This is a genomic window from Mesobaculum littorinae, assembly GCF_004011175.1.
GTDB classification, from domain to species: domain Bacteria; phylum Pseudomonadota; class Alphaproteobacteria; order Rhodobacterales; family Rhodobacteraceae; genus Tranquillimonas; species Tranquillimonas littorinae.
Window position 1 is genome coordinate 57,672 of the sequence record NZ_RQXX01000006.1, and the last position, 56,117, is coordinate 113,788.

Below are 56,117 nucleotides of genomic sequence, written 5' to 3' on the forward strand. Positions count from 1 at the left end.
GGCAGCCCAGCATGATGAAATCGACCTTGCGGTCAGTGGCCGATTGCAGGCGGGCATAGGTCTCGGCCCGCTCCTTGGCGCCATAGGTGAAGGTCTCTTCGGCACGGCCGGGGCCGAACGCCTCTTCGACCGTCGCGGCCTCGGGCGTGAGGCCGGGGATGTGGTAAAGCTCGACCCCGCCGGACGACGCCGCGGCCGCACCGAAATGTTTGAGCTTTTCCAGCCGGGCCGAAGATCCGAGCCCTGTCAGGCAGGGCTTGTTCTCTTCCACCGCGAAGCCGGTGAAATAGCCCAGAAGGCCCCAGTCCATCATGTCCTCGACCTCGATCTCGACATTGATGCGACGGTCGGCATAGCGGTTTTCGGGCAGGTGATAGCCGAAATAGGGGATGCGGCCCGTCAGCGCCGCGGCGCCGGTGCTTTCCTTGCCCTCGACATTGGTGCGCGCCCCGATGACCGAATTGCAGTAGATCACCGCCGAGCTTTCCATCCAGGCGCAGTGCTCGCCGCGGACGGGCACGTTGCCGACCTGATAGGGCGTGCATGTACACATCTGGTTGATACCGCGGGCCCCCTGGTAGGCTTCGGACTTCTTCTGAAGCTCGGCCATGTCGGGGTCGACGCCCTGCAGCTGCCAGTTCTCGTTGTCGATGCCGGTGATCAGTTGGCAGGTGGGCACGACGACATGCGGGATCTCGACCGTATCGTCGCTGTCGAGGTTCAGCTCGGAATAGACCCGGTCGAACCCGTCCTTCGCCATCTCGCGCACACTGGGGGTCGAGGCGTTGAAGGCGCCCGCCACGTTGCGTGTCTCGATCAGATACGGGGCGTCCAGCGCCTCGCCATAGCGGATCAGCAGGTCCATGGCGCGGGCGACGGCAGGGCCGCCCTCGCCGTCACGCATGGCCTTTTCGGCGTCGGTCAATCGCACGATGTCCTCCTCCCTCGGGGTCGCGGGGCGATAGGGCGGGCCCTTCGACCCGGGCCGGGGGTGTCTTCGCCCCCCGGGCTCGCCCCCTGCTCTGTATACATAACATCGCCGATGCTTGACAAAGTCAAGCGGGTTGGCCGGTATCCTCCCGTCGCGACGGCAGGCTCGTGCTCAGGGGAAGCTCGCGCAGCGCCAGCGAGATCAGGCAGGCCAGCAGCGCCAGCGCCGAGGCCGTCTGGAAGATCGGGTGCAGCGCCTCGGCAAACCCGTGGGTGATGGCCAGGCGCGCGGCCTCGGGCAGGCTGTTGACCACTGCGGGGCTGAGCGAGCCCAGACCGCCCTGCGCCAGCTCGTCCGGCAGCTGCCCGTCCAGCAGGTCCGCCAGGCGCATCGCGAAGATGGCGCCGAAGGCCGCGGTGCCGATCGACCCGCCGATCATCCGGAACATGTTGGCGCTGGCCGTGCCCACGCCCAGCATCGACACCGGCACGGCGTTCTGGATCGCCGTCACGCCGGTGGACATCACCGGCCCGATGCCGATACCTGCCACGAAAAGATAGATCGCGATCCGCCAGATCGGCGTTTCGGCGGCGATCGTCGACATCAGCGCCATGCCGGCGGCCAGCACCCCCGTCGACAGGATCGGGAACAGCTTGTAGCGGCCCGTCCGGCTGATCGCCCGGCCCGCAAGCGCCGAGGTCCCGATCAGCCCCACCATCATCGGCAGCAACATGATGCCCGAGGCCGTGGGGCTGAGCCCCTTCACCGTCTGCATGAAGAGCGGCACGAAGGTGATCGCCCCGAACATCGCGACGCCCACCATGAAGCCCACGAGGTTCACCACCACGAAGTTGTTGTTGCGGAACAGCGCGAGCGGCATCACCGGCTCGGTCGCATGCGCCTCGCGCCAGACGAACCCCGCAAGTGCCGCAAGGGCCGCCGCACCGAGACCCAGCACCGTGGGCGACAGCCAGGGCATCGTCGAGCCGCCGATATTGGCGACGAGCACGGTCGCCGACAGGAACATGGTCATCAGAACCGCGCCGGCATAATCGATCTGCCGTCGAACCCGGGCGCGGGACTTCAACGCGACCCCAAGCGTGACGAAGGCCACGACAGCGACCGGCACGTTGACGAAGAAGATCGAATGCCAGCCCAGCGTCTGCACCAGAAGCCCGCCGATCAGCGGCCCGATCACCGTCGACAGGCCGAAGACCGCGCCCAGCATGCCCTGCACCTTGCCGCGGTCGCGCGGCGGCAGGATGTCCCCCACCACGGCCATCGACACCACGATCAGACCGCCCGCGCCCAGGCCCTGAACCGCCCGCCCCGCGACGATCATGCCCATGTTCTGCGCCCCCGCGCAGAGAAGCGACCCGAGGGTAAAGACCACGAGCCCCGCCTGTATTACGACCTTTCGTCCGAAAAGGTCGCCCAGCTTGCCATAAATCGGCGCGCTGACGGTCGAGGCCAGAAGATACGCCGTGATCAGCCACGTCATGTGTTCCAGGCCGCCCAGATCGGTTACGATCACCGGCAGCGCGGCCGACACGACCGTCTGGCCCAGCGACGCGCACAGAAGCACGGTCGCGACGGCGGCGAGGATCAGCCGGACCGGCTGTGCCCCCGCCTCGGTCGCGGCGGACGACAACACGGGTGGGCCGCCGGGCGCGGCAGGATAGGGCGAGGATGCGTGATCGGCGACAGAAGACATTGCAGCAAGAAACCCTGAAACTGCCCGAGGCGCCGAGGCGCGCGGGACAGGAAACGATAACGGCGATTGAAGACGGGACGTCGCCTCAATACATGTGCGCATAACATGTATATGTCAATGTCACGCATCCGCGAGTCTCAACCATCCTGGGCCAACCACCCTCATCCAGACATCCGGGGACAATAATGAGCGACACCAGAAACCGGGCCCTGGCCCATCTTGCCCGGGCCGGGATCGATGCCGACACCGCCGAGGCAGTGTGGGAGATCGATACCATCCTGCTGTACTGGCGGCGCCGGGTGATGAAACGCGAGATGTCGCAGCGGGCGCTTTCGGCCCTCGGCATCCAGATGGAGCTACCGCAGCTCGATGTCCTGATGGCGCTGACCGCCCCCGGGGATGATGACGAGGATGAGGTGATGGTCTCGACCGTCGCGCAGCGCCTGGGCGTCGACCCGTCCCGGGCCAGCCGCCTGACGGCCGACCTGATCCGATCGGGCCATGCCCGGCGGGCCGTCAGCCAGATCGACGCGCGGCGCTCGATCATCGAAGTGTCGTCCAAGGGCCGCGCGGTGGTCGAGGCGGTGCGCAGCTTTCGCTACATCCTGCTGGGCGAATACCTGCAGGGATGGTCCGCCGAGGATCTGAACCGCTTCGTGCCGCTGCTCGCCCGGTTCAGTTCGTGGACCGACACGCTGGACCACGACCGGTCGGCCGCCCTGCAGCGCGACATCGACGCCCTGCGCGCCAGCGTGCGCGAGGCGCTGGACACCCCCGACGCCTGACCCGGCGCCCTAGCGCCGCCCTTCGCGCATCCAGGCACCCAGGCTGAGGCCGGCCGCCAGCACCAAGAACAGCCAAGCCGGCACAAGCGGCGTGACCGTGACGTCCGAGGTGACATAGGCGTGCCGCGGCGTCACCCCGATCCAGCCACGCCCCGCCGCCGGGCGCCCCTCGCGCACCTGCCGCACCGACGGGACCCCGTCCTCAAGCCGCACTATCCCGCCGCGCCCGCGCGCCACGACAGGTTCAAGCGCGGCGCCCGAGGCGACGGTCTCCTCGAATTCCCGCGGCGCGGCCGGGCCCAGCGCGATGACCGCGCTCTGATCGCCCTCGGACAGACGATAAAGCCCGATCTCGGGGCCCGTCACCTCGGCTTGGAACCGGCCCGGCGCAACCTCTTGCAGGGGCGCGGTGGTGACGTTGCCGTCGGGGCCGGTGATCTCCAGCTCGCCCACCTCGTCGGCCAGGGTGCGCCGGGTGACTGTCATCCGCTGCCCCTCTGCCGTGGCAGTCAGCGCCTCTTCGTCCAGCTCGGGCTCTTTCATCATCCAGTGGGCCAGGCGGCGCAGCAGTTCCAGCTGTGGCCCGCCGCCCTCGAACCCGCGCGACCACAGCCACGCCTGGTCCGACCCCAGAAGCGCCACGCGCCCCTCGCCGACCCGGTCGAGCACCAGAAGCGGGCGGTCGCCGACGCCCTGCATCACCACCTGCCCCGCCCGCGGATCAAGGTCGATCTGCCGGAACCACCGCCCCCAGCCCGGCGCACCCTCCGCCCCCGGAGGGGCCAGATCCGGCAGGCCCGCCGTCACCGGGTGGCGTTCGCCTAGCGGCGCCAGTTCGGGCAGGTAGCCGCGTTCGATCACCCGGCCCGTGGGCGCAGCGGGAAGGATCTGGCCCAGCGGGGTGCGATAGATCGAATCCGCCGAGGCAAAGTCCGGCCCGGCCGCGATCAGCACCGCACCGCCGTCTTCGACATAGCGGCGAATATTGTCGAAATAGATCGCGGGCAGGATGCCGCGCCGCTTGTAACGATCAAAGATGATCAGGTCGAATTCGTCGATCTTGTCCAAAAACAGCTCGCGCGTCGGAAAGGCGATCAGGCTCAGTTCACTGACCGGCACACCGTCCTGCTTTTCCGGCGGCCGCAGGATGGTGAAATGCACGAGGTCGACGCTTGAATCCGACTTCAGCAGGTTGCGCCATGTCCGTTCGCCCGGGTGCGGCTCGCCCGACACCAGAAGCACGCTGAGACGGTCGCGCACCCCGTTGATCTGCACGACAGCCGTGTTGTTGCGGTCGGTCAGTTCGCCCTCGGCGGCGGGTGTGGTGAACTGGATCACGTTGGTGCCGCCATGCGTCAGCGTCAGGGGCAACGTCAGGTCCTCGCCCACGGGGACGCGCACCTGCCGCACCGCGCCGCCGTCGACGGCGACGTCAAGCTCGACCAGCCCGTCGCCCGCAGGTGCCTGACCCTGGTCCTCGATCCGCAGGGTCAGCGTCACCTCCTCGTCGAGGATGGCGAAGGCAGGGGCGTTCTCGACCACCAGCCGGCGGTCCCAGTCATCCTCGTGCCCCGTCAGCAGCACATGCAGCGGCGCGGGCAGATCGGGCGCGCGGTCCACATCGTGCAGCCGCCCGTCGGTCAGAAGAACCGCGCCCGCCAGCCGTCCGCGCGGCTCTTCGGCGACGGCCTCCGACAGGGCGGTCATCAGCAGCGTGCCCTCGTCCCCGGGCGCATCGCCCAGCGAGACGACGCGCAGCTCGGTATTCTCCAGTCCCGCGATCGCGCGCTCCATCTCGTCGATGGCGCGGGCCGTCTGCACGGCCCTGTCCGACAGCGTCTGGCTGGCGCTTTCATCGACCACCAGGACGACGATGTCGGACAGGGGCGTCTGCGCCTCGTCCTGCAACGACGGGTTGGCCAGAGCCGCCAGCAGGGCCGCCCCGGCAAGCCCGCGCAGCCACCATCCCGGAAGACGCCGCCACAGCGCCAGGGCCACGATCAGCACGACGCCCGCCGCCGACGCCCAGATCGCGGCCCACGGCAGAAGCGGATCGTAGATCACCTGCATCATCGCGCGCTACCCCTGCTTCTTCTCTTTCGAAATACTCCCCGGGGGGCCTGCCGCAAGGCAGGCGGGGGGCAGGCAGCCCCCCTGCACCGGGTGGGGACGTGAGGCGCCCGGCTCACTGGCCCAGCCGGTCGAGCAGCGCCGGCACATGAACCTGGTCGGATTTGTAGTTGCCGGTGAAGACATGCATCATCAGGTTGACGCCGAACCGATACGCGATCTCGCGCTGGCGCTCGCCGGCAAAGCCGCGGCCGACGGGGAACATCCATGTCCCGCCCTCGTCGCGCGCCCAGGCGGCGGCCCAGTCGTTGCCGCCGATCACGACCGGCGTCACGTTGTCGTTGAGGTTTCGGAACGGCATCCCCTCGACCTGCCGCGCATCGGCCGGCGCGGCCTCGACCCAGATGTCGCGGCCGGCATAGCGGCCGGGAAAGTCCTGAAGCAGGTAGAAGGCCCGCGTCAGTACATGGTCCTGCGGGATCGGCTCAAGCGGCGGGATGTCCAGCGGCGCGGCCAGCTCCTGCAACCGGTCGCCCGCCGGCGTACCGCTGCCGAACCCCGCCACATCGGCGTCGCGCGTGTCGAACAGGATCATCCCCCCGGTCCGCAGGTAGGTGTTGAGCCGCGCATAGGCCGCATCCGACGGGATCGGCTGATCCGCCGTCACCGGCCAGTAGAGAAAGGGATAGAAGGCCAGCTCGTCCGTTTCGACATCGACGCCCATGGGCGCGGCGGGCTCGATCGAGGTTCGTTCGTACAACACGCGCGACAGGCCACGCAGCCCCGCCTGTGCGACGGCGTCGACCTGCGCGTCACCGGTCAGCACATGCGCCAGAACCACCTCGGACGTCGCCTCGACCGCGCGGGCATCCGCCGCGGCATCGGGGGCAGTGGTCGGGGAGGTGTCGGCCCCGGCGCCCGCGGGGCCACCGGTCGCGGCACCGGCCCCGCCCGCCGGGTCGGTCGTGCCTTGCGCGCGGGCGCCGGGGCCCGGCAGCGCCAGAAGCAGCGCGACCGCGATCACCGCCGCCCCGCCGGCCCTGCGGCGCAGCCCGCCCAGACGTCCGCCGATCCAGAGCGAGGCCAGGAGGTCGAGCGCCAGCAGGATCAGCGCGGCGGTCAGCATCGGGCCCTGCAGCGGCGTCTCGTCCCCCAGCTCCAGCCCCTCGACCGTCACGTCGTCGGGCCAGGCGGTGGGGACGAGCGTGGTCTGCCCGTCGCCGACATTCAGCGCGACCCACCGGTCGTCGCCGGCATAAAGCCCCGGCGGGGTGTCGGGCCCGGGGCGCGCGCTGGCCAGCACCTCGCCCGGAAGGCCCGGCAGGTTCCCCGGATCGACAACCCGTCCGCGCGCATCCAGCACCGCGTCGGGCACCCATGTCGTGCCCTCGAGATCCCCCGGCTCGGGCCGTTCCGTGGCCGAAGAAATGGCAAGCCGTTCCAGCATCTCGACGAAGAGGCCCGAGATCGGCAGTGTCGACCACTCGGCGGTCGCGGTGACATGGAACAGCACGACCTGCCCCTGCCCCATCCGCTTGCGCGTGACGAGCGGTGTGCCGTCGGTGAGCGAGGCGATGGTACGGTCGGCCAGGCCGGGATCGGGCTGGGCCATCACCTGCGCCGACACGCGCACGTCGTCCGGAACGGCAAGCCCGGCAAAGGGCGAGCCTTCGGCGAAGGTCCGAAGCGCCTTGGGTTCTCCCCAGCTCATCGCGCCGCCGACGCTGCGCCCGCCGGACCGCAGGCGCACGGGCAAAAGCGGGTCCTCTTCGGCGCGGCTGACCTCGCTCGCGGCGAGGCGCGGACCGGCAAAGCGCAGAAGCACCCCACCGCCGTCGATCCAGTCGAGCAGAGCTGTCTCTTCGGCCGCGGTCACGGTGGCGATGTCGGCCATGATAATGACGTCGGGATTGGCCAGCAGAACCTCTTCGATCGGGCCGTCGATCAGGTCAGCGCTGGGTGAAAGCGCCTGTTCCAGGTAATGCGTCGGCGCCAGAAGCCGCAGCCCCTCGCGGTTGCCGCCACTGCCCAGAAGCGCGATCTCGCGCCGCTTGAGGCTGTCGTCGGTCAGGCTGACCGCGCCGGCCGACCGCACGCCCGCGACCTCGAACCGGGTCACGCGGTTGCGCAGCTCCGGCGGCAACTCCAGCGCGACCGGGGCGGTGCCGGCGCCGTCGGCAAAGCGCGCGATGCCCCGGCCCAGCTCGCGCTCGACCCCGTTCGGGTCAAGCCCGTGGGCCGTGACCGCGACCTCGGCCGGGCCGTCCGTCCGCGCGCGCAGGACATCCATGCGAACCGCCCCGTCGGTAAAGGTCGCGGGATGCAGAAGGTAGACCGGGCGCGGGCTTTCGAACACGGTGACGGGGCCTCTGTCCTGCAGGTCTGCCAGAACCGGCGCGCGCCACTCCTGCGCGACGCCATCCGACAGCCACAGCGTCTCGAAATCGCCGTCCAGCGTGTCGGCCCAGTCGGTCACCGCCGGGGCCGTTGCGGTCCAGGCGCGGGGGGCGAGCCCCGGCAGGTCGCGCGCGGCGGCATCGGCGGCGCGGAAGACCGGCGGCCCGGGCGGCAGGTCAGTCAGGGACACCACGGCGGCCAGCCGCCCGGAAACGGCGGCTTCGTCCAGCGCGGCCTCGGCCCGGGCGACGCGGCCATCCCAGTCGCGCGCATCGGCCCAGCTGCCGTCGAAGAGCACCAGCAGCGGGCCCGTCCCCTCGCCCTCGTCCACCGGGTTCAGCACGGGCCCCGCGAAGCCGATGATCACAGCCGCCAACGCCAGCATCCGCAAAAGCAGCAGCCACCACGGGGTCTTGTCGCTTTGCTGTTCCGCATCGGCGAGCCCCAGCAGCAGGGCCACGCCCGGGAACCGGCGCCGCACCGGCGCGGGCGGCACCGCGCGCAGCAAAAGCCACAGAAGCGGCAGCGCGGCGAGGGCCAGCAAGAGCCAGGGCGCGGTGAACCCTATGCCGAAGATCTGCATCATCAGGAGGGCGCCTCGAGCGCGCGGTAAAGCCACAGCAGCGCGGCGGTGGCGCTTTCGCCGGTGTGGTGGCAGTGGAACCGCCAGCCCGTCGTGCGGCACAGATCGGCCAGCCGCGCCTTTCGCTCGGCCAGCCGCTGCAGGTAGCGGTCGCGCAGGTCGCCCGCCTTCAGCGTTTCGTGCCGCAGGCTGCCGCCCATCGATTCGAACACGGTGCGACCATCGAAGGGAAACGCCTCTTCCTGCGGGTCGAGCACCTGCAGCACGACGCCCTTGACGCCCCGGTCCGCAGCCTTGAGCAGCGCCGCCTCGGTCGCGCCGAGATCGCCCAGGTAGTCCGACACGAACAGCGCCCGGCTGCGCGGCAGCATGCCGCGCGCCTCGGGCGCACCGTAATCCGCACCCTCGCCCCCATCCGACAGCGCATCGGCCAGACGCAGAAGCTGCAGATCGCCCGACCGCGGCGGCAGGCCCGGGGCGGACAGGCCCACGCGCTCCCCGCCACGGATCAGCAGGATCGCGGCGGCCATCGCCAGAAGCCGCCCGCGGTCGGATTTACGCGCCAGGGCGGCATCGCTGGAAAAGGTCATCGACCGGCCGGCATCGACCCAGAGCAGGACGGATTGCGCCGCCTGCCATTCGCGTTCGCGCACGAAATGCGCGTCCGACCGGCCCGAGCGGCGCCAGTCGATGCTGCGCGCCGGATCGCCGGGCACCGCCGCGCGATACTGCCAGAATTCGTCACCCGCCCCCGCGCGGCGGCGGCCGTGGTTGCCGATCAGCACCGTCTGCGCAAGGTGCTGGGCATCCGCGAGCAGCGGCGGCAGCGGCCCGGCAAGCGTTTCCGCCCCGGCCCTGAGACGGGCGGGGTCGCTCACGCGGCGGCTTTCGCGCGGGTCACGCCCTCGGTCACGGCGGCGATCACCGAGGCGAGGCTTTCGCCCCGGGCCCGCGCCGCGAAGGTCAGCGCCATGCGGTGCGTCAGGACCGGCACGGCCAGCGCCGCCACGTCGTCCGGCCCCGGGGCCAGACGCCCGTCGATCAGCGCCCGCGCCCGCACCGTCATCATCAGCGCCTGCGCCGCGCGCGGCCCGGGGCCCCAGCCCACGTGGGCGCGCACCGGCTCGGGCGCGGTGGGATCGTCGGGACGGCAAGCGCGGACGAGATCGAGGATCATCTCGACCACGCTGTCGCCCACCGGCATCCGCCGCAGCAGGGTCTGGGCCGCCAGCAACTCCGCGGCGGTGAAGACCGGGGTCACGGCCTCTTCCGCGACGCCGGTGGTGGCCATCAGGATGTCACGCTCGGTCTCGCGGTCGGGATAGGGCACGTCGATCTGCACAAGGAACCGGTCAAGCTGCGCCTCGGGCAGCGGATAGGTGCCCTCCTGCTCGATCGGGTTCTGGGTGGCCAGCACGTGGAACGGCTGGCCCAGGGCGTGCGGCTGCCCGGCGACGGTCACGGATTTCTCCTGCATCGCCTGCAGCAGCGCCGACTGTGTGCGCGGGCTGGCGCGGTTGATCTCGTCCGCCATCAGAAGCTGGCAGAAGATCGGGCCCTGGATGAAGCGGAAGGCGCGGTTGCCGTCCGCCGCCGTCTCCAGCACCTCCGAGCCCAGGATATCCGCAGGCATCAGGTCAGGCGTGAACTGGATCCGCGCGCCGTCCAGCCCCATGACGGTCGAAAGCGTGTCGACCAGCCGCGTCTTGCCCAGGCCCGGCAGGCCGATCAGCAGGGCATGCCCGCCGCACAGCAGCGACGACAGGACAAGGTCCACGACACCGGTCTGGCCGATGAACCGCCGGGCGATGCTGTCGCGCGCCAGCGTCAGCTTCTCGCCCAGCGCCTCGATCTCGGCGACCATGGCGCCGGCGTCGATGTCGGAGGCCGTCGCGGGCCCGGTTCCGGTTTCGGCCATGACAGATCTCCGCGGCTCGCTACATTCCCAACGAAGGTACACCTATCGCGGCCACAGGGGAGGACTAAAGCGGCGAATGGCACAAAACATCGTGAAACCGACGGCGGACAGCCTGGCCGAGGGCGCGCGTGCCGCGTCATCTGGCGGCTTGCCGCCGGTCGACAAGTGGGATCCGCCGTTCTGCGGCGATCTCGACATGCACATCGCGCGGGACGGGACGTGGTTCTACCAGGGCTCTCCCATCGGCCGGATGCCGCTGGTGCGGCTGTTCTCGTCGATCCTGAAGAAGGAGGGCGACGCCTATTTCCTGGTCACGCCCGTCGAGAAGGTCGGCATCACGGTCGAAGATGCCCCCTTCGTCGCGGTGGATTTCGAAGCGCATGCGGAGGCGGGCGCGCAGTCGATCACCTTCACCACCCATGTGGGCGACGTGGTGACCGCCGGCCCCGATCACCCGATCCGCGTGGTCCGCGACGCCGAGACGGGCGAGCCCGCTCCTTACGTCGAGGTGCGGCGCGGCCTCGAAGCGCTGATCGACCGCAAGAGCTTCTACCGGTTGGTCGAGATCGGCGAGACGGCGCCGCACGAGGGGGTCGACTGGTTCGGCCTGCGATCAGGGGGCGTTTTCTTCCCGGTGATCCCGGCGGCCGAGTTGCCCTGAGGCGGAGGCCGCCGGGCCGTGTCGCCGCCGGGCGTGGGGTCGCCGGTTTGGGCGCGGCTGACGGGCTTGCGCCCGTGACGCCACGCTTCGTTTTGCGTCCTGTCTTGACCACGCCGGGTGCTACCTACGAACCGTCGCCCCCCGGGCGCCCTCAGGCTGTTTCGGCGGCATGCGCGGGCGTGGCGCAGCCCGAGCCCGGCACCTCCATCTCCAGCGTCGAATGTGTGATGCCGAAGCGGTCAGCCAGGCGCGACTTGATCGCGCGTGACAGCTGCGGGAACTGCGCCTGGGTTTCGGGCGCCACGACGACATGCGCCTCGACCGAGGCGCGCGCCTCGTCGATCTGCCACAGGTGGACGTGGTGCACGCCGAGGACGCCGGGAACCTGCGCCATCTCGTCGCGCACCGTCTCGCGGTCGATGTCGGGCGGCGCGCCCAGCATCAGCAGGCGGATCACCGGCCCCACCTCGGCGCCCGCGTGCCACAGGATGTAACCGGCGATCCCCAGCGTCACCAGCGGATCGACCAGCCGCCAGTCGTAGAGCAGGATCAGGCTGCCCGCGACGATCACCGCGACCGAGCTTGCCGCGTCGGCGAGGTTGTGCAGAAAGGCCGCACGGATGTTCATGCTGGTTTTCGCCATGCGAAGGGTCAGCAGCACCGTGACGAGGTCGATCACCAGCGCGACCGCGGCCAGGGCCACCACGGTCCAGCCCTGCACCTCGGGCGGGTCGACCAGCCGCATCGCCGCCTCGTAGATCAGGTACAGCCCGATCACGATCAGCGTGGTGTAGTTGACCAGCGCGGCCACGACCTCGGCCCGCGCATAGCCGAAGGTCATGCCCCCGTCGGCGGGGCGCCGCGCGATCCTGCGCGCGGCAAAGGCGATGACCAGCGATATCGCGTCGGACAGGTTGTGGATCGCGTCGGCGATCAGCGCGACCGAGCCCGAGAGGACGCCGCCGACGATCTGCGCCACCGTCAGAAGCAGGTTCACCCCCACCGCGGCCGCAACCCGGCGATCCCCCGCCCCCGGGTCGATCCCGTGGTGATGATGATGCCCGTGGTGATGGCCGTGGGAATGGCCGTGCGGGTGGGAATGATCATGCGGCATGCGGTGCGTCTCCGGTTCGGCGGGCCCGGACCCCGGGCCTTTCTCATCGCTTGGCGGCAATGTAGGATCTCCAGCGACTAGAGGTTCAAGGGGAAATATCGCCATGCTGTCGATCGGAGATCTGTCCCGCCGCACGGGCGTGAAGGTGCCGACGATCCGCTACTACGAGCAGATCGGCCTGATCGAGGCGCAGGGCCGGACGTCCGGCAACCAGCGCCGGTTCGGCCTAGCCGGGCTGGAGCGGCTGGAGTTCATTCGCCATGCGCGCGACCTGGGCCTGCCGCTCGACGCGATCCGCACGCTTCTGTCGCTGAACGAAACCGGGGCGCAATGCGACGCGACCCACGCCATCGCCAGCACGCACCTGGCCGATGTCCGGTCGCGGATCAGCCGGCTGCAAAGGCTCGAAGCCGAGCTTTCGCGCATCACGCGGGCCTGCGACCCGGACGGCACCGGCCCCTGCGGCATTCTCGAAGCCCTGGGCGACCACGGGCGCTGCCACGGCACACACTGAGCGCCGCAGCCACGGGGCGGCGGGCATAGTCGCACCTGAGCTCCGGCCCCCCGGCGTCGAGGTCGGACTGGAGAGACCGGCGTGGCGCGGGTGCCCTGCGCCATCGCCTTGGGGGTCGCCTTTAGCTGATTGCACGACCCACCCGGCCGCCGCGCTTGTCGTCGACGAAGACCATGGCCGCCCCGCCGGACAGGCTGCGCGGGTGCGATGGTGCGGGGCGGGTCGGACAGGCATGCGGGGCATAGCTGTCGTCCTGCCGCACCACCGCGATGCCGTTGACGAAGACGTCCGGCGACGCGCCGGTCGCCGGCGTGGGCGGGAAATGGCATTCATGGCCGGAGCCGATGTCGCCGAGCTGCGTCGCCTTGGCCATCAGCCCCCGCCCCCCACGATCAGCAGGATATCGTGATCTTTGGTGAAGTCGATCCGGTGCCCGCGCAGCCAGAGTTCGGCGGCAGGCCGGTCGTCGAGCTCGTAAGGAACGATCGGTGCCAGGAGAAACCGCGTGACCTCGGGTATCGTCGTCATCGCGAGGGTCGCTTCGTAGAGGCCGCGGGACCATCTCGGCAAGGCCAGCAACGGCGCGACGAAATCCCCGTCGATGTCCCAGGTGACGTTCGAAAGACCCAGCTCTTTCTGTTTCCTGCGTCTTCGATATTCGTCATGCGCTATTTCCTTGACTTCGCCCCTGCCGTTCGCAGCTGCCTCAGGGTCGCCTTTGCCGCGCAGGTAATCCGCGACATGATCGCGATAGGCCCGCGCGAGGCGGTAGTCCTCGTCGGCAATCTCCTTGGTCTGCGGCAGCAGGTAGGTGCCGTTGAAATCGGCCGATGCGCGCAACTCCGCCACGCGATCGGCAAAACGGGGTCCTCCCGGCAACCGATCGAAAGCGTTGTGAAGAGCGTCCGGCGTTTCGAGTTCAAGCATCAGACCCTCGAAATGAAATTTATCGAACAGCGTTGGGTCTTCGACGTAGGCTATCCAGTCTTCGAGCAATGTCATTCATCCACCTAGTGCGCGGCGGCCCAGTTCTGGCCCGCCCCGGCCTCGACCACCAGCGGGACGGAGAGGTCGACGGCGGGCAGCGACGCGGCTTCCATCACCTCTTTCGCGGCGGCGGTCAGCGCGTCGACCGATCCCTCCTCGACCTCGAAGAGCAGTTCGTCGTGCACCTGCAGCAGCATCTTCGCAGGCAGCCCTTCGATGGCGTCGGGCATCCGGATCATCGCCCGGCGGATCACATCGGCCGCGGTGCCCTGGATCGGGGCGTTGATCGCGGCACGCTTGGCAAATCCCGCCTGCGGCCCCTTGGCGCCGATCTCGGGCGTGTTGATCCGGCGGCCGAACAACGTCTGGACGTAGCCGTGTTCCTTGGCGAAACCGGTGGTGTCGTCCATGTAGTCCTTGATGCCGGGGAACCGCTCGAAATACCGGGTGATGAAGCCCTGCGCCTCGTCCCGCGGGATACGCAGGTTGCGCGCCAGGCCGAAGCCCGAGATGCCGTAGATCACCCCGAAGTTGATCGCCTTGGCCTGCCGCCGCACCATCGGGTCCATGCCCTCAAGCGGAACGCCGAACATTTCGGACGCCGTCATCGCGTGGATGTCCTGGCCCTCGCGGAACGCCTGCTTCAACGCCTCGATCCCCGCCACGTGGGCCAGGATGCGCAGCTCGATCTGGCTGTAGTCGAGCGACACCAGCACGTGCCCCGGCTCGGCCACGAAGGCCTCGCGGATGCGGCGCCCCTCTTCCGACCGCACGGGGATGTTCTGCAGGTTCGGGTCGGTCGAGGCGAGCCGCCCGGTGTTGGCGCCCGCGATGGAATAGCTTGTGTGCACCCGGCCCGTGTCGGAGTGGATGTGTTCCTGCAGCGCGTCCGTGTAGGTCGATTTCAGCTTCGACAGCTGGCGCCAGTCCAGAACCCGCGCGGGCAGGTCGTGCGTCGTCGCCAGATCCTCGAGCACGTCGGCAGGCGTCGACCATGCCCCCGCCTTGCCCTTCTTGCCGCCGGGCAGGCCCATGCGGTCGAACAGGATCTCACCCAGCTGCTTGGGACTGCCCACGTTGAAGGGCTCGCCCGCCAGCGCGTGGATATCGGCCTCGAGCGCGGCCATCTTCTGCGCAAAGGCCGAGGACATGCGCGACAGCGTGTTGCGGTCCACCTTCACGCCGCGCCGCTCCATCGCCGCCAGAACCGGCACCAGCGGGCGTTCCAGCGTTTCGTAGACCGTCGTCGTCCGCGCGGTGTGCAACTGCGGGCGCAGCGTCCGCCACAGCCGCATCGTCACGTCCGCATCCTCGGCCGCGTAGCGCACCGCCTTGTCGATGGGCGCGCGGTCGAAAGTGATCTGGCTTTTGCCGGTCCCCAGGATCTCCTTGATCGGGATGCAGGTGTGCCCGAGGTAGCGGTCGGCCAGCGTGTCCATCCCGTGCGTATGCAGACCCGCATGCATCGCGTAGGAGATCAGCATCGTGTCGTCGAAGGGCGCCAGCACGATCCCCTCGGCGGCGAGGATCTTGAGGTCGTACTTCATGTTCTGACCGATCTTCAGGACCGCCGGATCCTCGAGCACGGGTTTCAGAAGTTCCAGGGCGCGCGCCATGGGCATCTGCCCCTCGGCCAGCGCATCCGAGCCGAACAGGTCCCCGTCCTGCCCCTCGGAGCGGTGGGTCAGCGGGATGTAGCAGGCTTGTCCCGGCTCGACGCAGAGCGAGATGCCGACCAGCTTGGCCCGCATCTCGTTCAGCGAGGTCGTCTCGGTGTCGATCGCGACCGCGCCCTTCGCCCGGATCGCACCGATCCAGCGTTGCAGGGCCTCTTCGTCTTTCACCCACTCATAGGCGTCGGGGTCGATCTCGGGCATCTCGGGGGCCGGCGTGGCCTCGGCCTTGGGCTCGGGCATCGCGGGCGGTTCGGCGCCCAGGTGCTCGGCCAGCCGCTTGGTGATGCTGCGGAACTCCATCCGGTTGAGGAAGTCCAGCACCACCTCGGCCTCGGGCTCCTTCACCTCGAGGCTATCGAGGTCATAGTCCAGGTCCATGTTGCAATCGAGGCTGACGAGCTGGCGCGACAGGCGGATCTGCTCGGCATGCTCGATCAGGGTCTGCCGGCGCTTGGGCTGCTTGATCTCCTCGGCGCGTTCCAGCAGCTCGTCGAGCGATCCGTATTCGTTGATCAACAGCGCCGCGGTCTTGATGCCGATGCCCGGCGCGCCCGGCACGTTGTCGACCGAATCGCCCGCAAGCGCCTGCACGTCGACCACGCGGTCGGGGCCGACACCGAACTTCTCGCGCACGCCCTCGGCATCGATGCGGCGGTTCTTCATCGCGTCGAACATCTCGACCCCGTCGCCCACCAGCTGCATCAGATCCTTGTCCGAGCTGATGATCGTCACCCGACCGCCCGCGTCGCGCGCCTTGCATGACAGGCTGGCGATGATGTCGTCGGCCTCGAACCCTTCCTGTTCCAGACAGGCGATGTTGAAGGCCTTCGTCGCCTCGCGCGTCAGCGGGATCTGCGGGCGCAGATCCTCGGGCATCTCGTCGCGATTGGCCTTGTAGAGATCGTAGAGGTCGTTGCGGAAGGTATGGCTGCCCTTGTCGAAGACCACCGCGGCGTGGGTGGGGGCGTCGGGGCCACGATTATCCTCGATCATCTTCCAGATCATGTTGACGAAGCCCGACACGGCGCCCACCGGCAGCCCGTCGGATTTCCGCGTCAGCGGTGGCAGCGCGTGGTAGGCGCGGAAGATGAAGGCCGACCCGTCGACCAGATGCAGATGATGGCCCTTGCCGAACGTCATGGAGGTTCCTCGCCGCGTGCCGGGATAAGTGGGAATGCGCCCCGTCTCTACACAATGCCACAGCCGATGACGAGGCCGCTTCAACCGGCCCGCGGCGGCACCCGGGCCGCGCGCCCGCGCCCTGCCCTGGCGCCTTCAGCAATAGCGGTCGTAGATCTCCAGCTCGTAGGACGGATAGCGCTCGGTCAGCGGCGCATCCTTCCGCTGCGGGCGTATCCCCTCGCGCGGGATCAGCAGCGCGCCCTGGCAGATGCTTTGCGCGGTGACCCGCGCCTCGCCTCTCTCGGTCAGGTCGACGATGTGGCCGGTCTTGCGCCCTCCGGGCGAGATCTCGAAGCTCAGCCGCCGCTCCAGCACGAAGCTGTCGGACGGCCCTTCCGCTCCGAATCCGTCCGAGTCGAAGCTCTGCCCCGCTTCGAACAGCAGATCATAGCGGCCGGGCGGCACCAGAACACGGAAGAACGCGCCGCCATCGAAGGCCGCGGCCAAGCCCGCGCGCCCCGTCTCCGCGTCCAGCAGGGTGACGCGCCAGGCCGCGCCCGGCGGCGTCTTGACCTGCAGCGGAAAGACCGCGGGCAGGCCGGTGCGGTTCCAGAGCAACCCGCGCTCGGCCGCGCCCGCGGGGGCGGCCAGGGCCAGCATCAGCAGAACCGCCAGCGCCCGGATCATCCCGCGTCCGTCAGCCCCAGCTCGCGCGCCACCGGGTGGCCTTTCAGCACGTAACGCTTGTCGCAGTAGCCGCATTCGACCCAGCCGCGATCCTCGGGGATCTGCAGCCAGACACGGGGGTGCCCCAGCCCGGTCGAGCCTCCGTCGCAGGCGATCCGGATCGCGGTCACGACCTCGGTCTCGGGCGCGGCGGTTGCGCGGGCGGGGCGTTCGGGGGAAATATCGGTCGGCTTTTCGGACATCGCGGGCTCCCTTCAGGTTGTCGCCAGAGGCCTAAGGCCCTAAGTCGCGCGGCATGATAGCGATCATGGTATCGCGGACAAGGCCCGGCACCGATGCCGCCGCGGCGAAAAGGAAAGAGCAAGCGTGACCGGTAACGCGATCGAGATCGAGGGCCTGCGCAAGACCTACGCGGGCGAACGCGGCGAAGCCCCGAAGGAGGCCCTGAAAGGCATCGACCTGACGATTCCCCAAGGCTCGATCTTCGGGCTCCTGGGGCCGAACGGCGCGGGCAAGTCGACGCTCATCAACATCCTCGCGGGGCTCGTGCTCAAGACCTCGGGGAAGGTCAAGATCTGGGGCTTCGACCAGGACGTGAACCCGCGCCAGTCGCGCGCCTCGATCGGGGTGATGCCGCAAGAGCTGAACATGGACCCCTTCTTTACCCCGCGCGCCGCGCTCGAGGTGCAGGCGGGTCTCTACGGCGTGCCGAAAGGGCAGCGCACCACCGACGAGGTGTTGCGGATGATCGGGCTCGAGGACAAGGCCGGCGCCTATGCGCGGTCGCTCTCGGGCGGCATGCGCCGGCGGCTGCTTCTGGGCAAGGCGCTGGTGCACAACCCGCATGTCCTGGTGCTCGACGAACCCACCGCGGGTGTCGACATCGAACTGCGCCAGATGCTGTGGCAGAACGTGCGCCGGCTGAACCGGGAACGCGGGATGACGATCATCCTGACCACGCACTACCTGCAGGAGGCAGAGGAGATGTGCGACGAGATCGCCATCATCAACCACGGCGAGGTCGTGGTGCGCGACGAGACCCGCAACCTGCTGTCCCGCCTCGACCGCAAGACGCTGGTGATCCAGCCCGAGGGCCCCGCGCCCGAAACCCTGCCCCTGCCTGCGGGGGTCGAACTCGACCGCCGCGCCGGTGGCGCCTTGGCGTTTGCCTACAGCCCCTCGGCGACGGCCCCGGGCGAGATCCTAGAAGCGGTGCGCGAGGCGGGCATCCGCATCCGCGACGTGGGCACCGAAGAGCCGCACCTCGAAGAGGTCTTCCTCGACCTCACCCGCAGCCGCCCCGCCGCCTGACGACGCCCGGGGCCACGCCCCCCGCGGGGACCACACAGCGGATTCCGCCCCCCCGGGGCCGCACGCGCAATGATCCGCATCGACGCGGATCCCTGCCATTTCTTCTCTTGAGAAATACTCCCGCCGGAGGCACGGGGAAGGCCCCGCCTTCCCCGCCACGGGCCCCGCCGGGGGCGCAAGACCCCGGTGGGGAGGGCAGGCGTGGCGTCGCAAGACGCCGCCTTTCGGCTCAGGGTTGTTCCAGCATCGGCCCCAGCGGGCGGCCGGCGAAGATGTGCAGGTGGTAGTGCGGAACCTCCTGATGGCCGTGCTCCCCGGCATTGGCCATCACCCGGTAGCCCGGCCCCTCCGCACCCGGTGTCACGCCCAGGTCGGCGCAGATCTGGCCCGAGACCCGGACGAAATCCACGATCTCATCGGCCGTCGCCTCCATCGCGAAGTGATCGTGGCAGACATAGGCGCCCTTGGGGATCACCAGGATGTGCTGCGGCGCCTGCGGGTTGATGTCGCGAAACGCCAGACTGTGCTCGGTCTCGAGCACCGTGTCGTTCGGGATCTCGCCGCGCAGGATCTTGGCAAAGATGTTCTGGTCGTCGTAGTCGTAGGCCATCGGCCCCTCCCCTTCAAAACTCCTGTCGCGCCCCTTGTCTCAATCCGCAAAGAGATAGTCGAGGGCCGCGAGCTGCGCCGCCTCGTCCTGCGGGATCGACAGGAACCCAGCCAGCGCAGCGGCATTCGCCTCGGGCGGCGCCGCCTCGCGCATCAGGTAGAGGTGGTCGAACCCCGCATCGTGCAACGCGTCGCTCTCGTTCACGACATCGCGCCGGATCGTCGGCAGCAGCGCCTCCATCGCCTCGGGCGGGGTGCTGTCCCCGGCCAGGCCCACGCGGCGGGCATGACCGGCGAGATAGGCATCGGGCATCTCGCAGTCGATCTCCAGGATCCGGCTCACCGACCGGTCCGAGGTGAAGTCGCGCATCAGGTCGAGATGCCCGGGATCGAGACAGATCACCAGCCGGTCGCTGTCGAAATGGTCGAACAAGAGCCGCAACAGCGCCCGCCTGTGCCGGCCCCGCTTGGCCATCGTCGTCTCGATCCCGCCGAGGTCGGGAAGCGCCGCGTGCTCTTCGTCGAAGACGTAGTCCAGCGCGGGCAGACCGGTCCGGTCGCGGATCGCCTCGGTCAGACGCTTGGCCACGTGCCACTTCTTGCAGGCCACGATCATCAGCTCGCGCTCGCGCCCGAGGGTCGATTCCGTCTCCCAGAACCGCGGCGCGTAGCGGCGCCCTTTGCGGCCCCGGTCGACGAGGAACGAGAACAGCCGCCGCCCTTCGTTCGAGATCGTGAACCTCGTCCCGGTCGAGGCATAGAGATCGCCCAGACGCTGCTTCAGTTCGGTCGCCTCGGGGCTGATCTTTCGCGCGAACAGGAAATCCTGCGCCAGCAGCAGGTCGTAGTGATCGTTGTAGAAGCTCGTGGGCATCCCGTAGTCGGAAAAGATCAGAAAGGTCAGCGTGCGCGACCGGATCTCCCGCCCCGGCACCAGGTGCCGCACGAGGGTCTGAAAGAACGTCTCGTCCGGGATCCACGTGCTGGCGAAGAACCGCATCACGTCGCGCCGGGCCCGGGTGAAATCCAGCACCCACTCCACGGTGCGACGACGCAGGCACCACCACTGGCTGCCGATCATCATCTGCAGGTCGCCCGGAATCTCGCGCCGCAGCCCCAGCCGCCGCTGCCAGTCAAGCGCAGCGTAGAACAGCCGTTTCTGCGTGCGCTCGTTGAAGTAGTGGCGGTAGATCAGCCGCTCTTCCTTGATCCCGGTCTTGATCCAGTCGCTGTCGAAGAAATCGAAGCTCTCGATGTAATCCACGTCCTCGGCATCGAGGAAGGCATGCGCGTATTCCGCCGACTTGATCGCCATGCAGTCGCCCGACAGCATGTAGAAATGCGTGGCCCGCGGAAAGGCCGTGACCGCGGCCTCGACCGCCTGAAGCGTCGCGTCGACCAGGCTCCACCCGCCCCAGCCGCACCTGATCCTGCGGCGGGCAAAGGTGACGCTGGGATTGTCGGCCAGCGCGGCGCGGATGCGCGCATAGTCCGCCCTCCGGGCCCGCGCGTCGAAGTGGATCGCGATGCAGTCGCCCGCGGCCGTCAGCCGCCGCGCCTGCAGGATGATCGCCTCGGGGTCCTTGTGGCACAGAAGGATAAAGGCAATTTTCGCCATGGGCCCTTTTGCAATAGTCTCGATCTGTCTTCAGCCGATCCCCTCCCTTAGCGCGAAGACCCATTGTGTTGACAGTCCTTGTTTGGTCTTTTCATCACACCGGCAATCGCACGGGCGCCACACCCCGGCACGAGGAGGAGACAGGCAGGACCATGGGCTTTCCCGGCACCTGGATGACCGAAAGTGAAAGCATGGTGTATCGGGTCGTCCCGAAATGCGCCTGCTCGACCATCGGCCAGATCATGTATTACTCTGACCACGGCGCATTCTTCGACGGCGACATCCACGATGCGACCTCGGGCCTGCACAAGTGGGGGATCGACAGCAGCCAGGCCGCGATCACCGCCAATGTCGCGGCACATCGCTCCTACGCCTTCACCTGCGTGCGCAATCCCTACACCCGGGTGCTGTCGTCGTTCTTCGACAAGATCTGCGGCATCCAGCGCAACGGGCGGCGCTACCGCGGCAACCTCGTCCCGCTCTTGATCCAGAAATACGGGATCGAGGTCGGCGGCGAGGACGGCAAGCAGGAATTCGACCAGATCACCTCGTTCCGCCGGTTCCTGCTGTTCGTGCGGGACACCATCCGGTTCCGCAAGCCGATGGACCCCGATATCCATTGGTCGGCGATGTCGGGCCATGTCTCGACCTTCATCGTCAACGGCGGGCACTACGACCGGATCATCTGGACCGAGGATTTCAACGCCGGGATGCAATCCGTGCTGGACGCCGTCGAGACGCCGCACCGCGTCGACCTCGACGCGATCCCGCGGTTCAACGAAAGCGAGGGCCACGGGCCGAAGCGCGCGCACCCGGTCGAGGACTATTTCGACGACCTGTCGATGCACCTGATGTACGAGGTCTTCAAGAAGGACTTTCGCCTGTTCCGCTACGACTTCGAAAACCCGGGCAACAAGATGCCAAAGGGCGAAATCGACCTGGACGAGGTGCACGCGAAGCTGGGCGACTGACCGCGCGTCGACACCGGCCACCCGGGCCAGTGCGTCATGACCCCACGCGCCATCGGCAGGTGCCATGAAAAAGGGGGCCGCGGCCCCCTTTCCTGACGTCAGTGCCCCGGCGTGCGGGTCAGATCAGGCCCAGCTCGCGGAACACCGCCGCCATGTCGCGTTCGGGGCGCGGGCCGATATGGCCGATGACCTCGGCCGCTGCCGCCACGCCCATACGCCCGCAGGTGTCGAGCGGCAGGTCGCGCGCGTAGCCGAAAAGAAACCCGGCCGCGAACTGGTCGCCCGCGCCGGTGGCATCGACGGGCACCACCGTCTCGACCGGGATCTCGGCCCTCTCGTCCCCGCGGCGCAGCCACACCGGATCGCCCGAGCGGGTGCAGACCACGGTGCCGCAGACCTGGGCCGCGCGGTCGACCGCCTCGTTCAGATCTTCGGTCTCGTAAAGCGTCTTCCACTCGGCGGCATTGCCGATGACGAAATCCATCTCGTCGGCGATGAGGCGCTGGAAATCGGCGCGGTGCCGGTCGGCGCAGAACGGATCGCTGAGCGTGATGCCAGCCAGCCCGCCCGCGGCGCGCATGGCGCGCGCGGCCTCGGCAAAGGCGGTCTTTCCGTCATCCTTGTCGAACAGGTATCCTTCCAGGAAAAGGATCCCGCCACCGGCAAAGATCGCGTCGGGCACGTCGCCGCTGTTCAGGTCCGCGCCCGCGCCCAGGTAGGTATTCATCGACCGCTCGCCGTCGGGCGACACGAAGATCATGCAGCGCGAGGTCGGTGCCTGCGCATCCGCGACCGGCGGGTTCGGAAAGGCCGTACCCGCCTGCTCCATGTCCGTGGCATAGGACCGGCCCAGCGCATCGTCGCGCACCTTGCCGATAAAGGCCGTGGACAGGCCCAGGCGCCCCAGCCCCGCCATGGTGTTGGCGACCGACCCGCCCGCGGTCTGGGTGCGCACATCCATCGCGGCATAGAGCATCTCGGCCCGCTCGCGTTCGACGAGCTGCATGATCCCCTTCTCGATCCCCATGTGATCGAGGAAATTGTCGTCGGCGGGGGCAATCACGTCGACGATGGCGTTGCCGATGCCGATGACGTCATAGCTCATGTGGTCTTGTCCTCGTATGCGCAGAGGTCTGATATGAGACAGGCCTTGCATTTCGGTTTACGCGCCACGCAGATGTATCGCCCGTGCAGGATCAGCCAGTGATGGGCGTGGCGCTGGAATTCGGCCGGCACGTGATCCTCGATCGCGCGCTCGACGGCGACGGGGTCCTTGCCCGGCGCGATGCCGGTGCGGTTGCCGACCCGAAGGATATGCGTGTCAACGGCCTGTGCCGGGTGCCCCCACCACATGTTAAGCACGACATTCGCCGTCTTGCGCCCCACCCCGGGCAGCGCCTCGAGGGCAGCGCGCGACGACGGCACCTCGCCGCCATGTTCCTCGACCAGGATGCGCGACATGCGGATCACGTTCCTGGCCTTGTTGCGGTAAAGCCCGATCGACTTGATATACCCGGTCAGACCCTCTTCGCCGAGGTCGAGCATCTTCTGCGGCGTGTCGGCCACGGGAAACAGCGGCCCGGTGGCCTTGTTCACGCCCGCGTCGGTCGCCTGCGCCGACAGCGCGACGGCGACCAGAAGGGTGAAGGCATTGAGGTGATGCAGCTCGCCCTTGGGTTCGGGCTCGGACGCCTCGAACCGGGTGAAGATCTCCTTGACCGTCTGATAGGGAAGCTGTCGCGCCATGGCCGCGAGGTATGACGCCTTCGCGCGGCGCGGGCAAGCCATCGGCGCCCCGCCCGCGGGCGGGGCCGCGCCCCATTCGCGCAAGATCCGGGTCGCGCGGGGCGGTGCGGACCGCTAGCCTGAAACGACACCGCCACCGGAGCCCAGCGATGACCGACGCCCTGCCATCCCCGCGGACACGGCCCGACACCGGGGCCGAGCCCCTGCCCGAGCGCCAGCAGGTCCCGCCTGCCCGTGATGAGGCCCCCGCCTCTGCCCCGGAACCGGAGATACCGGCCCCAGCCACCTCTGCCGCGCAGGAGGCGGGCTATCACTGGCAGCTGATGCGGCGCGCCATAGACCGGCTGGACGCGGCCGACGGCGGGCGCCTGTCGCTCGATCAGATCGCGGCCGAGATGCACCTGTCGCCCGCGCATTTCCAGCGGGTCTTCACCCGCTTCGCCGGCGTCTCGCCCAAGCGCTACCAGCAGTATCTGGCACTGGGGCACGCGCGGCGCCTGCTGACCGACCGGTTCACCACGCTCGACACCGCGGCGGCGGTGGGGCTGTCGGGATCGTCGCGTCTGCACGACCTTTTCGTCACGTGGGAGGCGATGAGCCCCGGCGACTATGCCCGCCGCGGCACCGGCCGCACGATCCACTGGGGCCGCTTCGACAGCCCCTTCGGCGGCATGCTGGTGATGACGACCGAGCGTGGCATCTGCGGGTTGGCCTTCACCGACGAAACGGGGGAGGAGGCCGCCTTTGCCGACCTCGCCGCCCGCTGGCCCGGCGCGACTTTCATAGCCGACCCCGGCGCCGTGGCCCCCGTGGCCGCGCGCGTTCTGGGGCCGCGCGGCACGGCGTTTCGGCAACCGGATGGCGAGGAGGCATCGGACGCCGGTACGGGTACCCAACGGCAGGACGCGCCGCTGCGGCTGCATGTCGCCGGTGCGCCGTTCCAGATCAAGGTGTGGGAGGCGCTGATGCGGATCCCCTCGGGGCGGGTGACGACCTACGGCGAAATCGCCCGCGCCATCGGCAGCCCGCGCGCGGTGCGCGCCGTGGGCACGGCGGTGGGCCGTAACCCGGTCAGCTGGCTGATCCCCTGCCACCGCGCGCTGCGCAAGTCCGGGGGCTTGGGTGGCTATCACTGGGGTCTGCCAGTCAAGCGGGTGCTGCTGGCGCAGGAGTCCGCCGAAACCGGGCTATGACGCTCCGGTTTCGCGAATGTGATGGCGCGTTTTCGCCGATCCCGCGTTTCCCTTCGCACCTGACCGCAAGATCGCTTAATAACCGCGGCGGAGATGTGCGACAGTTATGGAAGACGAGGACACAATGATCGCATCTAAAGGGACACTTATCCTGGCACTGGCCGGCGGCCTGACTCTGGCCGGTTGCGATACGTCGCAATACACCGTGGGCGGCGAGCGCGAGCGCACGGCGCAGGGCGCCCTTGGTGGCGCCGTCGTCGGCGGCATCCTGGGCGCGGCGACGGATGGCGGCAGCTCGAAGCGCAAGAACGCGGCGATCGGCGCCGCTCTGGGCGCGGCCGCCGGTGCCGCCATCGGCAACCAGCTGGACCAGCAGGCCAAGGAACTGCGCGGCGGCTTCTCGAACGGGGCCATCGACGTCGTCAACACCGGCTCGCAGCTGATCGTGCGCATGCCGCAGGACATCCTGTTCGCCACCGACAGCGCCGCTGTCGCGGGCGGTCTGCAATCCGACCTGCGGGTTCTCGCCTCGAACCTCAACCGCTACCCGAATTCGACGGTTCAGGTCGTGGGCCACACCGACAACACCGGTTCGGCCGCCTATAACCAGGACCTGTCGGAGCGCCGCGCGCAATCCGTCGCCTCGATCCTGCGGGCGAACGGCGTGTCGTCCTACCGGGTCAGCGCAATCGGCCGTGGCGAGGATGCGCCCATCGCGTCGAACCTGACGCCCGATGGCCGCGCGCAAAACCGCCGCGTCGACATCGTGATCCAGCCCACCACCAACTGATCCTTTCCGATCAGGTGAGCCGGGGTCACCCGGGCGACACGAGGACAAGGCCGGGCACAGCGCCCGGCCTTTTTCGTTCCGCCGGCTGGACCGAGGCGCGCCGCTTGCAGGCCGCCGCTGCCATGCCAAGGCCGCGGGTGACCCGTTGCCCGCCGCGGTTCTCTTGCAAAAGCCCGTCCGCACCGGTCCGCGGGCCATTCCACCGGCCCCGCCCTTCAAGCCCGGGCGGAGAGAATCCGATCGGCCATCAGCGCCGCAGCCGTGCGGTTGTCGACGCCAAGCTTCTGGAACACCTGTTCCAGGTGCTTGTTCACCGTCCGCGCGCTCAGCGTCAGGATCTCGGCAATGTCGCGGTTGGCCTTGCCCTGCGCCAGCCAGACCAGCACCTCGGCCTCGCGCGTGGTCAGGGCGAAACGCTCGGTCAGCCGATCGATCGGCGCGCGGGCATCGGCGGCGTCGATCCGAACCAGCAAATGGCCCTCGCCCGTCCGGCCGGTATAGCGCATCGCTGCATCCCCGAGCTCGAAGATCGGGGCGGACGAGACCGCCATTTCCCGCAGGCCGGCGATCCAGCGCAACAGCGCCGCCCCCGCCAGCCGCCCGTCCGCGCCAAGCGCCCGCACCCGCTCCAGCCGTTCCAAGGCCTTGGGCGAGGCCCATGCCAGCGTGCCGTCGGGCGCGGCGGCCAAAACCGAACGGTCCTGCGTATCGAAGGCCGCGCGCAGGTCGCGCACCTGCCGGGCGTTCAGGATATGCGTCGTGACCCGGGCGATCAGCTCGTCGACCCTGACCGGCTTGGTCACGTAATCCACGCCGCCCGCGGCCAGCCCGCGGCGCAGGTCATCGGACCCGCTGAGACCGGTCATGAAGATGATCGGCGCCTCGGTCATCACCGGCGCGGATTTCATCCGGCGACAGGTCTCGAACCCGTCCAGCCCGGGCATCACCGCATCCAGCAGGATCACGTCGGGATCGATCCGGCCCAGCAATTCCAGTGCGCGCAGCCCGTCGCGGGCCACCAGCACGGTGGTGCCGCTGTCCTCAAGCGCGGAGGTCACCATCCCGACCGATCCGGGATCGTCGTCGACGATCAGCGCGACCGAGGCGATGCGGGCGTCGGGCGCGGTCATGCGTGCATCCATCTGACAAGGGCCTCCTCGATCGCGGGAAGGTCATAGGCGTTGAGCAGGCCACGCAGCTCGGCCACCTCGGACGGCACCGGGCCTGCGCCGGCCAGCCCCGTCTCGATCCGGTCGAGCTGTTGCGACAGGCCGCGGGCGTGACCGATGCGGGCGCTGGACAGAAGCGACTCCAGCTCGGCCGGGGTGAAGGGCGGCGCGCCTGTCGCGACAGGGCCCGGGGGGATCGCCGCAGCGGCCGGCGCGCCCGGGGCGGGACAAGTCAGGGCGCCCGTGCCGGCCCGAGGCACGGCATCTGGGGTCGGCTCGCCTTCGTAAAGCAGGTCGACCCGCAGCAGCGCCGCGATGGTTTCAAGCATGTCCGTCAGGGTATAGGGCTTCACCAGGAACGCATCGTGCACCGACACGTCGCCCAGGGTACCTGTCGCCTCTCTCGCATGTCCGGTGCAGACAAGGATTGGCGTCGTACCGTGCCCGTGAAGTCGCAGGTAGCGGGCAAGGGACCAGCCGTCCTCGCCCGGCATGTCGATGTCCAGCACGAAGAGGTCGGGCGCCAGGTCGTCCAGCAAGGCCCGCGCGACCGTGGCATCCGCGGCGCTGACTACGTTGAAGCCCAGAGGGCGGAAGAAGCTGTCGAAGAGCGACAGGTGATGCGGATCGTCATCGACGATCATCAGCGTGCGCCGCCGCCCGGCATAGCCGGTCGCGCGGACATCGCCCTCGAGATCGGCCTGCCGCCCCGGCCGCGCGGCATGGTCGGGCACCGAAGGCAGCATCAGCCGCACGCGAAAGGTGCTGCCCTGCCCCGGCGTGCTTTCCGCCACGATCTCGCCCCCCAGGATATCGACGAGCAGCTTGGTGATCGTCAGACCCAGGCCCGAGCCTCCGGGATGCGTGTTCCCGGCCCGTTCGAAGGGGCGCCAGATCCGCTCCATCTGTTCCGGGGCGATGCCCTGCCCCGTATCCGTGATGGTGATCGTCGCGACCTCGTTGCGGTAGCTGAAGGCCAGCGACACGGCGCCCCGCGCGGTATAGCGCACCGCGTTCGTCATCAGGTTGATGAAGATCTGGCGCAGCCGCTTTTCATCCGACATCACCCAGACCGGCAGCGTGCCGCTGGTGGTGATGGTCAGACGCAGCCCCTTGGCCCGGGCCTGTTCGCGAAAGAGCGCGCCGACTTGGTTCAGGAACCCCGGCAGGTTGATCCGGTCGCGCGCGATCTCGATCTGCCCGACCTCGATCTTCGAGATGTCGAGCAGCCCCTCGATCAGCCCCGCCAGGTGCTCGGACGACCGGCGGATCGTGCTTACAGCCTCGCGCCGCCGTGCCGGGATGCCGGGATCGGCCTCGATGATCTGGGAAAACCCGAAGATCGCGTTCAGCGGCGTCCGGATTTCGTGGCTGAGCCCGGCAAGATAGCGCGTCTTGGCCAGGTTGGCGGATTCGGCCTTGTCCTTGGCCTCCTGCAGGGCCGCATCCGTGCGCTTGTGGGCGCGGATTTCCTGCAGCAGGCGCGAGGTCTGGCGATCCGCTTCGGCCAGGGCGTTCTTCCGGCTTTCGCCGATCAGGATCACCATCCATGTGACCACGCCCGTCACCACCACCACGACGCAGAAGATCGTGGCGAGGATCGCGCCGTAGGTCTCGGCCCCGCGCATCCGGTAGAGCGAGGTCAGCACCAGCGCGGCCACCGCGACCAGCCCGCCGAAGGTCGCGGCGAAGATCCCGCCGCGCGAGGTCAGGAACCGCGCCAGCGCGGCCGGCGCCGCCATCTCGACCAGCCGGCGGATCGTCGTCGTCGCGCGGCCGTGCGGCTTGCACCTGTCGCCGCAGCCCCCTTCGAGAGAGCAGCACAGCGAACAGATCTGCCCGTCGATGAAGGGACAGCGCGCCATGTCCGGCGCCTCGAACCCGTAGCCGCAGGTGTCGCAGATATGGGTGCCCGCCGCGAAGGGCTCGGGGGGACGGGCGATGTAGAACCGCCCCCCCGTGGCCCAGGCAATGAGCGGCGCCAGCAGCATCGCCGCCCCCAGCGACACGAAGGGCGCCAGCGCCTGCGCCGTCTGTCCCAGCACCCCGCTGTTGGCGGTCAGCCCGGCGACGACGGCGCCCCCCATCGCGCCCAGCCCCACGGGGTTAAGGTCGTAAAGATGGGCGCGCCGGAACTCGATCCCCGGGGGGCTGAGGCCAAGCGACTTATTGATGACCAGATCGGCGACCAGCGCGCCGATCCAGGCCAAAGCCACGTTCGAATACAGGCTGAGCGTCGCCTCGATCGCGCCGAAGACGCCGAACTGCATCAGCAGGAAGGCGATGGCGACGTTGAAGACCAGCCAGACCACCCGTCCGGGATGCGCATGGGTCAGCCGCGAGAAGAAGTTCGACCAGGCGATCGAGCCCGCATAGGCGTTGGTCACGTTGATCTTGAGCTGGCAGAGCACCACGAAGATCCCCGTCAGCGCAAGAGCCAGCCCCGGATGGCCCACCGTCGCCTCGAAGGCCACGAAGTAAAGATGCGCCGGGTCGGTCAGGTCGCCCACCCCCGTCCCCGCGGCCAGCGCCAGCACCGTCAGGAAGGACCCCGCCAGCATCTTGAGCGCGCCGAGGACCGCCCATCCCGGCCCCGCCGCCAGCACCGCCGCCCACCAGCCCAGCCGCGCGCGCCGGGTTTCGGGCCGCGGAAGGAAGCGCAGGAAATCGACCTGCTCGCCGATCTGCGCAACCATCGAGAACGCCACCGCCGATGCGGCGCCGAAGGACAGGATCGTCAGCGACCTGTTGCCGTCGAAGCCGCGAAACTCGGTCCAGCCGGTCTCGACCGGCCCCAGCACCGCCATCAGCACGAAGGGCACGAGGTTCAGCGCGATCCAAGGCGCCTGCGTCCACGCCTGCAGCTTCGATATCCGGGCAAAGCCATGCGCCACGAGGGGGATCACCACCACCGCCGAAGCGATGTAGCCCGCCCAGAGCGGGACGCCGAAACAGAATTGCAGCGCAAGCGAAAGGATCGCCGCCTCGAGCGCGAAGAAGATGAAGGTGAAGGTCGCGTAGATCAGCGACGTGAGGGTCGAGCCCAGGTAGCCGAAGCCCGCCCCCCGCGTCAGAAGGTCGATATCCACGCCGTAGCGCGCCGCGTAGTAGGCGATGGGCAGGCCCGTCAGGAACAGGATCGCGCAGACCGCGAGGATCGCCGTGACCGCGGTCTCCACCCCGAAGCTGAGCGTCAGCGCCGCGCCGATCGCCTCGAGCGCGAGGAACGAGATCGAGCCGAGCGCCGCGTTCGCAACCCATGCCGCCGACCAGCGGCGGGCGCGGTGCGCGGTGAACCGCAGCGCGAAATCCTCCATCGTCTCGTCCGCGACGAGGCGGTTGTATTCCCGCTTCGCCGGCGTCGCCTGCAGCAGGGCGTTCATGCCGCCGCCTCTTGCACACGGGCGGTGCGCAGGGCTGCGCACACTTGGGCGCACGGGGGATCGAGCGGGCGAAACTGCGGGTCCATGGCCCTTGGATACGGGGAAATTCTGCGCATGCGAATACGTCATTCGACGTATTCCGCGCTGCAGCATCGCAGGTCAGCCTGACATCGACCCCTTCCCGCAGCAGACGAGGATAACATGGCTGACGACAAAAAGGTTCCCCACCCCACAATTTCGCGCCGGGCGATCCTGGCCGGGGGCGTCGCGATGTCGGCGTCGCTGTTCTTGCCCAAGGGCCTGCGCGCGCAGGATTTTCCGACCGACCAGGTGAACACCACCGGGCTGGCCGTGACCGATGACACCGTCCAGGTGGGCATCCTGCATTCGATCACCGGCACGATGGCGATCTCGGAAACCGGCTCGGTCCAGGCCGAGAAGCTGGCGATCGAGCAGATCAACGCCCAGGGCGGCGTCCTGGGGCGCAAGATCGAGACGATCCAGGAGGACGGCGCGTCGGACTGGCCGACCTTTGCCGAGAAGGCGCGCAAGCTTCTGGTCAACGACAAGGTCGCCAGCGTCATGGGCTGCTGGACCTCGGCCAGCCGCAAGGCGGTGCTGCCGGTGTTCGAGCAGAACAACGGGTTCCTCTACTACCCGACCTTCTACGAAGGCCTCGAGGAAAGCCCCAACGTCATCTATACCGGACAGGAGGCGACGCAGCAGATCATCGCCGGGCTCGACTGGGTGGCGCGCGAAAAGGGCGCCAAGTCCTTCTACCTGCTGGGGTCGGACTACATCTGGCCGCGCACCTCGAACAAAATCGCGCGCAAGCATATCGAGGACAAGCTTGGCGGCAGCGTGGTGGGGGAAGAGTACTACCCGCTGGGCCATACCCAGTTCAACTCGGTCATCAACAAGATCCGGCTGAAGAAGCCCGACGTGATCTACGCCATCGTCGTCGGCGGATCCAACGTGGCCTTCTACAAGCAGCTCAAGGCCGCCGGCATCGACATGACCGAGGAAAGCCCGCTGCTGCTGACCATCTCGGTCACCGAGGACGAGATCCGCGGCATCGGTGGCGAGAACATCGAAGGCGCCTATGCCTGCATGAAGTATTTCCAGTCGATCGAGAACGAGAACAACCAGGAATTCGTCGCCGCCTTCAAGGACGCCTATGGCGACGACATGGTGATCGGCGACGTCACCCAGGCGGCCTATCTGGGCCCGTGGCTGTGGAAGGCCGCGGTCGAGGCGGCCGGCTCCTTCGACGTCGACAAGGTGCGCGAGGCAAGCCCGGGGATCGAACTGACCTCGGCGCCCGAGGGCTACGTGAAGATCCACAAGAACCATCACCTCTGGTCCAAGACCCGCGTCGGCCATGCCAAGGCCGACGGCCAGTACGAGGTTGTGTTCGAGACCGACGACCTGGTCGAGCCCAACCCCTTCCCCGAAGGCTATCAGTAAGCCCGCGGCCGGGGGCGGCCCGCGAAGGGCCGCCCCACCGTCTTTCTTCCAACCCAATGGGGAGTGCTGCCGATGTTCTCGGGGTATTCGATGTCGGAGCTCGGCGCGATCTTCGCGATGCAGGGCTTTGCCGGGCTGATCCTGTTTTCGGTCTTCGTGCTGATGGCGCTGGGTCTGGCGATCATCTTCGGCCAGATGGGCGTGATCAACATGGCCCACGGCGAATTCATGATCCTCGGGGCCTATGTCACCTACCTGGTGTCCAACCTCTTCGCCGCCTACGCGCCGGGGCTCTTCGGGGCGTATTTCTTCGTCGCCATGATCCTCGCCTTCTGCGCCTCGGGCCTTCTGGGCATGGCGATGGAGTGGGCGATCATCCGGCACCTCTACAAGCGCCCGCTCGACACGCTGCTGGCGACATGGGGGCTTAGCCTGATCCTGCAGCAGACCTATCGCTCGGTCTTCGGTGCGCGCGAGGTCGGCGTGACCATCCCCGACTGGATGATGGGATCGCTTCCCGTCACCGACCTGATCGAGGTGCCGATCAACGGGCTTTTCGTGATGGTTCTGGCGCTGGCGATCTCGGCCGCGGTCTACATCATGATGTTCCGCTCGGGCTGGGGCCGGCAGGTGCGCGCGGTGACGCAGAACCGCACCATGGCGGGCGCCGTGGGCATCGACACGGAACGCACCGACCGGCTGACCTTCGGCATCGGCTGCGGCGTGGCGGGCATCGCCGGCGCGGCCTTCACCATGATCGGCTCGACCGGGCCGACCTCGGGGCAGGCCTATATCGTCGACACCTTCCTCGTCGTGGTCTTCGGCGGCGCGGCCAGTCTTCTGGGTACCATCGCCTCGGCCTTCTCGATCAGCCAGGCGCAGTCGATCCTCGAATTCTTTCTCTCGGGCTCAATGGCCAAGGTCATCACGCTGCTGGCCGTGGTCGGCATCCTGATGCTGCGTCCGCAGGGTCTTTTCGCCATGAAGCTTCGCAAGTGAGGGCCCCGGACATGACCCGCTCTTCCCTTTTCAGGCGTGACGAGGCCGCGGGCCTCGCCATCCTCGCACTGATCCTCTTCGTCGTCTTCCCGCTGATGCTGGACGATTTCCGCCTGAACCTCTTCGGCAAGTACCTCACCTACGCCTTCGTGGCGATCGGGTTGGTGCTGTGCTGGGGCGCGGGCGGGATCCTGAGCCTTGGACAAGGCGTGTTCTTCGGGCTGGGGGGCTATTGCATGGCGATGTTCCTCAAGCTCGAGGCCTCGACGCCCGAGGCGACGGCGATCCAGTCCACCCCGGGCATCCCGGACTTCATGGACTGGAACCAGATCACCGCCCTGCCGCTCTGGTGGGAGCCGTTCCACAACTTCGGTTTCACCCTTCTCGCCATCCTCGCGGTGCCTGCCCTCTTTGCCTTCGTCATCGGCTTCGCGATGTTCCGCCGCCGGGTGGGCGGCGTCTACTTCGCCATCATCACCCAGGCCATCGCGGCCATCGCCACGATCCTGATCATCGGCCAGCAGGGCTATACCGGCGGCGTCAACGGCATCACCGACCTGCGCACCCTGCTGGGCTGGGACATCCGCCCCGACAGCGCCAAGGTCGCGCTCTACTTCGTCAACGCGGTCCTGATCTTCGTCTGCCTTTTCGTCGCGATGGCGATCCGCAAGTCCAAGTTCGGGCGCGTGCTGGTGGCGATGCGCGACGCCGAGGACCGGGTGCGGTTCTCGGGCTACGACGTCGCCAGCTTCAAGATCTTCGTCTTCTGCGTCGGCGCGATGATGGCGTCGATCGGCGGGGCGATGTTCACCCTGCAGGTCGGTTTCATGTCGCCCACCATCGTGGGCATCGTGCCCTCGATCGAAATGGTGATCTTCTGCGCCGTGGGCGGGCGGCATTCGCTTCTGGGCGCGGTCTACGGCGCGCTTCTGGTGAACTGGGCCAAGACCACCTTTTCCGAAAGCTTCCCCGAACTCTGGCTCTTCGGTCTGGGCGCGCTCTTCATCGCGGTCGTCATGGCCTTTCCCAACGGCCTGGCCGGGCTTTTCGACGACTACGTCAAGCCGCGCCTTGCCTGGCCCGGCCGGGGCCGCCGCGCCCGGGCCGACAATCCCCAACCCGCGGAGTGACAGGCGATGGCCCAGAACAATCCCAACTTCATCCTGATGGTCGAGGATCTCACCGTGTCCTTCGACGGGTTCAAGGCGGTCGACAACCTCAGCTTCTACGTCGAGCCGAACGAATGCCGGGTCATCATCGGCCCCAACGGCGCGGGCAAGACCACCGTGCTGGACCTGATCTGCGGGCGCACCCGCGCCACCTCGGGCTCGATCGGGTTCAAGGGGCAGGAGCTGACCCGGATGCGCGAGGACAAGATCGTGCATTCCGGCGTCGGGCGAAAATTCCAGACGCCCTCGGTCTACGAGGATCTGACCGTCTTCGAGAACCTCGAAATCTCCTATCCCCGCGGGCATTCGGTCTTCGGCGCGCTGGCCTTCAAGCGCGACGCCGGGGTCACCGCCCGGATCGAGGAGATCGCCGAGACGATCTTTCTGTCCGAGATGCTGCAGTCCCGCGCCGCGATCCTGAGCCACGGCCAGAAGCAGTGGCTGGAGATCGGCATGCTGCTGATCCAGGACCCCGAGCTGATGATGCTGGACGAACCAGTGGCCGGCATGTCCGTCGCCGAGCGACGCAAGACCGCCGAGCTTTTGAACCGGATCATCCAGGACCGGTCGGTCATCGTGATCGAACACGACATGGGATTCGTCGCCGATATCGCGACCCGCGTCACCGTGATGCACCAGGGCAAGCGCCTGTCCGAGGGGTCGATGGCCCATGTGCAGGCCGACCCCAAGGTCGTCGAAGTCTATCTGGGCCACTGAGGAACACGCCATGCTGAGCATCCAGAACCTGTCGTCGGGCTACGGCGAATCCGAGGTGGTGCACGGGCTGAACCTTGCCGTGCCCAAGGGCGAGATCGTCGCCATCATGGGCCGAAACGGCATGGGAAAAACCACGCTGATGAAGTCGCTCATGGGGATCGTGCCCGCGACCGGCGGCACCATCACCGTCGACGGGCGGCAGGTGTCGGGGCTTAAATCGCACGCCCGCGTCGCCGGGGGCCTCGCCTACGTGCCGCAGGGGCGCCAGATCTTTTCGGCGATGACGGTCGAAGAGAACGTCGAGACCGGGCTGTCCGTCACCGGCAAGCGCAGCGTGCCCGCCGACATCTACGAGCTTTTCCCGGTGCTGGTCGAGATGAAGCACCGCCGCGGCGGCAACCTGTCGGGCGGACAACAACAACAGCTGGCCATCGCCCGGGCGTTGGCCTCGGACCCCAAGGTGCTGCTGCTGGACGAACCGACCGAGGGCATCCAGCCGTCGATCATCCGCGAGATGGCGCGCACCCTGCGTCGCATCCGCGACCAGCGCGGGCTGACCATCGTGGTGTCCGAGCAGGTCCTGAGTTTTGCGCTGGACGTCGCCGACCGGGTGCTGGTGCTCGAGAAGGGCGCGCTGGTCCACGACAGCCCCCGCGCTGGCATCGATGAGGCGCATGTCTCGAAATTCCTCTCCGTCTGACCAAGAAGAAAGGAGGCCATGATGGCCGATACGCTGATCTCGGTGAACCTGAGCGAAAGCCCCCACACCAACGAAGCGGTGCATAACCGCTGGCACTGCGACATCCCGATGGCGTGCTGGGTCGAGCCGGGCGACGACTTCAAGGTCGAGACCTACGACTGGACCGGCGGCCAGATCGCCAACGACGACGATGCCGCCGACGTGCGCGACGTCGAGCTCGAGCAGGTGCACTATCTCTCCGGCCCCATCGGCGTAAAGGGCGCCGAGCCGGGCGACCTGCTGGTGGTCGACATCCTCGACATCGGCGCCAAGGAAGAGATGAACTGGGGCTTCAACGGCTTCTTTTCCAAGAAGAACGGCGGCGGCTTCCTGACCGATCACTTCCCCCAGGCGCAAAAGTCGATCTGGGATTTCGACGGGATGTTCACCAAGTCCCGCCACGTGCCGGGGGTGAAATATGCGGGTCTGATTCATCCCGGCCTGATCGGCTGCCTGCCCGACCGCAAGATGCTGGACACCTGGAACACCCGCGAAAAGGCGCTGGTCGACACCGACCCGCACCGCGTGCCCGAATTGGCCACCCTGCCCAACACGCAGTCGGCGCACATGGGCAAGATGACGGGCGACGCGCGCGATGCCGCCGCCGCCGAGGCCGCGCGCACCGTCCCGCCGCGAGAACATGGCGGCAACTGCGACATCAAGGATCTCAGCCGCGGGTCCAAGATCTACTTCCCCGTCTATGTCGACGGCGCGGGCCTTTCGATGGGCGACCTGCACTTCAGCCAGGGCGACGGCGAAATCACCTTCTGCGGCGCGATCGAAATGGCGGGGTGGCTGCACATCCGGGTCAGCCTGATCAAGGGCGGGATGGAGAAATACGCCATCAAGAACCCGATCTTCCGCCCGTCGCCCATCGTGCCGAAATACGACGACTTCCTGATCTTCGAAGGCATCAGCGTCGATGAGGGCGGCAAGCAGCACTATCTCGATGTCCACATCGCCTATCGGCAGGCCTGCCTGAACGCGATCGAGTATCTCAAGAAGTTCGGCTATTCCGGCGCACAGGGCTACGCGATCCTCGGCACCGCGCCGGTGCAGGGGCATATTTCGGGCGTCGTGGACATCCCCAATGCCTGTGCCACGCTGTGGCTGCCCACCGACATCTTCGAAGGTGGCGCAAACCTCATGCCCTCGCCCGAGGGTCCGACCCGGCTGGTCGACGGCTCGGTCGATATCCCGCTGGCGGCCGACCTCTGACACCTGACGCTCAGACGCGGGGGCCGCTGCCCGAGGGCGCGGCCCCTCCCCTTCCCTAAGACGACGCCCCGAGGACAGCCCGAATGCCAATCTACGACTACGCCTGCCCAGACTGCGGCCCGTTCGAGGCTTTCGCCCCGATGTCGGCCTTTGCCGAGCCCTGCATCTGTCCGGTCTGCGCCACACAGGCGCCGCGGCAAATCCTGACCGCGCCGCGCATCGCCAACATGGACGGCGCGCGCCGCAACGCGCATGCCACCAACGAACGCAGCGCAGACAGCCCGAAGCGGCTGTCGAGCCATGGACCCAATTGCGGGTGCTGCGGCGGGGGGCGGAAGAAACCCAGCCGCACGATCCACCGGCCCGACGGCTCGAAATCCCTGGCCGGAACGCGGCCCTGGATGATCTCTCACTAAACGGGATTGCCCGGCGCTTCGCCCGTCACCGGGCCGAAAAAAAAGGCCCGCCCCGGATATCGGGACGGGCCTTTTCGTCGTCTCATGCCAACACGGGCGCGATCAGTGCAGGCGCGTCTCGACCGTTCCGATCGACTGGTCGATCATGTCCGACCCGCGCTTCTGGTCCATCTGCTTGGCCAGAACCTCGCCCGCGGCAGCCACCGCCACCTGAACGGCACGGTCGCGCACGCTGCGCACCGCCGCCGCCTCGGCCGAGGCGATCTGTTCGTCCGCGGCCTGAAGACGCCGGGCGATCGAGTCCTTCAGGTCGGCTTTCGCCGCCTCGGCCGATGCCCGGGCTTCGTCGCGCGCATGCGCCACGATGCGGTCGGCCTGCTCCTTCATCTCGGTCTGCTTGCGCTCGTACGAGGCCAGCAGCGTCTGCGCCTCTTCGCGAAGCGCCCGCGCCTCGTCGAGGTCCGAGCGGATGCCCGCGGCCCGACGGTCCAGCATCGCCATCAGCATCGACGGGACGCGGAAATACATCAGCACCGCGATGAAGACGATGAAGCCGATCAGCATCACGAAGTTCGTGTTGAGCATCGTGAAAAACGGCCCCGTCGCCGCCATGGCGGGCGCCGCCGACAGGGCGAGCCCCGCGGTAGATGCGATCAGACTGCGCTTCATGCCGCGCCTCCTTTCAGCCGGGCGTCCACCGCCTGGTCGACGGCGGCCTGGTCGGGCGTGCCGCCGAATGCCGTTACGATGGCCTCGGCGGTCTCTTTCGCAACCGTTTCGACATTCGTCATGGCGCTGGCCCGGATTTCACCGATGCGCGTCTCGGACTCCGCGGATTTCGCCGCGATTTCTTGGTCGGCTTCGGCGATGGCTGCGTCCAGTTCGCTCTGGATCTCGGCCTTGGCTTCCGCCGCGATGCGCTGGGCTTCGCTGCGGGCGTCGGCAAGCGCCTTGTTGTAGGAGGTTTCGGCCTCCTGCGCCTTCAGCTTCAGCTCTTCCGCCGCGGCCAGATCATTGGTGATCGTGCCCTGACGTTCGGCCAGGACCGCCGCGATACGCGGCAGGGCCACGCGCGACAGAACGTAGTAGATCGCGATCAACGCGATCAGCAGCCAGAAAATCTGGTTCGGGAAGGTCGAGAAGTCGAGCTGAGGAATCCCCGCCGACCCGTGCGCCGCATCGGCGCCGTGGCCTACGACTTCGCCGCCGTGCGTGACGGCGGCATCGGCGCCATGGCCCACGACCTCATGCGTTTCTTCTTCCATCGTCGTCCCCCTGACGCCGTTACCGGATCGCCGGACCGCGGATCACTCCGCGCTCCGGCAGATAGGTCCGATTGCGGATCAGACGGCGAACATCAGCAGGATCGCGACGAGGAACGAGAAGATCCCGAGCGCCTCGGCGAAAGCGATGCCGATGAACATCGTCGCGGTTTGGGCGGCGGCCGCCGAAGGGTTGCGCAGGGCACCCGAGAGGAAGTTGCCTGCGACGTTGCCCACACCGAGCGCCGAGATGCCGCAGCCGAGGCCGGCCAGGCCAGCACCGATGAATTGACCAACGTTCGCGATATCGCCTTCCATGTCCGTCTCTCCTTGAGTTTGGAATTGGCTGTGATTGAGGGTGATCTGCCTGCGCTTAGTGCGAGGGATGCAGAGCGTCCTTGAGGTAGACGCAGGTCAGGATCGTGAAGACATAGGCCTGGATGAAGGCCACGAGCAGTTCCAGCGCGTACATCGCAACGATGGCGAGGATCGGCAGGAACGAGGCGACGCCAAGGGCTGCGGCGAAGCCGGCAAAGACCTTCATTACCGCGTGGCCCGCCATCAGGTTGCCGGCCAGACGAATGGAGTGGCTGACGGGGCGCACGAAGTACGAGATGACCTCGATGAAGGCAAGCACCGGGCGCAGCACCAGCGGCGCCGAGGAGACCCAGAAGAGTTCGAGGAACTTGGCGCCGTTCTTGACGAAGCCCACGATGGTCACGGTCAGGAACACCGCCAGCGCCAGCACCGCGGTGACGGCGATGTGGCTCGTCGTGGTGAAGGCCGCCGGGATAAGGCCGACCATGTTGGCGACCACGATGAACATGAAGAGCGTCATGACATAGGGGAAGAACTTCAGGCCTTCCTTGCCGGCGACGTCCTCGAGCATCTTGTGCACGAACCCGTAGGCGAGCTCGGCCACCGACTGGGCCCGGCTGGGAACGACGGCGCGCCCACGCGAGCCCACGACCAGCAGAAGGATGACACCGACGACCGCGACCAGCATCCACAGCGTCACGTTCGTGGGGGTATACCAGGCGATGTCGCCATCACCGAAAAGCGGGGTGACCGCGAACTGGTCCATCGGGTGGATCGACAGCGTGGGGGTCTCGGGCCCGGTGAAGAGCACGGCGAGCACCAGAACGACCAGCGCCGCGATCAGCGCGAACTTGCCCGCGCCGTTGCCGCTATCGGTAGAAGAGCCCATGTTGTCCGCCACGTGTCAGTCCCTCTCGTCCCCTTCGGCACCCTGAGGTGCCGCGCTTCTGGCCGTCAGCTCGGCCGCGCTGCGCATCATCACCTTGATGCCCGCGGCAAAGCCCAGCATTATAAAAAGCACCAGAAAAATGGGCATGGTCCCGAAAAGGGTATCCAGCCCGTATCCGATGCCGAAGCCGATCAGCAGACCGGCCACAAGTTCGGTGACCATCCGCCAGGCAATTTCGCCCTGCGCATGGCCGCTTTCGCTCCGCTCGGGGGGCGCCTGTTGCGCTTGGGCCTTGGCGAGCCGCGCCTCAAGCGCATCCATACGCGCCCGGTCCGCATCCTCGGCCATGGCCGCCTACCCCTCTGGGAATGTCGGGCGGACCCTAGGCAGCGGGGCTCGCCAAGTCAAGCAAAGGCGGAACGGGGTTAGGGCCTTGATTTCACACCATCTTTTCTGCGTCAGCGGTATCGCCCTCAGCGGGTTGGCCGGCGATGGTACCCGGGCAAACTCAACCGCTAGGTTGACGATGGCCGGGGGCGCTGCCATCTGCCGATCATGGTTACCTCGCTCGACATGGTCTTCGCCGCCCTCGCCGACCCGACGCGGCGCGAAATCCTCGGCATGCTGCTCGAGGACGACATGGCCGTGAGTGACGTGGCCCAGCCCTTCGACATGTCGTTGGCGGCGATTTCGAAGCACCTCGCGATCCTCGCCGCCGCCGGGCTGATCTCGCGGGAAAAGCATGGGCGGATCAACTGGTGCAAGCTTGAACCTGACGGGCTCAAATCCGCGTCGGTCTGGATGCAGGGGTTCGGGCAGTTCGAGCCCGTGAACCTCGACGCCTTCGAGCGGTTCCTCGTGCGTGAATTGGCCGAGGCCGAAACACCCCCCGCCCAACCGGACTAGCCCCTCCTTGCTCCGGCGGCCAGTTCAGCCCATCGGCACAAACGAAAACGGCGGCCCCAAAGGACCGCCGTTTCGATAAACTTATTCCAATTTCGTGGATCAGCCCACGAGATTGATAATAGCCAGAACAATTACAACCAAACCAACAAGGTAGATGATGCCGTTCATGTCGGCCTCCGTATCATGTGCTTCGCATCATGAACGCGGCCGAACCGGACGGGTTCCGGCAGATCGGCGCGCGATGCAAATTCGCACCGCGCGCCAGTCCGGATCAGTCCAGGGCGTCGTCCGCACCGCCGCCACCGGTGGTGGTGGTCGTGGTGGTGGTGGTCGATTCGTCGTCGTCGTCACCCGCAAGCACGCCGACGATCACGGCAGCACCGGCCAGGGCGCCCAGGGTCGCGGCGTTGTTCAGGCGGCCGAAACCGGCCGAACCGGCGGGGCCGGTGGCGCCCGTCGCGGCGAAATCGTTGGGGTCGCAGTTCTGGAAGAACACTTCGACGCGGCGGTTCGCCTGGCTCGCGCCGGGAACGGCGACTTCGAGGTCGGATTCACCAAAGGCTTCGGTTTCGACGACCGAGATGCCGGTGCCCTGCGTGATGTAGTCACGCACGGTATCAACACGACGCTCCGACAGAGCCAGGTTGTAGCTGGCCGAACCGACGGCGTCGGAGTGGCCGGCCAGGTTCACCGTCGAGTTGGCGTAGTTCTGACGGATGACTTCGAGGATCTGTTGGTTCGTCGGCGAAACCGCGGCGCTGTTGAAGTCGAACGGCAGGACGATCAGGCAGGAATCCTGAGCCTGAGCGACGGAAGCGGTGCCGGTCATGGCAACAAAGCCGGCAAGAGCGGCGGAAGTGAGAGAGGGAAACTTCATGTGGGGGTCCTCACCAGGGTTGGAACATCACTTACATTTTTACGGCAAATGCTGCGTGGCAACAATCCGCATCATGAGACCGAGGTAAAGCGGTCATGCCAAAAGACATCCTTTTTTACCCTGTCATGGCCCCATGCGTAGCACGGTGGCAACATAGTCAGCGGTATATCGCCTATACCAGCATGCATCCCATCCTAAACGGCGACTTCGCGGGCCAGTTCCCTAACGGTAGCGCCCGTCTGCCGCTGTGGCGCTCGTGTGTCACTCGCGCGGTATAGGCGCCTCGCCTGCCCCGTAGCAGCCATCATCGTTCCATGTCTGCGCCGCGGCCTTCAGATGCGCGGTCACGGCCTGGACCTTGGGGGTGCGGTGCAAGTCGACATGGGTGACCAGCCAGATCGTCGAGCACCAGTCGATGCGCGGCGGGATGATCGGAACGATGTCCGGCGTCGCCTCGGCCAGGAAGGCGGGCATGAAGCCGATTCCCACGCCCGACCTGACCGCGTCGCGCATCACCACGTCGTCGGTTGCGCGGAACACGATTCGGTCATCCGGCACGGCGCCGCGCAGCCAGCGGAAGAACGGCGCCCGCGAGACCGGATCGTCATGCGACACGAAACGGTGCCGCCCCAGGTCGCTTTCGCCCTCGGGCATGCCGTGACGTTCAATGTAACTTCGATGCGCGTAAAGCCCCACCGCCAGCCGTGTCAGTTCCTGCACCACGTTGTCGGGCTCGGAAGGCGCGGCGCCGGCACGGATGGCCACATGCGCTTCGCCGTATTCCAGGCGGAACACGCGTTCGTCGGTCAGGAACCTGATCACCACGCCCTCGTGCGCCTCGGCAAATTCGGCCAGCGCCGGCGTCATGCGGCCTGAGATCGCGCTCAGCGACGTCACGACGATTTCGCCGGTGACGGTCTCGCCCCGTCCGCGGATCCGGTTGACGAGCTGCGAGAACTGGTCGTCCGTGGCGACGCCCACCTGCAAAAGGTCGGCGCCCGCCTCGGTCGGGGTGTAGCCGCGGGCATGCCGCTGGAACAGCTTCGCCCCAAGCCGCCCCTCCAATGCATCGACGTGGCGGATCACGGTGGCATGGTGCACGCCCAGCGCATCGGCGGCGCCGCTGACCGTTCCCAGCCGGGCGACGTGATAGGCGGTGCGGATTTCGTCCCAGTTCCCGATATCCATGTGCGTCCGAGGCAATTCGTTCCAATCCCCGGAATTAGAACGCGATTTCACGCATGGGCGCAAGAACGTGTGCCCGCATCTTCTGCGCGCACTCTCAGCCGCCGGAAATGAACCTGAGCGACCCTGCGTAAAGCACCTACTGAACGGTTCAGTTCATATTCAAGAGCCGAAATCGCATTTTAAGGTGCGCAAGCGCACAACCGGGATGATAATTTTGGCACTACACCATTCCGACGCACAGTTTTACCTGACTGTCACACGCCGAGCCCGAGGGGTTCGACGCCTCGGAGCCTCAAGACGGATCGGACGATCCGCCGGCCCCTCAAAGAGTTTGAAAAGGACAGTACCATGACCACCAAGACCCTCCTCGCCGCCGTCGCCATCGCCGCGGTTCCCGCCTTTGCTTCGGCCCAATCGGCCGCGGATCAGCAACTGGCGGCCTCGCTCGGCGTCTCGGCCAGCGAATTCACCTCGCACGAACTGGCCCGCCTGAAATCGGCCAAGTCGGACAACGACCGCAAAGAGGTTGAATTCATCCTCAGCCACCAGGGTGGCCAGCCTTCGAACACCTCCGCGGGTGCCGCGGCCCTGGCCGCCTCGGCCGGCGTCGAACCCGGCACGCTGGATGTGAACCAGCTGGCCCGCCTGCGGGTTGCCCGGGAAGACAACGACTTCAACGAAGTCCACGCGATCCTGACCGGCGCTACCTCGAACAGCACCTCGGCCTACAAGACCCAGCTGGCCCGTAGCCTGAACGTCGACGCCGACGACTATACCGTCGCCGATCTGGTTCGCCTGCGGAAGTCGATCGAGGACTGATACCACGGGCGGCCCGCAGCGGGCCGCCTGTGATACCGGACCGCGCGGGTCGGGGGGCATGCCGTCTCCCAGTGCACTTCCCGACCCCCGGTCCGTCCGGCGGGACAGCCCCGAAAGGGCCCCGCTGCCGGCCGCCCCCTCTCCGTCGGGGCGGCCGGACCTGTTTCAGGGCGCGCCCGAAGGAGAGGCCCGGCGCAAGCCGATGCCGGCAACCGCGCCGGCCCGTCCGCGGCAATGGCCCCGCGACCGGGCCATCGCAGCACCGATCCCCTTGTCAGCTTGACTCCCGCGGCCGGACCTTTTAGCAGATCCGGGATTCCGGAAGTCTGCCAAAGCTTCCGGTCCCCGGGACGGTCCCGGGGATCGCCTCCCACCAGCGCGTTGCGCCCGTGGGAGCGTTTGGCGTTTGGCCGGGGCGCGCCCATCTTGCGCTCCAGACAGCAACGGCGCGAAGGAGCGATGCGATGTTCGAGACCCTGTCAGACCGCCTCTCCGGCGTCTTCGACCGGCTGACCAAGCAGGGCGCGCTGTCCGAGGATGACGTCAAGACCGCCCTGCGCGAGGTCCGCGTCGCCCTGCTCGAGGCCGACGTGTCGCTGCCCGTGGCGCGCGATTTCGTCAAGGCGGTTCAGGGCAAGGCCACCGGTCAGTCGGTGACGAAATCCGTCACCCCCGGGCAGCAGGTCGTCAAGATCGTTCATGACGAGCTGGTCCACGTTCTGTCGGGCGATACGGATCCCGGCCGGCTGCGCATCGACAACGCGCCCGCGCCGATCCTCATGGTCGGCCTGCAGGGCTCGGGCAAGACGACGACGACGGCAAAGCTCGCCAAGCGACTGAAAGACCGCGACGGCAAGCGCGTGCTGATGGCCTCGCTCGACATCAACCGCCCCGCCGCGATGGAGCAGCTGCAGATCCTGGGAACCCAGATCGGCGTCGACACCCTGCCCATCGTCAAGGGTGAGGACCCCGTCACCATCGCCAAGCGCGCCCGAACCCAGGCGGGTCTGGGCGGGTATGACGTCTACATGCTGGACACCGCGGGCCGATTGCACATCGATCAGGAGCTGATCGCACAGGCCGCCGCGGTGCGCGATGCCGTCTCGCCGCGCGAAACGCTGCTGGTGGTCGATGGCCTGACCGGCCAGGATGCCGTCAACGTCGCCACGGAGTTCGACGGGCAGATCGGCGTATCGGGCGTGGTCCTGACGCGGATGGACGGCGACGGCCGCGGCGGCGCGGCCCTGTCGATGCGCGCGATTACCGGCAAGCCCATCCGCTTCGTCGGCCTCGGCGAAAAGATGGACGCGATCGAGGAATTCCACCCCGAACGAATCGCCGGCCGCATCCTTGGCATGGGCGACATCGTCAGTCTGGTCGAGAAGGCACAGCAGACGCTGGAGGCCGAGCAGGCCGAGCGCATGATGAAGCGCTTCCAGAAGGGTCAGTTCAACATGAACGACCTGCGCATGCAGCTTGAGCAGATGCTCAAGATGGGCGGCATGGAAGGTCTGATGGGCATGATGCCCGGCATGGGCAAGATGGCCAAGCAGGTCGAGGAGGCGGGCTTCGACGACAGCATCATCCGCCGCCAGATCGCGCTGATCCAGTCGATGACGAAGAAAGAGCGGGCCAACCCGCAGCTTCTGCAGGCCAGCCGCAAGAAGCGCATCGCCGCAGGCGCCGGGCTCGAGGTCGCCGAACTGAACAAGCTTCTGAAGATGCATCGCCAGATGGGCGACATGATGAAGAAGCTTGGCAAGAAGGGCGGCAAGGGGATGCTGTCCCAGGCGATGGGGATGTTCGGCAAGGGCGGCGGCGGTGCCGGCATGCCCAGCAAGGCCGAAATCGAGGCCGCGCAGGCGCAGATGGCCAAGGGCGGCATGCCTGGCGGCGGGGGAAACCCCTTCGGCGGCGGCAATCCCTTTGGCGGGGGCGCCGCCCTGCCCCCGGGCCTGTCGGGCTTCGGAAAGAAGAAATGACCGTGACGCCCCTTACCCTCGGCGCCCCGCGCCCCGGCCTCCGCGTCGGCGATCACGCGCAGATGTCGGCAGATGGATGTCGCCCGGCCGCGCGGCCGGTTGGCTGCCCCCTGCGGGAGGTACGCGCGTGACGACGCAGGACGCCACCACCCGCGCCGCGGCGCTTCTGGCCGAGCATCGCCAGTCCATCGACCGGCTGGACGCGATCCTCGTCTACACCCTGGGCGAGCGGTTCAAGCACACGCAGGCCGTGGGCCGGCTCAAGGCCGAACACGATCTGCCGGCCTCGGACCCCGCGCGCGAGGCGACACAGATCGCCCGGCTCGAGGATCTGGCCCAGCAGGCCGATCTCGACCCCGAATTCGCCAAGAAATTCCTCAACTTCGTGATCGCGGAGGTCATCCGCCACCACGAGGCCCACCAATCCTGAGGGCACCCGCCCTCAAGCCCCGCCATATCAAAGGAGATACACCGACATGGCCATGAAGATCCGACTCGCCCGCGGCGGCTCGAAAAAGCGCCCCCACTACTCGATCGTCGCCACCGACAGCCGGATGCCGCGCGACGGCCGCTTCCTCGAGAAGCTGGGCACCTACAACCCGCTGCTCGCCAAGGATGACGAGCGTCGCGTGATCATGGACACCGACCGCGTTCAGCACTGGCTGGACCAGGGCGCCCAGCCCACCGACCGCGTGTCGCGCTTCCTCGAGAACGCGGGCCTGCGCGAGAAGCCCGCGCGCAACAACCCCAAGAAGGCCGAGCCCGGCAAGAAAGCCCAGGATCGCGCCCAGCAGAAGGCCGACAAGGCTGCCGCGGCTGCCGAAGCCGCCAATGCCCCGGCCGAAGAGACCGCGTCCGAGGAATGATCCCTCCTGTCCCGCCGGGCACGACGTCCGGCGGGGCAACCACCCCGTCCCCACGGACGGCCCGAGCAGGAGCGCGTGCCCCATGAGCGACCGCATCGCGGTGGGTGCCATCGCCGGCGCCTTCGGCGTCAAGGGCGAGGTACGGCTGAAAAGCTTCTGCGCCGATCCCCCCGCCATCGCCGATTATGCCCCACTGACCGACGAGGCCGGCACCCGGACCTTTGCGGTCACGCTTGGGCGCGCAGTCAAGGCGGGCTTTGCCGCCCGGATCGAGGGCGTCGATACCAAGGAACAGGCGGACGCGCTGCGTGGCGTCACGCTCTTTGCTCCGCGCGACCGTCTGCCCGCCCTTCCGGACGACGAATTCTACCATGCCGACCTGATCGGGCTCGAGGTCGTGGATACCGGCGGCCAGCATCTGGGACATGTCCGCGCCGTGCTGAACCACGGTGCGGCGGATCTGCTTGAGATCTCCGGACCGGGACAGTCGCAGCCCGTGCTTTTGCCTTTCACGCGCGCCGCGGTGCCGACCATCGATCTGACTCTCGGTCGAATCGTCGCCGATCCGCCCGAGGGGCTCTTCGACTAGCCCACCGCCCGCCAAGACGCCCATCCCCCGCCTGTCCGCAACCGACAGGCCGCCAGCCCGCGTCGCGACCGTAGCGCGCCCCCGGTACGGAACCGGCACTCGCCGCGGCTGTTGAGGTCCCAAGTCACCTCAACCCCCGCGAAAGGGCCGACAAATGCTTGAACTCATTCTCATCCTTCTGGTCGTGGCGGCCGTCGCCGCGCTTCTGGGCTTTGGTCGGATCTCCGGTATGGCCATGACCGGTGCCAAGGTGCTGATCGGCATCGTGCTGGTGCTGTTCCTGCTGGTGCTGCTGGGCATCATCGCCATCGCCTGACCACCGCAAGCCCGGTCGCCGACGCGCCTTGGGGCGGCGGCCGGACTTGCGCCCCGCGAGCCGGTGCTGACGCCACGGCCCGGAACGGCCAGCATACGCTCATCCAGCGCCCCTGACCGCGTCCTGCCCGGCGGCCCTACGCCGTTGCGAAGCGCAACACATCCGGTTTAGGAGGGCGCGGTTCCTTCCGCGCCCGCCCTGCCCCCCCAGACCGGTAGTCCCCTGCATGTCCCTTCCGTCCCGATCCCATGGCCGCCTGTCGCTGCGCGCCTCCCTGCGTCCGCGCGAACTGGGTGCTGCGCCGGTGCTGCACGGGGCGTGGGCCGCGCGGGTGGTCACCCTCTTCCCCGAGGCCTTTCCCGGCGTTCTGGGCGAATCCCTGACCGGCAAGGCGCTGAAGGATGGTGTCTGGCAGCTTGAAACCACGGACCTGCGCCGCTTTGGCGAAGGCCGGCACCGCAATGTCGACGACACCCCCGCGGGCGGCGGGGCGGGTATGGTTCTGCGCCCCGACGTCGTGGGCCGCGCACTGGACGAGGCGATGCGCGACACGCCCGCCGACCGCGCGCGCTGGCCGCTGGTCTACCTGTCGCCGCGCGGACGCCGCTTTGACCAGCGCATGGCCGAAAGGTTCAGCCGGACCGACGGCATGACCCTGCTCTGCGGCCGGTTCGAGGGCGTCGACGAGCGGGTGATCGAGGCCTATGGCATCGAAGAGGTGTCGCTGGGCGACTTCGTCCTGACGGGTGGCGAGATCGCCGCACAGGCCTTGATCGACGCGACGGTCCGCCTTATACCGCGCGTGCTCGGGAATCAGGCGTCGACGGAGGAGGAGTCCTTTTCCGAAGGCTTGCTGGAGCACCCGCACTACACGAAGCCCGCCGTCTGGGAAGGCCGCGAGATACCCGGGATTCTCCTTTCGGGCCATCACGCGAAAATCGCCGACTGGCGGAGGGCCATGGCCGAAAGGCTGACCAAGGAACGTCGTCCTGACCTCTGGCGGGCATATTGCGCGGTGCGCGACATGGACCCGGACGGAGACCGAGAGCTCTGAGGACGCGCCAACTTCGCGGGCAAAACCGTGAGCAATGAAAGGAGTGATCGGATGGACCTGATCGCGCAACTCGAAGCCGAGCAAATGGCCGAGCTCGCCAAAGAGATCCCCGACTTCAAGGCCGGCGACACAATCCGTGTCGGTTACAAGGTGACGGAAGGCACGCGCACCCGCGTGCAGAACTACGAAGGTGTCTGCATCAGCCGCAAGAACGGCGACGGCATCGCCGGCAGCTTCACCGTCCGCAAGATTTCCTTCGGCGAAGGCGTCGAGCGCGTTTTCCCGCTGCATTCGACGAACATCGATTCGATCACCGTGGTGCGCCGCGGCCGTGTTCGCCGGGCGAAGCTCTACTACCTGCGCGCCCGTCGCGGCAAATCGGCCCGTATCGCCGAGGTCACGAACTACAAACCCAAGACCGACCGCCCCGGCGGCACCGCCTGAGGAGAGACGCGATGAAACAGGACACCCATCCCGACTACCACGCCATCGACGTCAAACTGACCAACGGCGACGTGGTGAAGATGAAATCGACCTGGGGCGCCGAGGGCGACCAGCTGTCGCTCGACATCGACCCCAGCGTGCACCCGGCCTGGACCGGCGGCTCGACCCGCCTGATGGACTCGGGCGGCCGCGTGTCGAAGTTCAAGAAGAAATACGAAGGGCTGGGCTTCTAAGACGCCCCTCCCGATGCGAGACTTCGAAACGCCGCCTCGATCCCGAGGCGGCGTTTTTCGTGCCCCCTTCCCCGTACGGGCCCCGTGGCGGCCGGACCCGCCAAGGGCCCGCGGGCGTCGTCGGGGACACGCAGCCAGGAAAGACACGCGACATGACGATCAACCGACAGGAAGACCTCGATGCGCTGCGCCTGATCGGCCGGATCGTGGCCAACACGCTGCGCCGGATGTCGACGGCGCTGGAGCCCGGCATGACCACGCGCGACCTCGACGAGATCGGGCGCGCTGCGCTGGACCGCGAGGGCGCGATCTCGGCGCCGCGATCGGTCTACGACTTTCCCGGCGCCACCTGCATCAGCGTGAACGAGGAGGTCGCCCATGGCATTCCCGGCGACCGGGTGATCGCGGCGGGCGATCTGGTCAACATCGACGTTTCGGCCTCGAAGGACGGTTATTTCGCCGATACCGGCGCCAGCTTTGCCGTGCCGCCCGTGACAGCCGACACGGAAAGGCTGTGCCGTGACGGGCAGCGGGCCATGCAGATCGGCATCGCGCAGGTTCGGGCCAACGCGCCGCTTGCGGATATCGGCATGGCCATCGGCCGCTTTGCCGCGCCGCGCGGGTATACCCTGATCCGAAACCTTGCCAGCCACGGGATCGGCAGGTCGCTGCACGAATACCCCGAGGAGATCGCGACATGGCCCGCGCCCCGTGATCGGCGGCGCATCGACAAGGGGATGGTGCTGACGGTCGAACCCTTCCTGTCGCGCGGCAGCGACTGGGCCGAAAGCGGCGCCGACGGCTGGACGCTGTTCGGCGATCCGCCCGCACCGGCGGTGCAGTACGAACATACAATCGTGGCGACCGAACGCGGCGCGATCACGCTGACGCTGCCCGGCTGATCCCGCAGCCCCTGCCCGCTGCTTCCGCCAACCCGATGCCCGGCCCTGACGGCCCCGCGATGCTGATCCCGCGATCCCGGACCAGCCGTCATGACCCGAGGGATTGGGGCCGACGCACCGCCCGCGTGACGGGGCGCGGCACAGGATGCGGCCGAAAGATCAAGGTCCGCCACGGGGCACGCCCCCTCGGCTGGCGGATCGCTGCCTGCCCCCGACGCGCCCGCGGGCGACGCCGGGCCGACGACCGGGACGGACGGGGAACCATTCCCGCCCCCGGCACTTGCCCCGGGGGCGGTCGCTGTTGCGCCGACCGCAGCCCCTGATGTCACGCAACACCGGACCTGTATCGCGATGGACGTCCTTACCGCCTACCAGCCGCAGATCGCCCTGGCCCTGCTGGCCCTGCTTTTCGTGGCCTTCTTGCTGGAACGCTATCCCCCGGAGGTGACGGCCACGGCGGCCGCGGCCCTTTTCATCGTGCTGGGCCTCGTACCGCAGGACGAGGTGATGGCGGTCTTCTCGAACTCGGCCCCGATCACCATCGCGGCGATGTTCGTGCTGTCGGGCGCGCTGGTGCGGACCGGCCTTCTGGACAAGCTGGCTGGACTGGTCATCGGCCGGGCCAAGAATCGCCCCGTGCTGGCAATCGCGATTTTCCTGGGCGCGACGATCTTTGCCTCGGCTTTCGTCAACAACACCCCGGTCGTGCTGGTGCTGATCCCGGTGGTGGTGAAGCTGGCGCAAACCCTGGGCCTCGCCCCCACGCGCCTTCTGATCCCGCTGAGCTATGCCGCGATCCTGGGCGGCACCTGCACCCTGATCGGGACCTCGACCAACCTCCTGATCGACGGCATCGCGACCGAGGCGGGGCTCGAACGCTTCTCGATCTTCGAAATCGCGCCCGTGGGCATCTGCGTGGCGGTCGCGGGGGGGGCGATGATGCTGTTCCTCGGCCGCTTCCTGCTGCCGCACCGGCAGTCGAGCGACGCGGCCCAATCCTCGACCGAAAGCGACTTTCTGTCCGAGGTGCGCATCCTTGAGGGGTCGGACCTGATCGGGCGCAAGCTGGGCGAGGCGGCGGCCTTCACCCCCGAGGGCGTGCGCGTCACCGGCATCCGGCGCGCCGGTCAGGTGGCGCGACGCGACCTTGCCGACCACGAGCTGAAGCGCGGCGACGTGGTGATCGTGCTGGCCAGCACCTCCGAGCTTCTGACCCTGACCGAACGTGACGGCATCGCCGTCGGCCTGAAGAGCGGCGCCGAGATCGACCCCGAGGCCAAGGTGACCACCGCCGAGGCGATCCTGACCCCGCTGTCCACCCATGCCCGCCCCCGTATCGCGGATCTGGCCATCGGGCGGCGCCACGGCATGCGCGTGCTGGGCGCCCATCGACGCCACCACATCGCCGGGCCGGACCTGGTCAGCGCCCGCCTGCGGCCCGCCGACAAGCTGCTGCTTCAGGGCACGCCCGAAGGCTTTGACGCGCTGGCGCAATCGGGCGATCTTTTGTCGGTGGCCCGTCCCGGCGGCCGCGCCTACCGCCGGGCGCAGGCGCCCATCGCGGTGATCGCCCTGATGGGCGTCGTGGGGCTTGCCGCGGTCAACATCATGCCAATCGGCATCCTGGCCCTCATCGCCGTGGCCGCCATCCTGGTGCTGCGCTGCATCGACAACGACGAGGCCTGGAGCTCGATCGACGCCTCGATCCTGGTGCTGATCTTCGCCATGCTGATCATCGGCGCCGGGCTTGAAAGCACCGGCGCGGTCGAGATGCTGGTGGGCTGGCTGGTGCCCTTCCTGCAAGGCTTGCCCCCCTACGTCACGCTGATCGCGGTCTACGCGCTCGCCTCGGTGCTGACCGAGGTTGTGACGAACAACGCCGTGGCGGTGGTGCTGACGCCGCTGGTCATTCCGCTGGCCAACCAGCTGGGGCTGGACCCGCGCAGCTTTGTCGTGGCGCTGATGATGGCGGCTTCGGCCAGCTTTGCCACGCCGATCGGGTATCAGACCAACACGCTGGTCTACGGCGCGGGGGATTACCGCTTTGCCGACTTCCTCAAGATCGGGGTGCCGATGAACATCTTCGTGGGCGCGGTCTCTATCTTCGCGATCTCGATCTTCTTCCCGCTCTGATCGGTCCGCGCGCGGGCCCCGTGGGGGCGCCCCCGGCTCAGGCATTCGCGCAACGCATTCCCTCCGGGCCCGCGGCGCGGACTTCCATCCGCCGCGGGCCGCCCATATGGTGCGCCAAAATCCGCGCAAGACAGGTGGGACGGAACGAGTGGCGCATATCATCGTCGTCGGGAACGAAAAGGGCGGGTCGGGGAAATCCACGACCTCGATGCATGTCGCGACTGCGCTCGTGCGCATGGGGCACAAGGTAGGTGCGCTGGATCTGGACCTGCGGCAGAAGAGCTTTGGCCGCTATGTCGAGAACCGCCTGGCCTATCTGGACCATGCGGGGCTGGACCTGCCCTGCCCCACCTATGCCGATCTGCCCGAGATCCATCAGTCCGACCTGGCCGCGGGCGAAAACCTGCATGACCGCCGCCTGTCCGCCGCCGTGGCCGAGCTGGAAGTGGGGTCGGATTTCATCCTGATCGACTGCCCCGGCTCGCACACGAGGCTCAGCCAGGTGGCGCACAGCCTTGCCGATACGCTGATCACGCCGCTGAACGACAGCTTCGTCGATTTCGACCTGCTGGCGCGCACGGATTCCGAAACCAACCGCATCCTCGGCCCCTCGGTCTATTCCGAGATGGTGTGGAACGCGCGGCAGCTGCGCGCCCAGGCCGGGCTCAAGCCCATCGACTGGATCGTCGTGCGCAACCGGCTGGGCGCGCAGCAGATGCACAACAAGAAGAAGATGGGCGAAGCGCTGGAAAACCTGGCCAAGCGGATCGGCTTCCGCGTCGCGCCGGGCTTTTCCGAGCGCGTGATCTTCCGCGAGCTGTTTCCCCGCGGGCTGACCCTGCTCGACCTCAAGGATATCGGCGTGGGCAACCTAAACCTCAGCAACATCGCCGCCCGGCAGGAGCTGCGCGATCTGCTGGCTGAACTTCGGCTGCCCGGGGTTCGGGTCGATTTCTGAAAGGACGCAAGGCATGCGCATCATCATCTACGGCACCGGCGCTGTCGGTGGCACGATCGCAGGTCTTCTGGCCGATGCGGGGCACGAGGTCATCGGCATCTCGCGCGGGGCGCAACTGGCCGCGATCCGCGATGGCGGGCTCAAGGTCCGCACCGTCGCCGGCGCGCGTGACACGCAATTCGAGGTGGTCGAAGGCCCCGACGACATCGACTACCGCCCGGACGACGCGATCTGCCTGACGATGAAAGGGCAGGACTGCGAACCGGCGCTGGCCGCGCTGCGCCGCGCGGGTGTCACTGAGCAACCGATCTTCTGCTTTCAGAACGGCGTCGAGAACGAACGCCGCGTGCTGCGCCGCTTTGCCAATGTTCATGGCGTCACGGTGATGATGCCCTGCGATTTCATCATCCCCGGTGAAGTTGCCGTCTTCGGCACCCCCTGCCCCGGCATGTTCGACATCGGCCTCTACACGGGCGGGCACGACGCCGCCGATGCGGCGCTTGTCGCCGCGCTGAACGACGCGGGCTTTGCCGCCTTCACCGCCGACGACGTGATGGCCAGCAAGTACGGCAAGCTTCTGATGAACCTCGGCAACATCGTCGAGGCCGCCCTGGGGCCGGACGACACCGACGACATTCGGGCGGCCCTGAAGGCCGAGGGTCAGTCCGCGATGCAGGCCGCGGGGATCGCGTGGCAGGACGTGGGCCTCTCCGACCCCCGGCGCAAGGACCGGATGCAGATCGGCGAGATCCCGGGCGTCACGCGTGTCGGCAGCTCCTCGACCCAAAGCCTCGCCCGCGCGACCGGATCGATCGAGACCGAGTTCCTGAATGGCGAGATCGAGCTTCTGGGCCGGTTGCACGGGGTGCCGACCCCCGGCAACGCGTGGTTCACCGCGCTGGCCACCCGCATCCTGCGCGACGGCCTCGCCGCCGGGTCCGTGCCCGTGGCCGACGCCCGCGCGGCCCTGGGCCTCTGATCCAACACCGGGGATCGCGGCTGAAACGCAGCCGTACCCCCGCGCACCCAATCCGCAAAGCAGGCGCCCCTTGCGAAAGGCAGGCGCCTCTTTCCCCGGGCGAAGCCAGGCCTCGCCAAACGTTCGATCGGTGGCCGGTGCCACAGGTCCTTCGCGACCTTCAGGCTGCGCGCGTCGGTCGAGGCGCCGCTCAACCCGCTATGCCGCGCTGCCGATGGGATGTCTGCGGCACCCGCCGCGCAAGGCGCACGAAACGGCAGCCCGGCTCTGGCACCGCGGGTCCGACGCCCGCAGCGGCGCACTGCCCCCCAGATGGCAAAGCTTGGTCGGATTGAGAGCATCGCCACACATGGCCACCGGGCCGAAAGTCGTGTGATCTGCCACGATCCTCAGGGACTGCCCCGCTGTTCAGTCCCGGCATTGAGAACAGCCATATTCACCGCTCGCTTTTGAGCCGTGAGTCACGCTGCAAGGCGCAAATCGCCGGGTTCTGATCCGGAGGATGCGGTCGGTGAGGGGCTGCTCGGACGGGCCGAGGCCTGGGGGGAGGCGAATTCGTCCCGCAGTAGGAAATGCCCTTTTCCGAGGTGGCGGACTGACACCCATTCCAACGCAGCCGCATCGCACCCGGCCAGCGGCGCCACTTGCTCTATCGCGATCCCCTCGCCGCGGGTCAGGGGATCGATCGAAGAAGCGATGTCGTCGCAGAAAGATTGCACAGAGCCTGCGCCGTTCCGGGCCGCGAGTCGGAACAGCAAAGACGATGCCGGCTTGAACTCGGCACGCTGCCAGGGCAGCGGCATCTGGGGAAAGGTATTTCCTGGGATGGCAGGGGGGCTCTTGGCCAGACAGGACTGCCGGGACCAGGCAGAGGCGGGAATGTCGTGACCTGACGATCGCCAGCTCGACCGCACAACGCCACCCGCATTCTGGAAGTCTCTTCTTTATGGTCAGGCACCTGACCTAAGATGCGGATTTGCCTGAAACCCCACAAGGGGTGTCAGGCGACACATAGATTTACCTGCGCCCGACCGATAGCGGGCATTGAGAGCGGATTAGTCGCCGAGCCCTTGCCAGACATCTGGCCGTCGGCCCAAAGCCGGCAGGGACGCGAGGTGAGAATGCGGCTGTATTTTCGTCTTGTTTCAGAACCGGGTGATGACCGTGGCCCCGACGGACTGGAACTTGTCCATTGTCATCAGGGCGCTGGGAGCGTCTGCAAGACTGATCCGGTCTCCCACGAGACGCGCCGGATCGAGCCGGCCGTTGGCGACCATGCCCAGCATCGCGCCATAGCGGTGCGCCTGCATCCCGTGCGAGCCCAGTAGCCCGATCTCCTGTGCGACGATCCTAGGCATCGGCACGGCAGGTGCGGCGTGATCGCCGAGCATCAGGCCCACCTGAACGTGCTTGCCTCGTGGGCGAAGGCAGAGGATCGAATTGGTCATGGTCACGGAATGACCGAGCGCATCAAGGGAGACATGCGCACCGCCCCGGGTAATCTCGTGGATCGCCTCGGGCACGTCGGCCTCCCGGCCGTCGATCACGGCCGCTGCGCCGATCTCCCGGGCCAAGGCCAGCTTCGCCGGGTCAAGATCCACGCCGATCACGTTCGCTCCGGCCGCCGCGGCGATCATGACCGCGGAGAGTCCGACGCCGCCACAGCCGTGAACCGCCACCCACTGGCCGGCGCTGACCTTGCCTTGATCGATGACCGCGCGGAACGACGTCGCGAAGCGGCATCCGAGGCTGGCCGCGGTGGCGAAGTCCATGCTTTCGGGTAACGCCACGAGATTGAGATCGGCCTGATGGATGGCGACGTATTCGGCGAAGGACCCCCAGTGGGTGAAGCCCGGCTGTTCCTGATGCAGGCAGACCTGCTGGTGCCCCTCGCGGCACTCGGAACACCGCCCGCAACCGCAGATGAACGGCACGGTGACCTTGTCGCCCACCTTCCAATTGGCCACGTCCTTGCCCACGGCCTCGATCACGCCAGCCAATTCGTGCCCTGGAACATGGGGGAGGGAGATGTCGCTGTCGTGCCCCATCCAGCCATGCCAATCGCTGCGGCAGACGCCGGTCGCTGCGATCCTCAGGACGACACCATGCGGTGCCGGGCTCGGGTCCTCCAGCGTCACCAGCTTGGGCTCTTCCCGAAAGTTCTCGAACAGGACGGCTTTCATGGCGAAACCTTTCAGATGCGGTTGTGACTAGAGGGGATCATACCGTCCCGGCGGGAAACACACTTGCCAAACTTGTTTCATTCCGCCCAATTTCGGGCAAACTCTTCCTATGCAGATATATTTTTGAGGGTTTTCTACCTGTGTCCGAAATCGATGCCGTGAACGTCCAAATTCTAACCTTGCTGCAGGAGGACGGGCGCATGACGAATGCGAAGCTCGCGCAACGGCTCGGCATGAGCGAAACGCCATGCTGGCGGCGCCTGAAACGGCTTGAGGAGAGCGGGATCGTCGAGGGCTACCAGGCCAATCTGAACCGCCGCAAGCTTGGGCTGGGGGTCATGGCCTTCGTGCAGCTTCGCTGTTCCGAGCACGACCGGGATGCCACGTCGGAGTTCCAGCGGATCGTCGAGACGACCCCCAACATCCTCTCCTGCCACAACACCACCGGGGCCGACGATTTCCTGTTGATCGTCGTGGCCCGCGACCTCGACGACTACAGCGCATTCGTCGATAACACCCTGCGCTGCCTGCCGGGGGTGACGAGC

The 56,117-nt window shown here is 67.6% G+C and carries 55 protein-coding genes (2 of these 55 cut by a window edge); 29 read left to right on the plus strand and 26 right to left on the minus strand.

The annotated features are described in order from the left end of the window. Both EKE94_RS15255 and EKE94_RS15260 read right to left on the minus strand, forming a co-directional pair. Positions 1-931: the 5' portion of an aconitase X gene (locus tag EKE94_RS15255; protein ID WP_127907497.1), read on the minus strand. 341 nt of this gene lie to the left of the window's left edge; the window shows 931 of its 1,272 coding nt (coding positions 1-931); its start codon is at positions 929-931; its stop codon lies beyond the left edge, outside the window. A 124-nt stretch (positions 932-1,055) separates the two neighbouring features. Then, positions 1,056-2,645, minus strand: coding sequence for an MDR family MFS transporter (locus tag EKE94_RS15260; protein ID WP_127907498.1), 1,590 nt, complete (start codon positions 2,643-2,645; stop codon positions 1,056-1,058). A 185-nt stretch (positions 2,646-2,830) separates the two neighbouring features. On the opposite strand from EKE94_RS15260, the gene EKE94_RS15265 reads away from it, so the two are divergent. Further along, the gene (locus EKE94_RS15265) at positions 2,831-3,430 is read left to right on the plus strand and encodes a MarR family winged helix-turn-helix transcriptional regulator (RefSeq protein ID WP_127907499.1); all 600 of its coding nucleotides are present in this window, start codon (positions 2,831-2,833) and stop codon (positions 3,428-3,430) included. A 9-nt stretch (positions 3,431-3,439) separates the two neighbouring features. On the opposite strand, the gene EKE94_RS15270 is transcribed toward EKE94_RS15265, so the two are convergent. From EKE94_RS15270 to EKE94_RS15285, 4 genes are all read right to left on the minus strand, one after another. Continuing rightward, entirely contained in the window at positions 3,440-5,503 is a 2,064-nt protein-coding gene (locus EKE94_RS15270; protein ID WP_127907500.1) for a hypothetical protein, read from the minus strand. Between the two features lie 112 nt (positions 5,504-5,615). Further along, complete coding sequence (locus EKE94_RS15275) at positions 5,616-8,480, minus strand: DUF4159 domain-containing protein (RefSeq protein WP_127907619.1); 2,865 nt, start codon at positions 8,478-8,480, stop codon at positions 5,616-5,618. 2 nt (positions 8,481-8,482) lie between these two features. Further along, positions 8,483-9,358: a DUF58 domain-containing protein gene (locus EKE94_RS15280; protein ID WP_127907501.1), complete on the minus strand. Its 876-nt coding sequence runs from the start codon at positions 9,356-9,358 to the stop codon at positions 8,483-8,485. Continuing rightward, positions 9,355-10,398, minus strand: coding sequence for an AAA family ATPase (locus EKE94_RS15285; protein ID WP_206615096.1), 1,044 nt, complete (start codon positions 10,396-10,398; stop codon positions 9,355-9,357). Before EKE94_RS15285 ends, EKE94_RS15280 begins: the two co-directional genes overlap by 4 nt. Before the next feature lie 76 nt (positions 10,399-10,474). Between EKE94_RS15285 and EKE94_RS15290 the strand changes: the two genes are divergently transcribed. Beyond that, positions 10,475-11,059 carry a DUF1285 domain-containing protein gene (locus EKE94_RS15290; protein WP_127907502.1) on the plus strand — a complete coding sequence of 195 codons (585 nt, stop codon included), beginning with the start codon at positions 10,475-10,477 and terminating at the stop codon, positions 11,057-11,059. Between the two features lie 151 nt (positions 11,060-11,210). On the opposite strand, the gene EKE94_RS15295 is transcribed toward EKE94_RS15290, so the two are convergent. Beyond that, positions 11,211-12,173 (minus strand): cation diffusion facilitator family transporter, encoded by a 963-nt coding sequence (locus EKE94_RS15295; protein ID WP_127907503.1) that lies wholly within the window; start codon positions 12,171-12,173, stop codon positions 11,211-11,213. Positions 12,174-12,276: 103 nt separating this feature from the next. Between EKE94_RS15295 and EKE94_RS15300 the strand changes: the two genes are divergently transcribed. Next, positions 12,277-12,687 carry a MerR family transcriptional regulator gene (locus EKE94_RS15300; protein WP_127907504.1) on the plus strand — a complete coding sequence of 137 codons (411 nt, stop codon included), beginning with the start codon at positions 12,277-12,279 and terminating at the stop codon, positions 12,685-12,687. A 121-nt stretch (positions 12,688-12,808) separates the two neighbouring features. On the opposite strand, the gene EKE94_RS15305 is transcribed toward EKE94_RS15300, so the two are convergent. From EKE94_RS15305 to EKE94_RS15325, 5 genes are all read right to left on the minus strand, one after another. After that, positions 12,809-13,060: a hypothetical protein gene (locus EKE94_RS15305; RefSeq protein ID WP_127907505.1), complete on the minus strand. Its 252-nt coding sequence runs from the start codon at positions 13,058-13,060 to the stop codon at positions 12,809-12,811. Next, complete coding sequence (locus EKE94_RS15310; RefSeq protein ID WP_127907506.1) at positions 13,060-13,689, minus strand: hypothetical protein; 630 nt, start codon at positions 13,687-13,689, stop codon at positions 13,060-13,062. The genes EKE94_RS15305 and EKE94_RS15310 overlap by 1 nt, the downstream gene beginning before the upstream one ends. Positions 13,690-13,697: 8 nt before the next feature. Further along, the gene (gene polA / locus EKE94_RS15315; RefSeq protein ID WP_127907507.1) at positions 13,698-16,490 is read right to left on the minus strand and encodes a DNA polymerase I; all 2,793 of its coding nucleotides are present in this window, start codon (positions 16,488-16,490) and stop codon (positions 13,698-13,700) included. Between the two features lie 135 nt (positions 16,491-16,625). Continuing rightward, the gene (locus EKE94_RS15320) at positions 16,626-17,159 is read right to left on the minus strand and encodes a hypothetical protein (protein ID WP_127907508.1); all 534 of its coding nucleotides are present in this window, start codon (positions 17,157-17,159) and stop codon (positions 16,626-16,628) included. After that, a complete protein-coding gene (locus EKE94_RS15325) occupies positions 17,156-17,401 on the minus strand; it encodes a zinc-finger domain-containing protein (RefSeq protein ID WP_127907509.1) in 246 nt (81 codons plus the stop codon). Before EKE94_RS15325 ends, EKE94_RS15320 begins: the two co-directional genes overlap by 4 nt. A 124-nt stretch (positions 17,402-17,525) precedes the next feature. Here EKE94_RS15325 and EKE94_RS15330 point away from each other — a divergent pair, with 124 nt between their 5' ends. Further along, on the plus strand, positions 17,526-18,470 hold the full coding sequence (locus EKE94_RS15330) for an ABC transporter ATP-binding protein (protein ID WP_127907510.1): 945 nt from the start codon (positions 17,526-17,528) through the stop codon (positions 18,468-18,470). Between the two features lie 229 nt (positions 18,471-18,699). On the opposite strand, the gene EKE94_RS15335 is transcribed toward EKE94_RS15330, so the two are convergent. Both EKE94_RS15335 and EKE94_RS15340 read right to left on the minus strand, forming a co-directional pair. Then, entirely contained in the window at positions 18,700-19,080 is a 381-nt protein-coding gene (locus EKE94_RS15335) for an HIT domain-containing protein (RefSeq protein WP_127907511.1), read from the minus strand. 39 nt (positions 19,081-19,119) lie between these two features. Continuing rightward, entirely contained in the window at positions 19,120-20,697 is a 1,578-nt protein-coding gene (locus tag EKE94_RS15340; protein WP_127907512.1) for a DUF5928 domain-containing protein, read from the minus strand. A 152-nt stretch (positions 20,698-20,849) separates the two neighbouring features. Between EKE94_RS15340 and EKE94_RS15345 the strand changes: the two genes are divergently transcribed. Further along, a complete protein-coding gene (locus tag EKE94_RS15345; RefSeq protein WP_127907513.1) occupies positions 20,850-21,668 on the plus strand; it encodes a sulfotransferase family protein in 819 nt (272 codons plus the stop codon). Positions 21,669-21,786: 118 nt separating this feature from the next. On the opposite strand, the gene EKE94_RS15350 is transcribed toward EKE94_RS15345, so the two are convergent. Further along, positions 21,787-22,773: an adenosine kinase gene (locus EKE94_RS15350; protein ID WP_127907514.1), complete on the minus strand. Its 987-nt coding sequence runs from the start codon at positions 22,771-22,773 to the stop codon at positions 21,787-21,789. Further along, entirely contained in the window at positions 22,770-23,414 is a 645-nt protein-coding gene (gene nth, locus EKE94_RS15355; protein ID WP_127907515.1) for an endonuclease III, read from the minus strand. Before nth ends, EKE94_RS15350 begins: the two co-directional genes overlap by 4 nt. A gap of 323 nt (positions 23,415-23,737) precedes the next feature. On the opposite strand from nth, the gene EKE94_RS15360 reads away from it, so the two are divergent. Beyond that, positions 23,738-24,607 carry a methylated-DNA--[protein]-cysteine S-methyltransferase gene (locus EKE94_RS15360; protein ID WP_127907621.1) on the plus strand — a complete coding sequence of 290 codons (870 nt, stop codon included), beginning with the start codon at positions 23,738-23,740 and terminating at the stop codon, positions 24,605-24,607. 124 nt (positions 24,608-24,731) lie between these two features. After that, on the plus strand, positions 24,732-25,397 hold the full coding sequence (locus EKE94_RS15365; protein WP_127907516.1) for an OmpA family protein: 666 nt from the start codon (positions 24,732-24,734) through the stop codon (positions 25,395-25,397). Between the two features lie 215 nt (positions 25,398-25,612). On the opposite strand, the gene EKE94_RS15370 is transcribed toward EKE94_RS15365, so the two are convergent. Then, on the minus strand, positions 25,613-26,527 hold the full coding sequence (locus EKE94_RS15370) for a response regulator transcription factor (protein ID WP_127907517.1): 915 nt from the start codon (positions 26,525-26,527) through the stop codon (positions 25,613-25,615). Then, a complete protein-coding gene (locus EKE94_RS15375; protein WP_127907518.1) occupies positions 26,524-29,949 on the minus strand; it encodes a hybrid sensor histidine kinase/response regulator in 3,426 nt (1,141 codons plus the stop codon). Before EKE94_RS15375 ends, EKE94_RS15370 begins: the two co-directional genes overlap by 4 nt. A gap of 201 nt (positions 29,950-30,150) precedes the next feature. Between EKE94_RS15375 and urtA the strand changes: the two genes are divergently transcribed. The 7 genes from urtA (at position 30,151) to EKE94_RS15410 (ending at position 36,674) form a co-directional block, all read left to right on the plus strand. Further along, the gene (gene urtA / locus EKE94_RS15380) at positions 30,151-31,416 is read left to right on the plus strand and encodes an urea ABC transporter substrate-binding protein (protein WP_127907519.1); all 1,266 of its coding nucleotides are present in this window, start codon (positions 30,151-30,153) and stop codon (positions 31,414-31,416) included. Between the two features lie 90 nt (positions 31,417-31,506). Beyond that, positions 31,507-32,415: an urea ABC transporter permease subunit UrtB gene (urtB, locus tag EKE94_RS15385; protein WP_235856055.1), complete on the plus strand. Its 909-nt coding sequence runs from the start codon at positions 31,507-31,509 to the stop codon at positions 32,413-32,415. An 11-nt stretch (positions 32,416-32,426) separates the two neighbouring features. Continuing rightward, positions 32,427-33,545: an urea ABC transporter permease subunit UrtC gene (urtC, locus tag EKE94_RS15390; RefSeq protein WP_127907521.1), complete on the plus strand. Its 1,119-nt coding sequence runs from the start codon at positions 32,427-32,429 to the stop codon at positions 33,543-33,545. Between the two features lie 6 nt (positions 33,546-33,551). Next, positions 33,552-34,301 (plus strand): urea ABC transporter ATP-binding protein UrtD, encoded by a 750-nt coding sequence (gene urtD, locus EKE94_RS15395; RefSeq protein ID WP_127907522.1) that lies wholly within the window; start codon positions 33,552-33,554, stop codon positions 34,299-34,301. A 10-nt stretch (positions 34,302-34,311) separates the two neighbouring features. After that, complete coding sequence (gene urtE, locus EKE94_RS15400; RefSeq protein ID WP_127907523.1) at positions 34,312-35,001, plus strand: urea ABC transporter ATP-binding subunit UrtE; 690 nt, start codon at positions 34,312-34,314, stop codon at positions 34,999-35,001. A gap of 21 nt (positions 35,002-35,022) precedes the next feature. Further along, the gene (gene fmdA / locus EKE94_RS15405) at positions 35,023-36,258 is read left to right on the plus strand and encodes a formamidase (protein ID WP_127907622.1); all 1,236 of its coding nucleotides are present in this window, start codon (positions 35,023-35,025) and stop codon (positions 36,256-36,258) included. A gap of 83 nt (positions 36,259-36,341) precedes the next feature. Continuing rightward, the gene (locus tag EKE94_RS15410) at positions 36,342-36,674 is read left to right on the plus strand and encodes an FmdB family zinc ribbon protein (protein WP_127907524.1); all 333 of its coding nucleotides are present in this window, start codon (positions 36,342-36,344) and stop codon (positions 36,672-36,674) included. A gap of 102 nt (positions 36,675-36,776) precedes the next feature. Here EKE94_RS15410 and EKE94_RS15415 read toward each other — a convergent pair whose 3' ends face one another. From EKE94_RS15415 to EKE94_RS15435, 5 genes are all read right to left on the minus strand, one after another. After that, complete coding sequence (locus EKE94_RS15415) at positions 36,777-37,343, minus strand: F0F1 ATP synthase subunit B (RefSeq protein ID WP_127907525.1); 567 nt, start codon at positions 37,341-37,343, stop codon at positions 36,777-36,779. Next, positions 37,340-37,939: a F0F1 ATP synthase subunit B' gene (locus EKE94_RS15420; RefSeq protein WP_127907526.1), complete on the minus strand. Its 600-nt coding sequence runs from the start codon at positions 37,937-37,939 to the stop codon at positions 37,340-37,342. Before EKE94_RS15420 ends, EKE94_RS15415 begins: the two co-directional genes overlap by 4 nt. A gap of 78 nt (positions 37,940-38,017) precedes the next feature. After that, positions 38,018-38,254: a F0F1 ATP synthase subunit C gene (locus tag EKE94_RS15425; protein ID WP_127907527.1), complete on the minus strand. Its 237-nt coding sequence runs from the start codon at positions 38,252-38,254 to the stop codon at positions 38,018-38,020. Positions 38,255-38,309: 55 nt separating this feature from the next. Beyond that, positions 38,310-39,143 carry a F0F1 ATP synthase subunit A gene (locus EKE94_RS15430; protein WP_127907623.1) on the minus strand — a complete coding sequence of 278 codons (834 nt, stop codon included), beginning with the start codon at positions 39,141-39,143 and terminating at the stop codon, positions 38,310-38,312. 15 nt (positions 39,144-39,158) lie between these two features. After that, positions 39,159-39,491 carry an AtpZ/AtpI family protein gene (locus EKE94_RS15435; RefSeq protein ID WP_127907528.1) on the minus strand — a complete coding sequence of 111 codons (333 nt, stop codon included), beginning with the start codon at positions 39,489-39,491 and terminating at the stop codon, positions 39,159-39,161. 207 nt (positions 39,492-39,698) lie between these two features. Between EKE94_RS15435 and EKE94_RS15440 the strand changes: the two genes are divergently transcribed. Continuing rightward, complete coding sequence (locus tag EKE94_RS15440) at positions 39,699-40,049, plus strand: ArsR/SmtB family transcription factor (RefSeq protein ID WP_164870985.1); 351 nt, start codon at positions 39,699-39,701, stop codon at positions 40,047-40,049. Positions 40,050-40,320: 271 nt separating this feature from the next. Here EKE94_RS15440 and EKE94_RS15445 read toward each other — a convergent pair whose 3' ends face one another. Beyond that, positions 40,321-40,926, minus strand: coding sequence for an OmpA family protein (locus tag EKE94_RS15445; RefSeq protein WP_127907530.1), 606 nt, complete (start codon positions 40,924-40,926; stop codon positions 40,321-40,323). 261 nt (positions 40,927-41,187) lie between these two features. After that, positions 41,188-42,108 carry a LysR family transcriptional regulator gene (locus tag EKE94_RS15450; protein WP_127907624.1) on the minus strand — a complete coding sequence of 307 codons (921 nt, stop codon included), beginning with the start codon at positions 42,106-42,108 and terminating at the stop codon, positions 41,188-41,190. 354 nt (positions 42,109-42,462) lie between these two features. Here EKE94_RS15450 and EKE94_RS15455 point away from each other — a divergent pair, with 354 nt between their 5' ends. From EKE94_RS15455 to EKE94_RS15515, 13 genes are all read left to right on the plus strand, one after another. Then, positions 42,463-42,933, plus strand: a complete 471-nt coding sequence (locus EKE94_RS15455; RefSeq protein ID WP_127907531.1) for a hypothetical protein — start codon at positions 42,463-42,465, stop codon at positions 42,931-42,933. A gap of 464 nt (positions 42,934-43,397) precedes the next feature. Beyond that, entirely contained in the window at positions 43,398-44,915 is a 1,518-nt protein-coding gene (gene ffh / locus EKE94_RS15460) for a signal recognition particle protein (protein WP_127907532.1), read from the plus strand. A gap of 127 nt (positions 44,916-45,042) precedes the next feature. Next, complete coding sequence (locus EKE94_RS15465; RefSeq protein WP_235856056.1) at positions 45,043-45,345, plus strand: chorismate mutase; 303 nt, start codon at positions 45,043-45,045, stop codon at positions 45,343-45,345. Positions 45,346-45,391: 46 nt separating this feature from the next. Then, positions 45,392-45,781, plus strand: a complete 390-nt coding sequence (rpsP, locus tag EKE94_RS15470; protein WP_127907534.1) for a 30S ribosomal protein S16 — start codon at positions 45,392-45,394, stop codon at positions 45,779-45,781. Between the two features lie 82 nt (positions 45,782-45,863). After that, positions 45,864-46,370, plus strand: a complete 507-nt coding sequence (gene rimM / locus EKE94_RS15475; RefSeq protein ID WP_127907535.1) for a ribosome maturation factor RimM — start codon at positions 45,864-45,866, stop codon at positions 46,368-46,370. Positions 46,371-46,524: 154 nt separating this feature from the next. Then, on the plus strand, positions 46,525-46,686 hold the full coding sequence (locus EKE94_RS15480) for a DUF1328 family protein (protein WP_127907536.1): 162 nt from the start codon (positions 46,525-46,527) through the stop codon (positions 46,684-46,686). Positions 46,687-46,912: 226 nt separating this feature from the next. Beyond that, on the plus strand, positions 46,913-47,740 hold the full coding sequence (gene trmD / locus EKE94_RS15485) for a tRNA (guanosine(37)-N1)-methyltransferase TrmD (protein ID WP_127907537.1): 828 nt from the start codon (positions 46,913-46,915) through the stop codon (positions 47,738-47,740). A gap of 51 nt (positions 47,741-47,791) precedes the next feature. Continuing rightward, the gene (rplS, locus tag EKE94_RS15490; protein ID WP_127907538.1) at positions 47,792-48,184 is read left to right on the plus strand and encodes a 50S ribosomal protein L19; all 393 of its coding nucleotides are present in this window, start codon (positions 47,792-47,794) and stop codon (positions 48,182-48,184) included. Between the two features lie 11 nt (positions 48,185-48,195). Beyond that, positions 48,196-48,417, plus strand: coding sequence for a 50S ribosomal protein L31 (gene rpmE, locus EKE94_RS15495; RefSeq protein ID WP_127907539.1), 222 nt, complete (start codon positions 48,196-48,198; stop codon positions 48,415-48,417). A gap of 152 nt (positions 48,418-48,569) precedes the next feature. Further along, positions 48,570-49,319, plus strand: a complete 750-nt coding sequence (gene map / locus EKE94_RS15500; RefSeq protein WP_127907540.1) for a type I methionyl aminopeptidase — start codon at positions 48,570-48,572, stop codon at positions 49,317-49,319. A gap of 351 nt (positions 49,320-49,670) precedes the next feature. Then, positions 49,671-51,452: an SLC13 family permease gene (locus tag EKE94_RS15505; protein WP_127907541.1), complete on the plus strand. Its 1,782-nt coding sequence runs from the start codon at positions 49,671-49,673 to the stop codon at positions 51,450-51,452. Positions 51,453-51,600: 148 nt separating this feature from the next. Next, positions 51,601-52,410 carry a division plane positioning ATPase MipZ gene (locus tag EKE94_RS15510; RefSeq protein WP_127907542.1) on the plus strand — a complete coding sequence of 270 codons (810 nt, stop codon included), beginning with the start codon at positions 51,601-51,603 and terminating at the stop codon, positions 52,408-52,410. 13 nt (positions 52,411-52,423) lie between these two features. Beyond that, positions 52,424-53,389, plus strand: coding sequence for a ketopantoate reductase family protein (locus EKE94_RS15515; protein ID WP_127907543.1), 966 nt, complete (start codon positions 52,424-52,426; stop codon positions 53,387-53,389). A 1,145-nt stretch (positions 53,390-54,534) separates the two neighbouring features. Here the strand turns inward: EKE94_RS15515 and EKE94_RS15525 are convergent. Further along, on the minus strand, positions 54,535-55,572 hold the full coding sequence (locus EKE94_RS15525) for a zinc-dependent alcohol dehydrogenase family protein (RefSeq protein ID WP_127907544.1): 1,038 nt from the start codon (positions 55,570-55,572) through the stop codon (positions 54,535-54,537). A gap of 158 nt (positions 55,573-55,730) precedes the next feature. Here EKE94_RS15525 and EKE94_RS15530 point away from each other — a divergent pair, with 158 nt between their 5' ends. After that, positions 55,731-56,117: the 5' portion of an Lrp/AsnC family transcriptional regulator gene (locus tag EKE94_RS15530; protein ID WP_268878293.1), read on the plus strand. The gene runs 75 nt beyond the window's last position; only the first 387 of its 462 coding nucleotides appear in the window; the start codon lies at positions 55,731-55,733; its stop codon lies beyond the right edge, outside the window.

Bases quoted from the DNA above. Each gene is read 5' to 3' on its own strand.
- EKE94_RS15295 (WP_127907503.1), bottom strand. From the start codon at position 12,173: ATGCCGCATGATCATTCCCACCCGCACGGCCATTCCCACGGCCATCAC.
- EKE94_RS15290 (WP_127907502.1), top strand. From the start codon at position 10,475: ATGGCACAAAACATCGTGAAACCGACGGCGGACAGCCTGGCCGAGGGC.
- EKE94_RS15370 (WP_127907517.1), bottom strand. From the start codon at position 26,527: ATGACCGCGCCCGACGCCCGCATCGCCTCGGTCGCGCTGATCGTCGAC.
- EKE94_RS15425 (WP_127907527.1), bottom strand. From the start codon at position 38,254: ATGGAAGGCGATATCGCGAACGTTGGTCAATTCATCGGTGCTGGCCTG.
- EKE94_RS15345 (WP_127907513.1), top strand. From the start codon at position 20,850: ATGGGCTTTCCCGGCACCTGGATGACCGAAAGTGAAAGCATGGTGTAT.
- urtA (WP_127907519.1), top strand. From the start codon at position 30,151: ATGGCTGACGACAAAAAGGTTCCCCACCCCACAATTTCGCGCCGGGCG.
- EKE94_RS15375 (WP_127907518.1), bottom strand. From the start codon at position 29,949: ATGAACGCCCTGCTGCAGGCGACGCCGGCGAAGCGGGAATACAACCGC.
- EKE94_RS15360 (WP_127907621.1), top strand. From the start codon at position 23,738: ATGCGGCGCGCCATAGACCGGCTGGACGCGGCCGACGGCGGGCGCCTG.
- ffh (WP_127907532.1), top strand. From the start codon at position 43,398: ATGTTCGAGACCCTGTCAGACCGCCTCTCCGGCGTCTTCGACCGGCTG.
- urtD (WP_127907522.1), top strand. From the start codon at position 33,552: ATGGCCCAGAACAATCCCAACTTCATCCTGATGGTCGAGGATCTCACC.
- EKE94_RS15265 (WP_127907499.1), top strand. From the start codon at position 2,831: ATGAGCGACACCAGAAACCGGGCCCTGGCCCATCTTGCCCGGGCCGGG.
- EKE94_RS15350 (WP_127907514.1), bottom strand. From the start codon at position 22,773: ATGAGCTATGACGTCATCGGCATCGGCAACGCCATCGTCGACGTGATT.
- EKE94_RS15480 (WP_127907536.1), top strand. From the start codon at position 46,525: ATGCTTGAACTCATTCTCATCCTTCTGGTCGTGGCGGCCGTCGCCGCG.
- EKE94_RS15300 (WP_127907504.1), top strand. From the start codon at position 12,277: ATGCTGTCGATCGGAGATCTGTCCCGCCGCACGGGCGTGAAGGTGCCG.
- EKE94_RS15310 (WP_127907506.1), bottom strand. From the start codon at position 13,689: ATGACATTGCTCGAAGACTGGATAGCCTACGTCGAAGACCCAACGCTG.
- EKE94_RS15275 (WP_127907619.1), bottom strand. From the start codon at position 8,480: ATGCAGATCTTCGGCATAGGGTTCACCGCGCCCTGGCTCTTGCTGGCC.
- EKE94_RS15335 (WP_127907511.1), bottom strand. From the start codon at position 19,080: ATGGCCTACGACTACGACGACCAGAACATCTTTGCCAAGATCCTGCGC.
- polA (WP_127907507.1), bottom strand. From the start codon at position 16,490: ATGACGTTCGGCAAGGGCCATCATCTGCATCTGGTCGACGGGTCGGCC.
- urtB (WP_235856055.1), top strand. From the start codon at position 31,507: ATGTCGGAGCTCGGCGCGATCTTCGCGATGCAGGGCTTTGCCGGGCTG.
- rimM (WP_127907535.1), top strand. From the start codon at position 45,864: ATGAGCGACCGCATCGCGGTGGGTGCCATCGCCGGCGCCTTCGGCGTC.
- EKE94_RS15325 (WP_127907509.1), bottom strand. From the start codon at position 17,401: ATGTCCGAAAAGCCGACCGATATTTCCCCCGAACGCCCCGCCCGCGCA.
- EKE94_RS15515 (WP_127907543.1), top strand. From the start codon at position 52,424: ATGCGCATCATCATCTACGGCACCGGCGCTGTCGGTGGCACGATCGCA.
- EKE94_RS15415 (WP_127907525.1), bottom strand. From the start codon at position 37,343: ATGAAGCGCAGTCTGATCGCATCTACCGCGGGGCTCGCCCTGTCGGCG.
- EKE94_RS15440 (WP_164870985.1), top strand. From the start codon at position 39,699: ATGGTTACCTCGCTCGACATGGTCTTCGCCGCCCTCGCCGACCCGACG.
- EKE94_RS15525 (WP_127907544.1), bottom strand. From the start codon at position 55,572: ATGAAAGCCGTCCTGTTCGAGAACTTTCGGGAAGAGCCCAAGCTGGTG.
- EKE94_RS15365 (WP_127907516.1), top strand. From the start codon at position 24,732: ATGATCGCATCTAAAGGGACACTTATCCTGGCACTGGCCGGCGGCCTG.
- EKE94_RS15305 (WP_127907505.1), bottom strand. From the start codon at position 13,060: ATGGCCAAGGCGACGCAGCTCGGCGACATCGGCTCCGGCCATGAATGC.
- EKE94_RS15410 (WP_127907524.1), top strand. From the start codon at position 36,342: ATGCCAATCTACGACTACGCCTGCCCAGACTGCGGCCCGTTCGAGGCT.
- EKE94_RS15430 (WP_127907623.1), bottom strand. From the start codon at position 39,143: ATGGGCTCTTCTACCGATAGCGGCAACGGCGCGGGCAAGTTCGCGCTG.
- EKE94_RS15285 (WP_206615096.1), bottom strand. From the start codon at position 10,398: ATGGCCGAAACCGGAACCGGGCCCGCGACGGCCTCCGACATCGACGCC.
- EKE94_RS15435 (WP_127907528.1), bottom strand. From the start codon at position 39,491: ATGGCCGAGGATGCGGACCGGGCGCGTATGGATGCGCTTGAGGCGCGG.
- map (WP_127907540.1), top strand. From the start codon at position 48,570: ATGACGATCAACCGACAGGAAGACCTCGATGCGCTGCGCCTGATCGGC.
- rplS (WP_127907538.1), top strand. From the start codon at position 47,792: ATGGACCTGATCGCGCAACTCGAAGCCGAGCAAATGGCCGAGCTCGCC.
- rpsP (WP_127907534.1), top strand. From the start codon at position 45,392: ATGGCCATGAAGATCCGACTCGCCCGCGGCGGCTCGAAAAAGCGCCCC.
- EKE94_RS15455 (WP_127907531.1), top strand. From the start codon at position 42,463: ATGACCACCAAGACCCTCCTCGCCGCCGTCGCCATCGCCGCGGTTCCC.
- EKE94_RS15320 (WP_127907508.1), bottom strand. From the start codon at position 17,159: ATGATCCGGGCGCTGGCGGTTCTGCTGATGCTGGCCCTGGCCGCCCCC.
- EKE94_RS15270 (WP_127907500.1), bottom strand. From the start codon at position 5,503: ATGATGCAGGTGATCTACGATCCGCTTCTGCCGTGGGCCGCGATCTGG.
- EKE94_RS15340 (WP_127907512.1), bottom strand. From the start codon at position 20,697: ATGGCGAAAATTGCCTTTATCCTTCTGTGCCACAAGGACCCCGAGGCG.
- EKE94_RS15505 (WP_127907541.1), top strand. From the start codon at position 49,671: ATGGACGTCCTTACCGCCTACCAGCCGCAGATCGCCCTGGCCCTGCTG.
- EKE94_RS15260 (WP_127907498.1), bottom strand. From the start codon at position 2,645: ATGTCTTCTGTCGCCGATCACGCATCCTCGCCCTATCCTGCCGCGCCC.
- EKE94_RS15420 (WP_127907526.1), bottom strand. From the start codon at position 37,939: ATGGAAGAAGAAACGCATGAGGTCGTGGGCCATGGCGCCGATGCCGCC.
- fmdA (WP_127907622.1), top strand. From the start codon at position 35,023: ATGGCCGATACGCTGATCTCGGTGAACCTGAGCGAAAGCCCCCACACC.
- urtC (WP_127907521.1), top strand. From the start codon at position 32,427: ATGACCCGCTCTTCCCTTTTCAGGCGTGACGAGGCCGCGGGCCTCGCC.
- EKE94_RS15445 (WP_127907530.1), bottom strand. From the start codon at position 40,926: ATGAAGTTTCCCTCTCTCACTTCCGCCGCTCTTGCCGGCTTTGTTGCC.
- urtE (WP_127907523.1), top strand. From the start codon at position 34,312: ATGCTGAGCATCCAGAACCTGTCGTCGGGCTACGGCGAATCCGAGGTG.
- nth (WP_127907515.1), bottom strand. From the start codon at position 23,414: ATGGCGCGACAGCTTCCCTATCAGACGGTCAAGGAGATCTTCACCCGG.
- rpmE (WP_127907539.1), top strand. From the start codon at position 48,196: ATGAAACAGGACACCCATCCCGACTACCACGCCATCGACGTCAAACTG.
- trmD (WP_127907537.1), top strand. From the start codon at position 46,913: ATGTCCCTTCCGTCCCGATCCCATGGCCGCCTGTCGCTGCGCGCCTCC.